The sequence below is a fragment of the Pseudomonas cyclaminis genome (genome assembly GCF_015163715.1).
Classification (GTDB): domain Bacteria; phylum Pseudomonadota; class Gammaproteobacteria; order Pseudomonadales; family Pseudomonadaceae; genus Aquipseudomonas; species Aquipseudomonas cyclaminis.
The window spans coordinates 1-50,840 of the sequence record NZ_JADDUM010000074.1 but is presented as its reverse complement, the minus strand read 5'-3'; the positions used below and the strand labels follow the sequence as shown (position 1 = coordinate 50,840).

General features: G+C 60.1%; 43 protein-coding genes and 4 pseudogenes. 31 read left to right on the top strand and 16 right to left on the bottom strand.

The features are described 5' to 3' along the window. Nucleotides 1-227: 227 nt before the first annotated feature. Together IQK56_RS11385 and IQK56_RS11380 are read right to left on the bottom strand one after the other, a co-directional pair. A complete protein-coding gene (locus IQK56_RS11385; RefSeq protein WP_193863688.1) occupies nt 228-1,448 on the bottom strand; it encodes a CaiB/BaiF CoA transferase family protein in 1,221 nt (406 codons plus the stop codon). A gap of 12 nt (nt 1,449-1,460) precedes the next feature. Continuing rightward, nucleotides 1,461-2,642: an acyl-CoA dehydrogenase gene (locus IQK56_RS11380; protein ID WP_150674604.1), complete on the bottom strand. Its 1,182-nt coding sequence runs from the start codon at nt 2,640-2,642 to the stop codon at nt 1,461-1,463. A gap of 157 nt (nt 2,643-2,799) precedes the next feature. On the opposite strand from IQK56_RS11380, the gene IQK56_RS11375 reads away from it, so the two are divergent. From IQK56_RS11375 to IQK56_RS11285, 19 genes and pseudogenes are all read left to right on the top strand, one after another. Beyond that, a complete protein-coding gene (locus IQK56_RS11375) occupies nt 2,800-3,699 on the top strand; it encodes a LysR family transcriptional regulator (protein ID WP_122306653.1) in 900 nt (299 codons plus the stop codon). Nucleotides 3,700-4,151: 452 nt separating this feature from the next. Beyond that, on the top strand, nt 4,152-5,273 hold the full coding sequence (locus tag IQK56_RS11370) for a Re/Si-specific NAD(P)(+) transhydrogenase subunit alpha (protein ID WP_150674602.1): 1,122 nt from the start codon (nt 4,152-4,154) through the stop codon (nt 5,271-5,273). A gap of 15 nt (nt 5,274-5,288) precedes the next feature. Next, nucleotides 5,289-5,612: an NAD(P) transhydrogenase subunit alpha part 2 gene (locus IQK56_RS11365; protein ID WP_005783507.1), complete on the top strand. Its 324-nt coding sequence runs from the start codon at nt 5,289-5,291 to the stop codon at nt 5,610-5,612. Further along, nucleotides 5,612-7,047 (top strand): annotated as a pseudogene (locus IQK56_RS11360) (NAD(P)(+) transhydrogenase (Re/Si-specific) subunit beta). Before IQK56_RS11365 ends, IQK56_RS11360 begins: the two are co-directional and overlap by 1 nt. A 178-nt stretch (nt 7,048-7,225) precedes the next feature. Continuing rightward, the gene (locus IQK56_RS11355) at nt 7,226-8,719 is read left to right on the top strand and encodes an acetyl-CoA hydrolase/transferase family protein (protein WP_150761196.1); all 1,494 of its coding nucleotides are present in this window, start codon (nt 7,226-7,228) and stop codon (nt 8,717-8,719) included. Between the two features lie 318 nt (nt 8,720-9,037). Beyond that, nucleotides 9,038-9,253, top strand: a complete 216-nt coding sequence (locus IQK56_RS11350; protein WP_122306702.1) for a DUF1127 domain-containing protein — start codon at nt 9,038-9,040, stop codon at nt 9,251-9,253. A gap of 267 nt (nt 9,254-9,520) precedes the next feature. Beyond that, a complete protein-coding gene (locus IQK56_RS11345; protein ID WP_150761195.1) occupies nt 9,521-9,841 on the top strand; it encodes a DUF2388 domain-containing protein in 321 nt (106 codons plus the stop codon). 104 nt (nt 9,842-9,945) lie between these two features. Further along, nucleotides 9,946-10,254, top strand: coding sequence for a DUF2388 domain-containing protein (locus IQK56_RS11340; RefSeq protein WP_122306704.1), 309 nt, complete (start codon nt 9,946-9,948; stop codon nt 10,252-10,254). A gap of 38 nt (nt 10,255-10,292) precedes the next feature. After that, the gene (locus tag IQK56_RS11335; protein ID WP_099586226.1) at nt 10,293-10,613 is read left to right on the top strand and encodes a DUF2388 domain-containing protein; all 321 of its coding nucleotides are present in this window, start codon (nt 10,293-10,295) and stop codon (nt 10,611-10,613) included. After that, the gene (locus IQK56_RS11330; RefSeq protein ID WP_193863687.1) at nt 10,610-12,571 is read left to right on the top strand and encodes a DUF7844 domain-containing protein; all 1,962 of its coding nucleotides are present in this window, start codon (nt 10,610-10,612) and stop codon (nt 12,569-12,571) included. Before IQK56_RS11335 ends, IQK56_RS11330 begins: the two co-directional genes overlap by 4 nt. A gap of 315 nt (nt 12,572-12,886) precedes the next feature. Continuing rightward, complete coding sequence (locus IQK56_RS11325; RefSeq protein ID WP_122309502.1) at nt 12,887-14,194, top strand: CitMHS family transporter; 1,308 nt, start codon at nt 12,887-12,889, stop codon at nt 14,192-14,194. Between the two features lie 64 nt (nt 14,195-14,258). Beyond that, complete coding sequence (locus IQK56_RS11320) at nt 14,259-15,026, top strand: TerC family protein (RefSeq protein WP_099586223.1); 768 nt, start codon at nt 14,259-14,261, stop codon at nt 15,024-15,026. 213 nt (nt 15,027-15,239) lie between these two features. Continuing rightward, on the top strand, nt 15,240-16,898 hold the full coding sequence (locus IQK56_RS11315) for a Na/Pi cotransporter family protein (RefSeq protein ID WP_122309508.1): 1,659 nt from the start codon (nt 15,240-15,242) through the stop codon (nt 16,896-16,898). Nucleotides 16,899-16,955: 57 nt separating this feature from the next. Continuing rightward, a complete protein-coding gene (locus tag IQK56_RS11310) occupies nt 16,956-18,338 on the top strand; it encodes a M16 family metallopeptidase (RefSeq protein ID WP_193863686.1) in 1,383 nt (460 codons plus the stop codon). 72 nt (nt 18,339-18,410) lie between these two features. Continuing rightward, nucleotides 18,411-19,442, top strand: coding sequence for a DUF5924 family protein (locus IQK56_RS11305; protein WP_099586220.1), 1,032 nt, complete (start codon nt 18,411-18,413; stop codon nt 19,440-19,442). A 55-nt stretch (nt 19,443-19,497) separates the two neighbouring features. Continuing rightward, a complete protein-coding gene (locus IQK56_RS11300; protein WP_150761192.1) occupies nt 19,498-20,646 on the top strand; it encodes an ABC transporter permease in 1,149 nt (382 codons plus the stop codon). Next, nucleotides 20,643-21,446, top strand: coding sequence for an ABC transporter ATP-binding protein (locus IQK56_RS11295; RefSeq protein ID WP_099586218.1), 804 nt, complete (start codon nt 20,643-20,645; stop codon nt 21,444-21,446). The genes IQK56_RS11300 and IQK56_RS11295 overlap by 4 nt, the downstream gene beginning before the upstream one ends. A 1-nt stretch (nt 21,447) precedes the next feature. Continuing rightward, nucleotides 21,448-22,386 (top strand): MlaD family protein, encoded by a 939-nt coding sequence (locus IQK56_RS11290; protein ID WP_122309519.1) that lies wholly within the window; start codon nt 21,448-21,450, stop codon nt 22,384-22,386. After that, the gene (locus tag IQK56_RS11285) at nt 22,383-22,988 is read left to right on the top strand and encodes an ABC-type transport auxiliary lipoprotein family protein (protein ID WP_193863685.1); all 606 of its coding nucleotides are present in this window, start codon (nt 22,383-22,385) and stop codon (nt 22,986-22,988) included. The genes IQK56_RS11290 and IQK56_RS11285 overlap by 4 nt, the downstream gene beginning before the upstream one ends. A gap of 93 nt (nt 22,989-23,081) precedes the next feature. On the opposite strand, the gene IQK56_RS11280 is transcribed toward IQK56_RS11285, so the two are convergent. From IQK56_RS11280 to IQK56_RS11260, 5 genes are all read right to left on the bottom strand, one after another. Further along, nucleotides 23,082-24,311 carry a nucleoside recognition domain-containing protein gene (locus tag IQK56_RS11280; RefSeq protein ID WP_193863684.1) on the bottom strand — a complete coding sequence of 410 codons (1,230 nt, stop codon included), beginning with the start codon at nt 24,309-24,311 and terminating at the stop codon, nt 23,082-23,084. A gap of 97 nt (nt 24,312-24,408) precedes the next feature. Next, the gene (gltP, locus tag IQK56_RS11275) at nt 24,409-25,740 is read right to left on the bottom strand and encodes a glutamate/aspartate:proton symporter GltP (protein ID WP_193863683.1); all 1,332 of its coding nucleotides are present in this window, start codon (nt 25,738-25,740) and stop codon (nt 24,409-24,411) included. A gap of 728 nt (nt 25,741-26,468) precedes the next feature. Further along, nucleotides 26,469-26,936, bottom strand: coding sequence for an inhibitor of vertebrate lysozyme family protein (locus IQK56_RS11270; protein WP_150674594.1), 468 nt, complete (start codon nt 26,934-26,936; stop codon nt 26,469-26,471). Nucleotides 26,937-26,938: 2 nt separating this feature from the next. Next, entirely contained in the window at nt 26,939-27,103 is a 165-nt protein-coding gene (locus IQK56_RS11265; RefSeq protein WP_003170804.1) for a DUF1328 domain-containing protein, read from the bottom strand. 80 nt (nt 27,104-27,183) lie between these two features. Continuing rightward, nucleotides 27,184-27,480, bottom strand: coding sequence for a hypothetical protein (locus tag IQK56_RS11260; protein ID WP_122306523.1), 297 nt, complete (start codon nt 27,478-27,480; stop codon nt 27,184-27,186). A gap of 378 nt (nt 27,481-27,858) precedes the next feature. Between IQK56_RS11260 and algB the strand changes: the two genes are divergently transcribed. After that, entirely contained in the window at nt 27,859-29,205 is a 1,347-nt protein-coding gene (gene algB, locus IQK56_RS11255; protein WP_122306522.1) for a sigma-54-dependent response regulator transcription factor AlgB, read from the top strand. A gap of 10 nt (nt 29,206-29,215) precedes the next feature. Beyond that, a complete protein-coding gene (locus IQK56_RS11250; protein ID WP_150674593.1) occupies nt 29,216-31,003 on the top strand; it encodes an ATP-binding protein in 1,788 nt (595 codons plus the stop codon). A gap of 3 nt (nt 31,004-31,006) precedes the next feature. Here IQK56_RS11250 and IQK56_RS11245 read toward each other — a convergent pair whose 3' ends face one another. From IQK56_RS11245 to IQK56_RS31505, 6 genes and pseudogenes are all read right to left on the bottom strand, one after another. After that, on the bottom strand, nt 31,007-31,783 hold the full coding sequence (locus IQK56_RS11245; protein WP_122305539.1) for an N-acetylmuramoyl-L-alanine amidase: 777 nt from the start codon (nt 31,781-31,783) through the stop codon (nt 31,007-31,009). 88 nt (nt 31,784-31,871) lie between these two features. Next, a complete protein-coding gene (locus tag IQK56_RS11240) occupies nt 31,872-33,911 on the bottom strand; it encodes a GGDEF domain-containing protein (protein ID WP_193863682.1) in 2,040 nt (679 codons plus the stop codon). Beyond that, nucleotides 33,908-34,789, bottom strand: coding sequence for an endonuclease/exonuclease/phosphatase family protein (locus tag IQK56_RS11235; protein WP_099586208.1), 882 nt, complete (start codon nt 34,787-34,789; stop codon nt 33,908-33,910). The genes IQK56_RS11240 and IQK56_RS11235 overlap by 4 nt, the downstream gene beginning before the upstream one ends. 10 nt (nt 34,790-34,799) lie before the next feature. Next, a complete protein-coding gene (gene dsbA / locus IQK56_RS11230) occupies nt 34,800-35,435 on the bottom strand; it encodes a thiol:disulfide interchange protein DsbA (RefSeq protein WP_122305541.1) in 636 nt (211 codons plus the stop codon). Nucleotides 35,436-35,603: 168 nt separating this feature from the next. Beyond that, nucleotides 35,604-36,230 carry a c-type cytochrome gene (locus IQK56_RS11225; protein ID WP_193863681.1) on the bottom strand — a complete coding sequence of 209 codons (627 nt, stop codon included), beginning with the start codon at nt 36,228-36,230 and terminating at the stop codon, nt 35,604-35,606. A 33-nt stretch (nt 36,231-36,263) separates the two neighbouring features. Then, nucleotides 36,264-36,473, bottom strand: a pseudogene (locus IQK56_RS31505) (c-type cytochrome). A 204-nt stretch (nt 36,474-36,677) separates the two neighbouring features. Here IQK56_RS31505 and yihA point away from each other — a divergent pair. Next, nucleotides 36,678-37,319, top strand: coding sequence for a ribosome biogenesis GTP-binding protein YihA/YsxC (gene yihA / locus IQK56_RS11220; protein WP_042943980.1), 642 nt, complete (start codon nt 36,678-36,680; stop codon nt 37,317-37,319). A gap of 282 nt (nt 37,320-37,601) precedes the next feature. Here the strand turns inward: yihA and polA are convergent, their stop codons facing one another. Next, a complete protein-coding gene (gene polA / locus IQK56_RS11215; protein ID WP_193863680.1) occupies nt 37,602-40,379 on the bottom strand; it encodes a DNA polymerase I in 2,778 nt (925 codons plus the stop codon). 74 nt (nt 40,380-40,453) lie between these two features. Here polA and IQK56_RS11210 point away from each other — a divergent pair, with 74 nt between their 5' ends. Then, a complete protein-coding gene (locus tag IQK56_RS11210; protein WP_122305544.1) occupies nt 40,454-40,744 on the top strand; it encodes a DUF2782 domain-containing protein in 291 nt (96 codons plus the stop codon). A 55-nt stretch (nt 40,745-40,799) separates the two neighbouring features. Next, nucleotides 40,800-41,753 (top strand): homoserine kinase, encoded by a 954-nt coding sequence (locus tag IQK56_RS11205; RefSeq protein ID WP_193863679.1) that lies wholly within the window; start codon nt 40,800-40,802, stop codon nt 41,751-41,753. 49 nt (nt 41,754-41,802) lie between these two features. Here IQK56_RS11205 and IQK56_RS11200 read toward each other — a convergent pair whose 3' ends face one another. After that, a complete protein-coding gene (locus IQK56_RS11200; protein WP_193863678.1) occupies nt 41,803-42,732 on the bottom strand; it encodes a metal ABC transporter solute-binding protein, Zn/Mn family in 930 nt (309 codons plus the stop codon). A 58-nt stretch (nt 42,733-42,790) separates the two neighbouring features. Between IQK56_RS11200 and zur the strand changes: the two are divergent. The 4 genes and pseudogenes from zur to IQK56_RS11180 all read left to right on the top strand — a co-directional run bounded on the left by zur (nt 42,791) and on the right by IQK56_RS11180 (nt 45,606). Next, nucleotides 42,791-43,272 (top strand): annotated as a pseudogene (gene zur / locus IQK56_RS11195) (zinc uptake transcriptional repressor Zur). Further along, nucleotides 43,272-44,069, top strand: a complete 798-nt coding sequence (gene znuC, locus IQK56_RS11190; RefSeq protein WP_112192861.1) for a zinc ABC transporter ATP-binding protein ZnuC — start codon at nt 43,272-43,274, stop codon at nt 44,067-44,069. Before zur ends, znuC begins: the two are co-directional and overlap by 1 nt. Beyond that, nucleotides 44,062-44,849 (top strand): annotated as a pseudogene (gene znuB / locus IQK56_RS11185) (zinc ABC transporter permease subunit ZnuB). Before znuC ends, znuB begins: the two are co-directional and overlap by 8 nt. A gap of 37 nt (nt 44,850-44,886) precedes the next feature. After that, a complete protein-coding gene (locus IQK56_RS11180) occupies nt 44,887-45,606 on the top strand; it encodes a PA5502 family lipoprotein (protein WP_122305547.1) in 720 nt (239 codons plus the stop codon). A gap of 99 nt (nt 45,607-45,705) precedes the next feature. On the opposite strand, the gene katE is transcribed toward IQK56_RS11180, so the two are convergent. Continuing rightward, a complete protein-coding gene (katE, locus tag IQK56_RS11175; protein ID WP_193864281.1) occupies nt 45,706-47,847 on the bottom strand; it encodes a catalase HPII in 2,142 nt (713 codons plus the stop codon). Between the two features lie 265 nt (nt 47,848-48,112). On the opposite strand from katE, the gene IQK56_RS11170 reads away from it, so the two are divergent. From IQK56_RS11170 to IQK56_RS11160, 3 genes are read left to right on the top strand one after another with little or no spacing between them, the layout of a single operon-like run. Then, a complete protein-coding gene (locus tag IQK56_RS11170) occupies nt 48,113-49,120 on the top strand; it encodes a methionine ABC transporter ATP-binding protein (RefSeq protein ID WP_032885062.1) in 1,008 nt (335 codons plus the stop codon). Then, a complete protein-coding gene (locus IQK56_RS11165) occupies nt 49,120-49,794 on the top strand; it encodes a methionine ABC transporter permease (RefSeq protein WP_032885064.1) in 675 nt (224 codons plus the stop codon). Before IQK56_RS11170 ends, IQK56_RS11165 begins: the two co-directional genes overlap by 1 nt. Nucleotides 49,795-49,845: 51 nt before the next feature. Then, nucleotides 49,846-50,616: a MetQ/NlpA family ABC transporter substrate-binding protein gene (locus IQK56_RS11160; RefSeq protein ID WP_122305550.1), complete on the top strand. Its 771-nt coding sequence runs from the start codon at nt 49,846-49,848 to the stop codon at nt 50,614-50,616. The last annotated feature ends 224 nt before the right edge of the window (nt 50,617-50,840 follow it).

Genomic DNA, 50,840 nt, shown 5'->3' with positions numbered 1-50,840 from the left:
GCTGTCAACACCTCTTTTTCCACTTCCTTTTGGCTTCGATGAACTGAAGCAACCTGCTGCCGAAAACTGCGTAACTCATTGTTTACCAAGGAGTTTTCCGTTTCGACTGCGCCGGAAGTGGGGCGAATTATAGGCTCACAGAATCTGGCGTCAACCTTTAATTTCTTATCCCTACCAATTAGTTAGAAAACCGCCAATTCGAGATCTTCTATATAGAAGAAGGACATCTAGATAACGCCCGCCTCCCTTAAAGAAGCCACATGCTCAGACTTCAGCCCCAACACACCCTGTAGCACCTGAGCGGTATGCTCGCCCAAAAGAGGAGGCGCACTGCGATACTCCACAGGCGTCTTGGATAAACGAATTGGGCTGGCAACCTGAGGCACCATCCCCGCCAATACATGTGGCAGTTGCAGTGCCAACCCGCGTGCTTTGACCTGTGGATCATCAAACACCTGCGCCAAATCATTGATCGGCCCGCAAGGCACACCCACACGCTCCAGCTGTGACACCCACTCAGCCGTTGTCTTGAACACCGTAGCCTGGCGAATCAGCGGAATCAGCTCGGCGCGATTGGCCACCCGCACCTTGTTAGTAGAAAACCGCGGATCATCCGCCCACTGGGGCTGCCCAGCCACTTCGGCGAACTTGCGAAATTGCCCGTCATTACCAACCGTCAGAATGAAATCACCATCGGCTGTGGGGAAGTCCTGATAGGGCACGATATTGGGATGAGCGTTGCCCAGGCGCTTTGGCGAGACCCCCGTCGTCAAGTAATTCATCGCCTGGTTAGCCAGACAAGCCACCTGCACATCGAGCAATGCCATATCAATGTGCTGCCCCCCACCGTCGTGATCTCGATGCGCCAGCGCAGCAAGGATTGCCACCGTGGAGTAGAGCCCCGTAAGTATGTCTGTCAGCGCCACTCCCACCTTCACCGGCCCGGCGCCTTCATTACCCTCCGGCCGACCGGTAAGACTCATCAGCCCGCCCAACCCCTGAATCATGAAGTCATAGCCCGCACGTCCGGCATATGGCCCCGTCTGGCCAAACCCAGTGATCGAGCAATAGATCAACTCCGGGTTGAGCACCTTGAGCGACTCATAGTCCAGCCCATACGCCGCCAGCCCACCGACCTTGAAGTTCTCGATCAAGATGTCGGACTTAGCCGCCAGATCCCGCACCAGTTGCTGCCCCTCCGGCCGCGTAAAGTCGATAGTCACCGACTCTTTATTACGATTGGCCGACAGGTAGTACGCCGCCTCACTGGTGTTCTCGCCATAAGCATCCTTAAGAAAGGGCGGCCCCCAGGCGCGCGTATCGTCACCGTTACCGGGACGTTCGACCTTGATCACCTCAGCCCCTAGGTCCGCAAGGATCTGTCCGGACCAAGGGCCCGCCAACACTCGCGACAAATCCAGTACCCGCAGATGCGACAGCGCGCCCATACCGCCCTCCTATTAATAGAACGCCTGAAGACCGGTTTGCGCACGCCCCAGAATCAAGGCGTGCACGTCGTGGGTACCTTCATAGGTGTTAACCACTTCAAGGTTCACCAGATGACGCGCCACCCCGAACTCGTCGGAAATACCATTGCCACCCAACATGTCCCGCGCCATACGCGCGATATCCAAAGACTTGCCGCACGAGTTGCGTTTCATGATCGACGTAATCTCAACCGCAGCGGTCCCCTCATCCTTCATTCGCCCCAGGCGTAAGCAACCTTGCAGCGCCAGGGTGATTTCGGTCTGCATATCCGCCAGCTTTTTTTGGATCAGTTGAGTTGCCGCCAGGGGACGACCGAACTGCTGACGATCCAACGTGTACTGGCGAGCGGTATGCCAGCAAGACTCGGCAGCACCCAACGCACCCCAGGAGATGCCATAGCGCGCCGAGTTGAGGCAGGTGAAAGGGCCTTTCAAGCCACGCACATCCGGGAAAATGTTCTCGTCCGGCACAAAGACGTTATCCATCACGATCTCACCGGTGATGGAGGCGCGCAGGCCGACCTTGCCATGAATCGCTGGCGCACTCAGGCCTTTCCAGCCTTTCTCCAAGACAAAACCACGGATATCGCCTGCGTCGTCCTTGCCCCACACTACAAACACGTCCGCAATCGGGCTATTGGTGATCCACATCTTGGCGCCTGTCAGGCTGTAGCCACCATCCACCTTGCGCGCACGCGTGATCATCGCACCGGGGTCAGAGCCGTGGTCAGGCTCGGTCAAACCAAAACAGCCAATCCATTCTCCCGAGGCCAGTTTCGGCAAGTACTTCTGCTTTTGCGCTTCGGTACCGAACTCATTGATAGGCACCATCACCAGTGACGACTGCACACTCATCATCGAGCGATAACCAGAGTCAACACGCTCAACTTCACGCGCAATCAACCCGTAACTGACGTAGTTCAAGCCACTGCCGCCGTACTGCTCAGGGATCATCGCCCCCAGCAAACCGGTTTCACCCATTTCACGGAAAATCGCCGGATCGGTCTTTTCATGGCGGAAGGCTTCCAGCACACGAGGAGCCAACTTGTCCTGGGCGAAGCGCTCGGCACTGTCACGCACCATGCGCTCCTCTTCAGTGAGCTGTTGATCCAGCAGCAGCGGGTCGATCCAGTTAAAGCTTGCCTTGCCAGCCATGAATAAGTCCTCGCACAGAAATTCAGAAGTCGTGGATGGAGCCTAGGCCGCGCTTGCAGGGAGAGCAAACGAGGTTTCCGCATAGGCTTGTGCTAATTTGTCACTTCGTAATACTCAGTAGTGGCGCAGGTGCGCTTTAGATGTGAGCACAAGGTACATGCGCAGAAAAATTCCCAGCACAACCGCCCTCGTCAGCTTTGAAGCGGCAGCCCGTCACGAGAGCTTTACCAAGGCTGCCCACGAGCTCTCCATTACCCAAGGCGCGATTTGTCGGCAGATCGCCAGCCTTGAGGAGTTTTTGAGTGTCGAACTGTTTCGGCGCTCACGGCGTGGGGTAAAGCTGACCGAGGCGGGGCTGTCCTACAGCCGCAGAGTGGCAACTCAGCTGGATGCCGTCGAGCGCGACACCCTCTCAGTCATGGGCCAGCAAGGCGCCAACACTATAGAACTGGCCGTAGTGCCTACGTTCGGTACGCAATGGCTGATCCCTCGACTCAAGGACTTTCAACGCAAGCACCCCGAGGTGACTGTGAACCTGACCAACCGCACGCGCCCCTTTCTGTTCGCCGATACCGAGTTCGACGCGGCGATCTACTTCGGTGACGCTGATTGGTCCGGTACCGAATCTCACCGACTGATGGGAGAAAATCCCGTCCCCGTCTGCAGCCCGCGCCTTTTGGGCGAACGCAAGCGGTTCACCCCGCAGCAGATCGCGGAACTGCCATTGCTGCAGCAGACCACACGCCCCTATGCCTGGCGCCAATGGTTCAACGCCCAGCAACTGAACGTCCCTCGCGACATGACAGGCCCGCGTTACGAGCTATTCTCGATGCTGTCCCAGGCAGCCATGCACGACATGGGCATTGCACTGATCCCCCCGTTCCTTATCCAGCGAGAGCTGGACGAGCATCAATTGGTGATCGCAAGCCCTGAGGTGCTAACGAGCTCGAAGGCTTATTACCTGATGATTCCTGACAGAAAAGTCGAATCAGCCTCGCTGCACGCGTTCCGAGATTGGCTTATTGACCAATCTCAGCGCTATAGCCCCAGTAGTTAAAGGCCAAAGCCCCAATATTGACTTTGTAGTCAGTTAATTTGTGATCCTACAGATATACGTATATGTCGCATTTTCACAGACTGTACCTGTCTATCAAAAATAGGGCTTAAGGCCATGATTTGCGTGGCTTACAGCGACTCCAACAGGCCAATGCCCGACTATTCACAGCAATCATGGCAAAACACCTATCATTCACCTCGAGCCCTTTAAATACCTGTATTTAAAGAGGTTATTTCGGCATGTTGCGACAATCAGTCACAGGGTGACTTGTAGTTAATTTTTCGTCACCCGTCATAATCCCTTGAAGGCCGTAAAGTTCGCCTGCAAAATGCCGCGCCCCGCTGTCATTTCAGCGGGATCGTGCTGATCGGCCGCCCCAGTTGCGCCACTCGCGGTGCACTGGCCTTTTTACAAAAAGATCAAAAGCAAAAAGATCATGCAGGAGATTTGACGTGCACATTGGTGTTCCTCTCGAAACCCAGACCGGTGAAACGCGGGTGGCTGCCACCCCGGAAACCATCAAGAAGCTGATCGGCCAGGGCCATAAGGTCACTGTACAAAGCGGGGCCGGTCTTAAAGCCAGCGTCGTCGACAGTGCCTATGAAACAGCAGGCGCAACCATTGGTAGTGCCAATGATGCGTTCGGCGCCGAGCTGATCCTCAAGGTGGTGGCGCCCAGCGACAGCGAACTCACGCTGATCAAAAGTGGCACCGTGTTGGTGGGCATGCTCAATCCGTTCAGCAACGAAACCATTGCCAAGCTGGCCGGGCAGGGCATCACCGCCTTTGCCCTGGAAGCCGCGCCACGCACCTCGCGTGCCCAGAGCCTCGACGTGTTGTCCTCGCAAGCCAACATCGCCGGTTACAAGGCCGTGCTGCTCGCCGCTCATCACTACCCGCGCTTCATGCCGATGCTGATGACCGCCGCCGGCACCGTCAAAGCCGCTCGCGTGCTGATTCTCGGAGCCGGTGTTGCTGGCCTGCAGGCCATCGCTACGGCGAAACGTCTGGGTGCAGTGATCGAAGCGTCTGACGTACGCCCGGCCGTGAAAGAGCAGATCGAATCCCTCGGCGCCAAGTTTGTCGACGTGCCCTACGAAACCGACGAAGAGCGCGAATGCGCCGTCGGTGTCGGGGGTTACGCACGCCCGATGCCCACCAGTTGGATGCAACGCCAGGCTCTGGCCGTGCACGAGCGCGCCAAGCAAGCCGATATCGTCATCACCACTGCACTGATTCCCGGCCGTAAAGCGCCGACATTGTTGAGCGCCGAAACCGTCGCACAGATGAAACCCGGCTCGGTGGTCATCGATCTCGCTGCGGCCCAAGGTGGCAACTGCCCGCTGACCGTGGCAGATGAAACCGTGGTGGAAAACGGCGTGATCATTTGCGGCCCGACCAACCTTGCCGGCGCCGTCGCTGCCGACGCGTCAGCCTTGTACGCGCGCAACCTGCTGGACTTCCTGAAGCTGGTCTTCAACAAGGAAGGGCAGTTTGAACTCAACCTCGAAGACGACATCGTCGCCGCGTGCCTGATGTGCCGCGACGGCCAAGTCATCCGCAAAAACGCCTAAGCAGGGATTCAGACGATGGAAGAGCTTATCTCCCCCGGTATCTACAACCTGATCATCTTTGTGCTGGCGATTTATGTCGGTTACCACGTGGTCTGGAACGTTACCCCCGCGCTGCACACGCCGCTGATGGCGGTGACCAATGCAATCTCGGCAATCGTGATTGTCGGCGCCATGCTGGCTGCCGCCCTCACCGTGACGCCATTGGGCAAGACCATGGGCACGCTCGCCGTGGCCCTCGCAGCCGTTAACGTGTTCGGCGGCTTCCTGGTAACTCGTAGGATGCTTGAGATGTTCAAGAAGAAAGCGCCCAAAGCTGTGAAAGAAGAGGTGCAGAAGTAATGAGCATGAATCTGGTAACGACGCTCTACCTGATCGCGTCGATCTGTTTCATCCAAGCCCTCAAAGGCCTGTCGCACCCCACCACGTCGCGGCGCGGCAACCTGTTCGGCATGCTTGGCATGGCTCTGGCGGTGCTGACCACCGTGGGCCTCATCTATAAGCTGGGCGCTGAACTCGCCACTGCCGGTATCGGCTACGTCATTGTCGGCCTGCTGGTCGGCGGTACCGCGGTTCGATCATGGCCAAGCGCGTGGAGATGACCAAGATGCCGGAGTTGGTCGCCTTCATGCACAGCATGATCGGCCTCGCCGCCGTCTTTATCGCCATCGCCGCCGTGGTTGAGCCGCAATCGTTGGGCATCGTCAAACACCTGGGCGACGCAATCCCCGCCGGCAACCGCCTGGAACTGTTCCTCGGTGCGGCCATTGGTGCAATCACCTTCTCCGGTTCGGTGATCGCGTTCGGCAAACTGTCGGGCAAGTACAAGTTCCGCCTGTTCCAGGGCGCACCGGTACAGTTCGGCGGCCAGCACAAGATCAATCTGGTGCTCGGCCTGCTCACGCTGGGCCTGGGCCTGGCGTTTATGTTCACCGGCAACCTCACCGCCTTCGCGCTGATGCTGGCCCTGGCCTTCGTGCTGGGCGTGCTGATCATCATCCCGATCGGCGGCGCCGACATGCCAGTAGTGGTGTCGATGCTCAACAGCTACTCCGGCTGGGCGGCGGCGGGTATCGGCTTCTCGCTGAACAACTCGATGCTGATCATCGCCGGTTCGCTCGTAGGCTCCAGCGGCGCGATCCTGTCGTACATCATGTGCAAGGCGATGAATCGTTCCTTCTTTAATGTACTGCTCGGCGGTTTCGGCAATGCGCCGGATGCTGGCGCGGCGGCAGGCTCTAAAGAAGCACGCCCGGTCAAATCGGGTTCGGCTGATGACGCCACTTTCCTTCTGACCAACGCCGACACCGTGATTATTGTCCCGGGCTACGGCTTGGCAGTGGCACGCGCACAACACGCGCTGAAAGAGCTGACCGAGAAGCTGACCCATCGCGGCGTGACCGTGAAGTACGCGATCCACCCGGTGGCGGGCCGTATGCCCGGCCATATGAACGTCCTACTGGCCGAGGCAGAAGTGCCTTACGACCAAGTGTTCGAGATGGAAGACATCAACTCGGAATTCGGCCAGGCCGACGTAGTACTGGTGCTCGGCGCGAACGACGTGGTCAACCCGGCCGCCAAGAACGACCCGAACTCGCCAATTGCTGGCATGCCGATCCTCGAAGCGTTCAAGGCCAAGACCATCATCGTCAACAAGCGCTCGATGGCCAGTGGTTATGCCGGCCTGGATAACGAGCTGTTCTATCTGGACAAGACCATGATGGTCTTTGGTGATGCCAAGAAGGTCATCGAAGACATGGTCAAAGCCGTCGAGTAACACTGCTTCAGCGCAATACTCGAAACCCCGGCCTGCGATAGGCTGGGGTTTTTTATTACTCATGAAACCCGACCAAAGGCTCTAAATCACTACTCGGCATTCGACCATGGTAGCGGGCCGAAACTTTTTGAAATCACTACACTGCCCACCTTGCTTCCGTAGCCTGAGATAACAATTCATGTACCGTGATCGTATCCGCTTGCCTTCGTTGTTGAACAAGGTCATGAGCGCGGCAGACGCCGCCGCACTGATCGAGGACGGCATGACCGTCGGCATGAGCGGCTTCACCCGAGCCGGTGAAGCCAAGGCCGTGCCCCACGCCCTGGCCGAGCGCGCCAAGACGTCGCCGCTGAAAATCACCCTGATGACCGGTGCCAGCCTGGGTAATGACCTGGACAAGCAACTGACCGAAGCCGGTGTACTGTCGCGACGCATGCCGTTCCAGGTCGACAGCACCCTGCGCAAGGCAATCAATGCCGGCGAAGTCATGTTTATCGACCAGCACCTGTCGGAAACCGTCGAGCAGCTGCGCAACAACCAGCTCAAGCTGCCGGACATTGCGGTGATTGAGGCTGTGGCGATCACAGAGCTTGGGCATATTGTGCCCACCACCTCCGTGGGTAACTCGGCCAGCTTCGCGATTTTCGCCAAGCAGGTGATCATCGAGATCAACCTGGCGCACAACCCGAACCTGGAAGGGTTGCACGACATCTATATCCCGACCTACCGACCGACTCGCACGCCGATCCCACTGGTGAAGGTCGATGACCGCATCGGCAGCACCGCGATTCCCATCCCGCCGGAAAAGATCGTCGCCATTGTCATCACCAACCAGGCGGACTCGGCTTCTACGGTTACGCCTCCCGACAGCGACACCCAAGGGATCGCCAATCACTTGATCCACTTCCTCAAGCAGGAAGTGGAGGCCGGACGCATGACCAACAAGCTCGGCCCGCTGCAGGCCGGTATCGGGAACATCGCGAACGCGGTGATGTGCGGATTGATCGATTCGCCGTTCGAAGACCTGACCATGTATTCCGAAGTGCTGCAGGACTCGACCTTCGACCTGATCGACGCCGGCAAGCTGAGCTTTGCCTCGGGCAGCTCGATCACGCTGTCGGAGCGGCGCAACGCCGACGTGTTCGGCAACCTGGAGCACTACAAGGACAAGCTGGTGCTGCGCCCGCAGGAAATCTCCAACCACCCTGAAGTGGTGCGTCGACTGGGCATTATCGGGATCAACACTGCGCTGGAGTTCGACATCTACGGCAACGTCAACTCCACCCACGTCTGCGGCACCCGCATGATGAACGGCATCGGCGGCTCAGGCGATTTTGCACGTAACGCGCATCTGGCGATCTTCGTTACCAAATCAATTGCCAAGGGCGGCGCAATTTCAAGCGTGGTGCCGATGGTCAGCCATGTGGACCATACCGAGCATGATGTCGACATCCTTGTGACCGAAATCGGCCTCGCTGACTTGCGTGGCCTGGCGCCACGGGAGCGCGCCCGCGTGATCATCGACAACTGTGTACACCCCGCGTACCGCGATGCGCTGAACAGTTACTTCAACACAGCCTGTGCCATCGGCGGGCACACCCCACACATCCTGCGCGAAGCACTGAGTTGGCACATCAACCTGGAAGAAACCGGGCATATGCTCAAGGCTTGATTGATACAGATCCGAGCTGATGCAAACACAGTTTCATCAGCTCGGCGGTATCACCGCCACTTCCGTCAAAAACTGTACTGCTGTACCGGTCTTTTCCGACAGAAAAATCCTACCTCAACCCTCATAAATGCTTATTTCGCACCACTTCAGTGCGGACAGGTACAGTTGCCCCATTTCCGTACAGTACAGCACCCATAAACAGTTAACTGGCCCCTCACAATACAGGTGAACTGTATCTAGAGAGTCTTGCGCCGGAAGAGGATCATTGGCATCAGTTAAACCACTACCTAATCCCGCCATAAGCGGAAGGATGTCATCATGGAACGTACACTCAGTTCCGAACTGTTCTTCGAAGAGAAAGCTGTAAACTCCCAGGCTTCCATGCCTCTGCGCGTTCTTGCCAACCTGATGTTGTGGCAGCGCCGTATCTCCAGCCGCCACCAACTGGCTCGTCTGGATTCGCGTCTGCTGGCTGACGCCGGTATCAGCGAAGCTCAACGCTACGAAGAGCTCAGCAAGCCGTTCTGGCGCTAATTGGCGCTCGCTGGCCCTGACCCAACGGGTCCACTGCCAGCACTGATTTGTTAAGACAAAGCCCGCCCCGGGAGACCGGAGGCGGGCTTTGTTGTTTTCGAGGCGTGGATTTTCAACGCTGATTTCATCGAGACCGATACAGTTTAAAAAGTAAGCCATACAATAGGTACAGTCAGCCAGCCCACACAAAACCTACCCGAACTGACAAGCCCCGGCCTAATATCCAATCTAAAGCCACCTTTACTGCTCATCTACAGGAGTCACCCCATGCCCCGTCTTCGCCTGCTTAGTGCCGCCGCCCTGTTGGTCCTGGCTGCAAATGCCAACGCCACCAGCTTCATTGTGACCACCGATTCCATCGTCGGCGCACTGAAGGCCACGTCCGACGCCACCTCCGACGCCACTTCGTCCCTACGCGATAACAAGGTTGTGCGCGCCGCCCGTGACGACGCCGCCAGCTTTGTTGCCAGCGAAGGCGCCATCCGTGGTGTCAAGCTGGAAAGCGCCCTGGCACAGATCCGTCAACAAGCCCCACAACTAAACACCGCGTCTGACGCACAGTTGGCCCAAGCCATCCTGGCTATCTGATCGAGAGAAATGAAGGGAGCGCAAACCGCTCCCGGATGCCTCGGCGCTGGCTCTCGCCCGGGCATTGCGCTAGCCTTGGCGCTCGCTATCAGTCGTCGAGTCCCATGGCTTTTTCATACCGCCTGTTAATTGTCCCTGTCGTGTTTTTCGCCGGTTGGTCGCCACTGGCTTCGGCCTTTGACCTGACCATCCAGAGCACCGTCGCGAGCGCGTATGCCACCAGCAAGGTGACCTCCGCACCGTTCGACCGCAAAGTAGTAGTGGCCGCCCAGGATGACGCCGCCGCGTTCATCGCCACTGACGGCCAATGGCGGGGGGCGCGGCTGGAATCGGCATTGGATTACCTGCGCCGGACCCAACCAAAACTTCATGCAAGCGACCTTGAACTGGCGCAGGCAATTCTCGTCCAATAATCATCTTGTATTTCCATCTTTGTATTCGGAGTTATTCCATGCGTAGCCCGCTGATCGCCGCCACCCTAGGCTTGCTGTTGTTGGCCGACGTTGCACAGGCACAAACCCTGGTGGCCACCAGTAACATCATTGTTCGCGCCTCCGGCCGCACCATTGATTTCACTTCGGACACCACCACCTCCATCCGTGACTCCAAAGTCGTGCGCGAAGCCCACGATGACGCCGCCAGCTTCGTCGCCACCCACGGCGAAATCCGTGGCGCACAGTTGGAAGCCGCCTTCGACACCCTGCGCACCCGCCTGCCGGAAGCCCGCGACGCCAGCGACCAGACCCTCGCCGAAGCCATCCTCGCTCTGTGAGGCGCCTCGCTGCCTGGCTCCTGGCCGGGACTGTGCTGCTGTGTGCCAGCGCAGCCCAGGCCAGCCTGCAACTGCGGCTCAAAACAGGCGGCTTGAGCCCGGCAGAACAGCAGGCCAGCCAGGCATTGCTCGATGAGGCGATGCGCTCACTGCCGCCGCGCTTTATCGAGCAGCTGGACCGGCGCATTGATGTCGGCTGGACCGACAAGATGCCTGACAATGCTTATGGTCAGGCCTCGCTGGTGTCCGAGCTGGACCTCAACCGCAACCTGCTCGCCAGCCTGACCGATGGCAGCGCCGCCACCCAGAAAACCAATCGTCCCCACGGCACCGTGCGCCGGGAAATGCTTGCCACCGTGCTGCATGAACTGACCCATATCTATGACCGTGCACGCCTGTGGTCCCAGGACGAGCGCGCACTGATCCAGCGTTGCAGCCGCCAGAACAGCATCACCGGCCTGATCGGCCTGCCCGATCAATGCCGTGGCCAGAATGAACGCCGTTTCACCCTCAGCGATGACCCGCGCCTGCTTGACCTCGCCGGCTGGCCGCAGTACGTCGGTCGGCGCGGTGAGCGCGAGCAGCACAACCGCCAAATCGTGCGCAGCCCGGACATCTACGAAACCACCAGCCCGCTGGAATTCGTCGCGGTCAACATGGAGTATTTCCTCCTCGACCCAAGCTACGCCTGCCGGCGCCCGGCACTATTCCGCTATTACCAGCAACACTTCGGCTGGGCGCCGCCTGAACAGGACGCCTGCGCCAAGGCCTACCCGTTCCTCAATGCCGGTAACGACTTCGCCAAGACGCCGCTGGGCCATGTGGACCCGGAGCGGGTCTACGAGATCGACTACCTGCTCGCTGAAGCCAACCAGAATCTGGTCAGCCGCTGGGGCCACAGCATGTTGCGCCTGGTGATCTGCGCTCCGGGCCGCCCCCGTGGCCCGGATTGCCGTCTGGATCTGGACCAGCATCTGGTCTTGTCCTACCGCGCATTTGTCGGCGACGTACAACTGTCGAGTTGGGATGGGTTGGTGGGCAAGTACCCGTCACGGCTGTTCGTATTACCCCTGGCCCAAGTCATCGACGAATACACCAAGACCGAACTGCGCGGGCTGGCCTCCGTGCCATTGAAGCTGTCACGCCAAGAAATCAACGACACCGTCGAACACGCCGCAGAAATGCACTGGAGCTACGACGGCAGTTACTTCTTCCTGTCCAATAACTGCGCGGTCGAAAGCCTGAAGCTGTTACGCAGCGGCAGCGCCAACCCGCAATTGACTGGTCTTGACAACATCACCCCCAACGGCCTGCTGGAAGTGCTGCAAGCCCGTGGCCTGGCCGATACCAGCGTGCTGGACGACAAACGCGAAGCCCTGCGCCTGGGCTATCACTTCGACTCGTTCCGCGAGCGTTACCAGGCGATGTTCGACGTGCTGCGCAAACACCTGCCGATCAAACAGACCCAGGTTGAAGACTGGCTATCGTTGAGTGCCGCCGAACGCCGCCCCTGGTTCGACCAAGCCGATCTGCGCACCAGCGCCGCGTTGCTGCTGCTGGAGCAAGCCAGCTTTCGCAAGCAATTGATGCTGGCCCAGGATGAGGTCAAACAACGCTACCTCGGGGCGCGTGAGCTGAAAAACGGCGGCATGGAAAAAGCCAACGCCACACTGCAACAGATCCTCGCCAACAGTGGCTTCCTCAGTCGGCCAGCCGAATTGCTTGGTAGCGGCGGTTACGGCCTGCCACAACCGTCGGAAGCCAAGCGTCTGGAATCGGAAAGCGCCGAACGCCAGAAACAACTGCAGTCGCTGACCGGCGAGCTGGATAAAGAGGTGAGGGCGCTGCTGGACCCTTCCCGCGCCGCCGAGATCGCCGCGTGCGAGTCCAACCTCAAGCAGGTAGGCGAGCACCTGCGCAAACTGCACAAGGCAGCCGGCGGCCTTGAGCTGCCCTGACGTAGCCGAGATAAACCCAGTTCAAATGTGGGAGGGGGCTTACCCCCTCCCACATTTGACCTATGCACGTCTGAAGACCGCGCGTCTGCCCGCCATAACTGTTTGTCCAACGAAAGCTGGCTGAAAGCTTTCGCGTCTAGGATCGCCCCCACTGCCGGCAAAAGACCGGCTGTTTACAACAACAATGGTGATTCCCGATGTCCGCCCGTACCCGCCTGTTCGCCCCAACTCCCCCCGTACGCCTCGTGCCTTTCGTTCTGCGCTGACCCACCCCGGTTCGCCATTCCCTAGCCGCGCTACGCCTGGAGTATTCCTATGCTGACTTTCCTTGGCTTTGCCATGGTCATCACGTTCATGTTCCTGATCATGACCAAGCGCCTGTCCGCGCTGATCGCCTTGATCATTGTGCCGATCCTGTTCGCCCTGTTTGGTGGCTTTGCACCAGAGATCGGCCCGATGATGCTTGCCGGCATCACCAAGCTTGCGCCGACCGGCGTGATGCTGATGTTCGCCATTCTCTACTTCGCACTGATGATCGACTCCGGCCTGTTCGACCCGGCCGTGCGCAAGATCCTCAAGATGGTCAAAGGCGACCCGCTGAAGGTTTCAGTCGGCACCGCCGTACTGGCCTTGGTCGTGTCCCTGGACGGTGACGGCGCCACCACCTACATGATCTGCGTGGCCGCCATGCTGCCGCTGTACCAGCGCATTGGCATGAGCCCGCGGATCATGGCCGGCTTGATCATTCTCGCCGGTGGCGTGATGAACATGACCCCTTGGGGTGGCCCGACCGCCCGCGCCGCCAGTGCGCTGCACGTGGACCCTTCGGATATTTTCGTACCGATGATCCCGGCCATGGCCGCCGGCGTCGTCGCGATCCTGGTGATCGCCTACATGTACGGCAAGCGCGAGCGTGCGCGCCTCGGAGAACTGCACCTGCAAGGCGACGAGATCGACCACAGCGAAATCAGCGTGTCGCAATTCCCAGACGCGCGCCGTCCGAAGCTGATCTGGTTCAACGGCGCCCTGACCCTGGCCCTGATGTGCACACTGATCGCCGGCCTGCTGCCGTTGCCGGTGCTGTTCATGGTGGCGTTCAGTATCGCGATGATCGTCAACTACCCCTGCCTGCAACAGCAGAAAGACCGCGTCGCTGCCCATGCCGGCAGCGTTCTGGCGGTGGTGGGGTTGATCTTCGCTGCGGGTATCTTCACCGGCATCCTGTCGGGTACCGGCATGGTCGATGCCATGTCCAAGAGCCTGCTGGCGGTCATCCCTGACGCCATGGGCCCGTACCTGGCGGTGATCACGGCGCTGGTGAGCATGCCGTTTACCTTCTTCATGTCCAACGATGCGTTCTACTATGGCGTGCTGCCGGTGCTGGCCGAAGCCGCCAGCCACTACGGCATCACCGCCGTGGAGATGGCCCGCGCCTCCATCGTTGGCCAACCGGTGCACTTGCTCAGCCCGTTGGTACCGTCGACCTACTTGCTGGTGGCCCTGGCCGGTATCGAATTTGGCGATCACCAGCGCTTCACCCTGAAGTGGGCAGTGCTGGTGTGCCTGTGCATAATGTTCGCCGCATTGCTGATGGGGATTTTTCCGCTGTTCAGCACTCTATAATCGTACAACCCAACTGCGCCGGCCCTACGCCGGTGCGGTCTAACACACGCTCAAAGGAATACACATGGAATGGCTGACCAATCCGGAAATCTGGATTGCCTTCTTCACCCTGACGGCCCTGGAGATCGTCCTCGGCATCGATAACATCATCATGATTTCGATCCTGGTCAGCCGCATGCCCAAGCATATGCAGGCCCGCACCCGGATCTTCGGCCTGGCGCTGGCCATGGTCACGCGTATCCTGCTGCTGCTGTCGATCACCTGGGTCATGCAACTCACCGCCGACCTGTTCGTGGTGTTTGGCCAAGGCATTTCCGGACGCGACCTGATCCTGTTCTTCGGTGGTCTGTTCCTGCTGTGGAAAAGCTCCCAAGAGATGTACCACGCCCTGGAAGGTGAAGACGAATCCCACGACGAGCCGAAAGGCGCCGGTGGCAAGTTCATCTACACCATCATCCAGATCGCGATCATCGACATCGTGTTCTCCCTGGACTCGGTGATCACCGCTGTCGGCATGGTCTCCCATGTACCGGTCATGGTTGCCGCCATCGTGGTTGCCGTCCTGGTGATGATGCTGGCTGCTGGCACCATCAGCGAATTCATCGACAAGCACCCGTCGCTGAAAATGCTGGCGCTGTCGTTCCTGCTGGTGGTGGGTACCGTGCTGATCGCCGAATCCTTCGATGTGCACGTGCCAAAAGGCTACGTCTACTTCGCCATGGCGTTCTCGCTGGCAGTAGAAGCGGTGAACATCAAGATGCGCACCGCCATCGCGAAAAAGAAGAAACAGCAGGATCCCGTGAAACTGCGCAAGGACATCCCGGGTCAATAACCCGAGCCAGTCGAAAAAACGGGGCGCTTGCGTCCCGTTTTTTTTCATCCGCACAAAGCTGATTTCATGACAGTTTTGTTTCAATCCCCACTTTAGCTATGCGATGCTGGCGCAGAGCCCATTCGCCAACTACAGCTTAAGTACAAGACGTAGAGCGGCACGCGGCAATTTTCCTTCGCTCCTGTTGGAGCACACTTACACGGGGGGCCGAGCATGCTGACCTTGCTCAATCTGCTTTCCGCCGTGACCCTGCTTATCTGGGGCACGCACATCGTCCGTACCGGCATCCTGCGGGTCTACGGTTCCAATTTGCGTCAGGTCATTGGGCATAACATGTCCAAGCGCTGGCTTGCGTTTGTCGCCGGCATCTTGGTGACAGCCATGGTGCAGAGCAGCAACGCCACGGCCATGCTGGTGACCTCATTTGTCGGCCAGGGCCTGATGGGCCTGATGCCCGCCCTGGCGACCATGCTCGGCGCCGACGTCGGTACCGCGCTGATGGCGCGGGTACTGACCTTTGACTTGTCCTGGCTGTCGCCGCTGCTGATCTTCCTTGGCGTTATTTTCTTCCTGTCACGCAAACAGACGCGGGCAGGGCAGTTGGGGCGGGTCGGCATCGGCCTCGGGTTGATCATCCTTGCGCTGCAACTGATCGTCGAAGCCGCCGGGCCGATCACCCATGCTCAGGGCGTCAAAGTGATCTTCGCCTCGCTGACTGGCGACATCCTGCTCGACGCCCTGGTCGGCGCCTTGTTCGCGATGATTTCCTACTCCAGCTTGGCTGCCGTCCTACTGACGGCCACCCTGGCCGGTGCCGGTGTGATCGGCCTGCACGTGGCCATCGGCCTGGTGATCGGCGCCAACATCGGCAGTGGCGTGCTGGCCTTCCTCAGCACCAGCATGCAAAACGCCGCCGGGCGCCAGGTGGCCCTGGGCAGTCTGTTGTACAAACTGATCGGCCTGCTGCTGATCATTCCGGTGCTCGACCCCCTCGTGCGCTGGATGGACGGTTTGGACTACAGCACCCAAGGCATGGTCATCACCTTCCACCTGCTCTACAACGTCAGCCGCTGCCTGATCCTGCTACCGACCATCGGCCCAATGGCACGCCTGTGCGCGTGGTTGCTTCCCGAACGAGAAGAGTCCAACGGCAAGGCCAAGCCCCGTCATCTGGACCTCACGGCCCTCACCACACCCAGCCTGGCCTTGGCCAATGCCGCCCGCGAAACCCTGCGCCTGGGCGACCTGATCGACAACATGCTCACCTCCATGCAGGAAGTACTGCGCGGCAAGCAAACTGCCATTACCCAGGAGATGCGCAGCCTCAGTGATGACGTCGAAGCGCTCTACAGCGCGATCAAACTCTATCTGGCGCAAATGCCCCGTGAAGACCTCAGCGAGCAGGACAGCCGCCGTTGGGCCGAGATCATCGAGCTGTCGATCAACCTGAAGCTCGCCGGTGACCTGATCGAACGCATGCTGCGCAAAGTCCAGCAGCAGAAAACCTCCCAGCGGCGCCAGTTTTCTGAAGTCGGCCTGGAAGAACTCACCGGGCTCCACGGTCAGTTGATTGCCAACCTGCGCCTGGGCCTGTCGGTGTTCCTCAGCGCCGACCCGGAAAGCGCCCGCCAATTGCTGCGGGAAAAGCGCCGCTTTCGCGCCCAGGAACGTCGCCTGGCCCATGCCCACGTGAGTCGCCTGCAGCGCAAAATCGTACAGAGCCTGGAAACCAGTTCCCTGCATCTGGAGCTGATTGCCGACATGAAACGCCTCAACTCGTTGTTTTGCAGCAGTGCGTATGTAGTGTTGGAAACGTCCGACACCGGCGCGCTCTCGGCCGAAGATATTGCCGACATCACGCATTCGCCCTGAACGTACGATGGCCCGTGAAGTCAGTTAAAGCTGACCTCACTCGCCAGGAAGCCAGTTATGCGTCGCCTGTTATTCGCCTGCCTGCTCATGGGTTCTGCCCACGCCTTTGCCTTTGACCGCCTGCAAGTCGAGGGCTACACCTTGCCCAACGGCCTGCAATTGCTGCTCAAACCGGGTACCGAACGCGGGCACGTGGCGATCCGGCTGGTAGTCGGTGTAGGCCTGGACGACTTCGCCTGTGAGGAAAAGGAACTGCCGCACTTGCTCGAACACATGCTGTTCAGTGGCATCGACGGCGGCGGCGAAGGCGATCTCGAAGAGCGCATGCAGGCCCTGGGCGGTGAGTGGAATGCCTACACCAGCAATGCCGACACCACCTTCGTGATCGAGGCCCCCGCGCACAACCAGCGCAAGGTGCTCGACCTGTTGCTGGCGATCATCACCCGCACTGAACTGACCGACGCCAATATCGATGCGGCCAAAAAAGTCGTCGAACGCGAAGACGGTGGCCATTACTCGCACCTGCAACGCCTGCTGGATCGTCAAGACCTCGGCCACACGGCCAGCAATCAACTGGCCGTGGAGCTGGGCCTCAAATGCGCCGAGCGCGCCGAAGTCGAGCACCTGACCCGCGACCAGTTGCAGACACTGCGCAAAAACTGGTACGCCCCCAACAACATGACACTGATCGTCGTCGGCGAACTCGACAAACTGCTGCCGGCCTACCTGGAACGCACCTACGGCGAACTCGACCCGGTGGACCCCACCGAGCACAGGCCCCTGCCGGACATCCAGCACACCGCCCTCGGCCACCGCGACCTGATCCACGGCTGGGTGGGTAACGGCGCCAAGCTGCACTGGCTGTTCCCCGAACCGATGCTGGACGACCAGCACGATGAAACCTACGACCTGCTCAAGGATTACCTCGACTGGGCGCTGTACCGCCAACTGCGCCTCAAGCACGGTTTGTCCTACGGCCCCTGGAGCGAACGCGAAGTGCTCGGCGGCGTCGGTTTCCTCAGCCTGAATGCCGACCTTGAGCGGGAAAACCTCCTCGAAGCCGAACAGGTGCTGCACGACCTCACCGCGCAATTGCTCAAGGACGGTCTGGATCCGGCCACCTTCGCCCGCCTGCAACAAGCCGCCATCGCCCGGCAAGCCTGGGCCGTGCAGGGCAACAGCGCCTTGGCCGACTACTATTGGGCCGCCGCGGCGGACTATGACAAGGGTCGTTTCAGCGATCCAGCCAAACGCATCAAGGCCGTCAACCTGGATCAGGCCAACGCGGCCCTGCGCCAAGTGCTCAAGCAGCCAGGCTACTGGCGTATCGAAAAACCGCTGCTGAGCTACGACATGCTCAACTGGATTGGCGCCGGCGTGCTCGGCCTGATCGCCATTGTGTTGATCGGCGTGCGGGTTTATCGCAAACGGATCACGTAATCGGACACCGGACACCAGGCTAAGACGTTATTCTGTCTGGGATTTTTTCCTACAAAGACTGCGAACCGCCGAATGCAAAACGTGACCCGTTTAATCACCCGCATCCTCGAACTGATGAAGCGCTACCCAGGGGTGATTGCACTCGGCGGCTTCATCTCGGGTGTGTGCAGCTTCATCTTGGTGGACCGCCAGCAGGGCATGGCCAGTTGGATCGCGGTCATCATGCTGGTGAGCTGGCTGTGGCTGATGTTGGAGAACAGCTTCACCCAGCTGTTTACCAAGGTGTTCAAGCGGGAAATTCCCGAACCGCTGCTGCGCTACGCCACCCAGATGATCCATCAGGAAAGTCTGTTCTTCGTGCTGCCGTTCTTTTTCGTCACTACGGCGTGGAACAGCGGCCAATCGGTGTTTACCGGCCTGCTCGGCGCGGCGGCACTGGTGTCGATCATCGACCCGCTGTACTACAAATGGCTGGCGCCCAAGCGCTCGCTGTTCCTGGCGCTGCACACCCTGACGCTGTTTGCCGCACTGCTCACCGCGCTGCCAATCATCCTGCACCTGACCACCGCCGAGAGTTACAAACTTGCCCTCGGCGTGGCCATGGCGTTGTCGATTCCAAGCCTGGCGGTGAGCATGCCGCTGCGCAGCCTCAAGGGTTGGGCGATGCTGCTGGGGGTGACCGCCGCGATTGGTTGCGCAGGTTGGTTCCTACGCAGTTGGGTACCACCGGCCACGCTGTGGATGACTGAAGTGGCCATCAGCACCCAGTTGCAAGACCGCACGCCAGGCGATGACCTCAAGGAAGTCACTGCCGCCCAACTGCGCAGCAGCGGGCTCTACGCCTACACCGCGATCAACGCGCCACGCGGGCTGAATGAGCGGATCTACCATGTGTGGAAATTCAACGGCAAAGAGGTCGACCGCATCGCCCTGGACATCCACGGCGGGCGCAAGGAAGGCTATCGCGCCTGGACCCACAAGCAGAACTTCCCGCCCGATGCGGTAGGACGCTGGCAGGTTCGGGTACTGACCGAAGATGGGCAGGTGATCGGCGTGCTGCGTTTCAAAGTGACTGACGCAGCACAAACGGACAACCCGAAGTAGGCGGTATCGTGCTATTACGTAGGAATTGTGGATAGCCAATACAAGCTTGGAGCTTATGACCAGTAGTCCCACGGCCGGCGCCGCCCACCTCGACACCTCCACCACCCCTCCGTTACTGCGGATTTCGGGGGACTGGACGCTGTCCCACTACGCTAACCTGAAGAAGCTGTCGGACAAACTCGACGGCCAATATGACGCCGGTGCCCGCATCGACCTCAATGGGCTCGGCGCCCTGGATACTGCCGGCGCCTCGCTGCTGGTGGAGCTACTGGGCCCAACCCGTATCGAGCAATCCGCCGAGCAGACCGATTGCAGCCTGTCCGCTGCCGACCGTGCCTTGCTCAAGACCGTCTACCGCTCCCTCAATGACTTTTGCGTACCGGAAAAAGCGCCGGAAGAGGCTGCCGGTATCCAAGTGCTGGCCCGCATCGGCCGGGCGGTGGATACCGTCTGGCAGGACAGCAAGCAACTGTTGGGCTTCGTTGGCCTGATCCTCGAAACCTTTGCCCGCGGCATTTTGCGCCCCAAGCGCTGGCGCCTGACGCCGATGGTTGCCCATCTCGAACAGGTCGGCCTCGATGCCGCACCCATCGTGGCGTTGCTGACCTTTCTGGTCGGTGCCGTGGTGGCGTTTCTTGGCGCCACGGTACTCAAAAGCTTCGGCGCGACGATTTTTACCGTGGACCTGGTGGCGTTCTCCTTCCTGCGCGAATTCGGCGTGTTGCTCACCGCGATCCTGATCGCCGGCCGCACCGCCAGTGCCTTCACCGCGCAGATCGGCTCGATGAAGGCCAACGAAGAAATCGACGCGATCCGTACTCTCGGCCTGGACCCGATGGAGCTGCTGGTATTGCCCCGCGTACTCGCGCTGCTGGTGGCGCTGCCAATGCTGACCTTTTTGGCGATGCTCTCGGGGATCGTCGGTGGCGGCGTGGTGTGTGCCGTGGCGCTGGATATTTCGCCGGCGATGTTCCTCTCGCTGCTGCAGTCGGACATTGGCGTGCAGCATTTCCTGGTGGGCATGGCGAAAGCGCCGATCTTCGCCTTCCTGATCGCGGCCATTGGCTGCCTTGAAGGGTTCAAGGTCAGCGGCAGTGCCGAATCGGTCGGCGCCCACACCACCTCCAGCGTGGTGCAATCGATCTTTGTGGTGATCGTGCTGGATGCGGTCGCCGCGCTGTTTTTCATGGAGATGGGCTGGTGAGTCGCTTACACCGTGCACCCGCTGAGGCGGTGATTGAGGTGCGGGGCCTGTGCAATCGGTTCGGCAGCCAGAGCGTGCACGAGAATCTCGACCTGGACTTGTACAAGGGCGAAATCCTCGCCGTGGTTGGCGGCTCCGGCAGCGGCAAGTCGGTGCTGTTGCGCAGCATCGTCGGCCTGCGCCGGCCCAGCGAAGGCCAAGTGCGAGTGTTCGGCAAGAACCTGCCGAGCCTGTCGGAGCATGAGCGTTCGCTGGTAGAGCGGCGCTTCGGCGTGCTGTTCCAGAAGGGCGCGCTGTTTTCTTCGCTGACCGTGACCGAGAACGTCGCGCTGCCGCTGATCGAGCACGCCGGCCTCAGCCGCCGCGACGCCGAGCACCTGGCGGCGGTCAAGCTGGCGCTGGCCGGGCTGCCGCTGTCGGCGGCCGACAAATACCCCGCGTCGCTGTCCGGCGGCATGATCAAACGCGCCGCGCTGGCCCGCGCCCTGGCGCTGGACCCGGACATCCTGTTCCTCGACGAACCCACCGCCGGCCTCGACCCGATTGGCGCAGCGCAATTCGACCAACTGATCCTGACCTTGCGTGATGCGCTTGGCCTGAGCGTGTTCCTGGTCACCCATGACCTGGACACGCTGTACACCATCACCGACCGCGTAGCGGTGCTGGCGCAGAAGAAAGTGCTGGTGGCGGACGCCATCGATATCGTCTCGGAAACGGACGACGCCTGGATTCACGAATACTTCCACGGCCCCCGGGGCCGCGCGGCATTGGATGCCGCTCAACCGCTCAACGAGGTATGACATGGAAACCCGAGCCCATCATGTGATGATCGGTCTGTTCAGCGTGATCGTGGTGGTCGGCGCGATGCTGTTTGGCCTGTGGCTGGCCAAATCCAGCGTCGACAGCGCCTTCCAGGATTACGAAGTGATCTTCAACGAAGCGGTCAGCGGCCTGTCCCAGGGCAGCTCGGTGCAATACAGCGGGATCAAGGTGGGCGACGTGATCAGCCTGAGCCTGGACCCCAACGACCCGCGCCGCGTACTTGCGCGTATCCGCTTGGCCGGGCAGACGCCGATCAAGGAAGACACCCAGGCCAAACTTGCGCTGACCGGCATCACCGGTACGTCGATCATCCAGCTCAGCGGCGGCACACCCCAAAGTGCGGTGCTCAAGGGCAAGGACGGCAACCTGCCGCAGATTATCGCCTCGCCATCGCCCATCGCTCGGTTGCTGAATAACAGCAATGACTTGATGACCGGTATCAACCTGCTGCTGCACAACGCCAACAACATGTTCTCCTCGGAGAACGTCGACCGTTTGAGCAAAACCCTGGACAACCTGCAGCAAACCACCGGCGCCATTGCCGACCAGCGCGGCGACATCAAGGTGGTGATGCAACAACTGATGCAGGTGAGCAAACAGGCCAGCGCCGCGCTGGAACAGACCACCGTGCTGATGCGCAATGCCAATGGCTTGCTCAATGATCAAGGCAAGCAAGCCTTCGGCAGTGCCGAACAGGCGATGAAATCCCTGGAGCAAAGCACCGCCACCATCAATACCTTGCTGACCAACAACAAGGACTCGGTGAACAGCGGCATGCAGGGCCTCAACGAACTGGCGCCGGCCGTGCGCGAACTGCGCGAAACCCTCGGTTCGCTGCGCGCCATCTCCCGCCGCCTCGAAGCCAATCCCAGCGGTTACCTGCTGGGCAGTGACAAGAACAAGGAGTTCACGCCATGAAGCGTGCTTATCAAATGATCGCGCCTGTGGCGCTGGCACTGGTGAGCGCCTGCTCGATCCTGCCCAAGGCCGACCCGTCGGACGTGTACCGCCTGGCCTCGGCCCAGGCGACGACCCAAGGCACGCCGGTGAACTGGTCGCTACGGCTGAGCAAACCACAAACCAGCGAGTTCCTCGACAGCCCGCGCATCGCCGTGGTGCCCAATGGCGACCTGATCAGCAGCTATGCCAACTCGCGCTGGAGCGACCCCGCGCCGGTGCTGTTGCGTAATCGCCTGCTGGACGGCTTCCAGCGCGATGGCCGGGTGACGCTGTTGAGCACCGACGACACCAATCTGCAGGCCGACTACGAGCTGGGCGGGCAGTTGCAGGCGTTTCAGAGCGAGTACCGGGGCAGCGCGGTGGAGGTGGTGATCCGCCTCGACGCACGCCTGGTGCGGGGGAGTGATCAGCGGATCATTGCCAGCCGGCGCTTTGAAGTGCACCAGGCGGTGACCGACACCAAAGTACCGGCGGTGGTGGCAGGGTTTGGGTTGGCGGGAGATCAGTTGAATAAGCAGGTGGTGGACTGGGTGGTGCAGCAGGGTGTTGCGAAACGCTGAGGGCCTCATCGGGGGCAAGCCCCCTCCCACATTTTGAATGTATTCACAGATCAACATGTGGGAGGGGGCTTGCCCCCGATAGCAATCTAAACCTTAACCAAAGAACCAGTAGCACACCGCAATCGCCGCCACTACACCGGCGAACTCCGCCAGTAGTGCACAGCCCACCGCATGCCGCGCCCGCTGGATGCCCACCGAACCGAAGTACACCGCCAACACATAAAAGGTGGTTTCCGTACTGCCCTGGATAGTCGCCGCCACCAGTGCCGGGAAACTGTCCACGCCCTGGGTTTGCATCGTCTCGATCAGCATCGCCCGTGCGGCGCTGCCGGAGAACGGCTTGACCATCGCGGTCGGCAACGCATCGACGAAGCGCGTGTCCATACCGGTCCACGCCACCACATGGCGAATGCCTTCCAGGCCGAACTCCAGGGCCCCCGAAGCACGCAGCACGCCAACGGCACAGAGCATCGCGACCAAGTAAGGCAGCAGGTTCCTGGCCACGTCGAAGCCTTCTTTGGCGCCTTCGACAAACGCTTCGTACACCTTTACCTTGCGCAGCGCACCTATCATCAGGAACAGCATGATCAGGCCAAACAACGTGAGGTTGCCGAGGATCGACGACAAACCGGCCAGCGCGGTGGCGGACAGGGTTGCCAGTAACGCCATAAAGCCACCCAGCACCAGCGCACCCGGAATCAGGTAAGCCAGCACCACCGGGTCCCACAGCCGCAGGCGCTGCATCACCGCCACCGAAAGCAGGCCCACCAAGGTGGAAGCGCTGGTGGCCAACAGGATCGGCAGGAATACCAGTGTCGGGTCGGCAGCGCCTTGCTGGGCGCGGTACATAAAGATGGTCACCGGCAGCAGCGTCAGCGACGAGGCGTTAAGCACCAGGAAGAGGATCTGCGCATTACTCGCCGTGTTGGGGATGGGGTTGAGTTCCTGCAACGCCTTCATGGCCTTCAGGCCGATAGGCGTCGCGGCGTTGTCCAGGCCCAGGCCGTTGGCGGCGAAGTTGAGCGTGATCAGGCCGATGGCCGGGTGGCCGGCGGGCACTTCCGGCATCAGGCGGCGAAACAGCGGGCCAAGGGCCTTGGCCAGCCAGTCGACGATCCCGGCCTTCTCGGCAATGCGCAAGAAGCCCAGCCACAGCGTCAGGGTGCCGAACAGCAGCACCATCACTTCCACCGACAGTTTGGCCATGGCGAAAATGCTTTCCACCATCGCCGCAAAAATCCCGGCGTTACCGCCCACCAGCCATTGCGCCAGTGCTGACACCATCGCCACGACGAAAAAGCCAAGCCACAGGCCATTGAGCATCAGTTAAATCCCCCGAAAGATGGGGCGAATGATAGCGGGGCTGGCAGAAACGACAAACCCCGGATTTACCGGGGTTTGTCTTAGAGCCGTGGAGCGATCAGCCGCGAGTGGCTTGGGCCGTCGGCAGGGCTTGCTTGGTGCGCCAGTGCGGCAGCGAATTCCAGTAGCGCTCGCCCTTGGCGTCGTCGTACATGCCTTCCCAACGGGAGATGACCAATACCGCCAGCGCGTTACCGATCACGTTGAGGGCAGTACGCGCCATGTCCATGATGCGGTCCACACCGGCGATGAACGCCAGGCCTTCCAGCGGAATACCGACGCTGCCCAAGGTGGCCAGCAGTACCACGAATGACACGCCCGGTACGCCGGCGATGCCTTTGGAGGTGACCATCAGGGTCAACACCAGCATCAGTTGCTGGCCGATCGACAGGTCGATGCCGTACAGCTGGGCGATAAAGATTGCCGCGATGCTCTGGTACAGGGTCGAACCGTCGAGGTTGAACGAGTAACCGGTCGGCACCACAAAACTGCAGATTGCCTTCGGCGCGCCGTAGCTTTCCATCTTCTCGATCACACGCGGCAGCACGGTTTCGGAACTGGCGGTGGAGTAGGCCAGCACCAGCTCATCCTTAAAGATGCGGATCAACTTGAGGATCGAGAAGCCAAACAGGCGGGCAATCAGGCCCAGTACGGCGAAGGCGAAGAACAGGATGGCGACGTAAACCAGGATCACCAGCTTGGCCAGCGGCAGCAGGGAGGCGAAGCCGAAGTTGGCCACCGTCACCGCGATCAGCGCGAATACGCCGATTGGCGCGTACTTCATGATCATGTGGGTGACTTTGAACATGCTCTCGGACACGCCCTGGAACATGGTCACCAGTGGCTCGCGCAGCTCAGGCTTGAGACTCGACAAGCCCAGCCCGAACAGCACCGAGAAGAAGATGATCGGCAGCATCTCGCCACGGGCAACAGCGGCGAAGATGTTCGACGGAATCAGGTTGAGGATGGTTTCGATGAACGCATGCTCATGCTGCACTTCGGCGGCGGTCGCCTGGTACTTGGAGATATCCACCGTACCCAGGGTGCTCATGTCGATGCCCGCGCCCGGGTGAAACAGGTTGGCGAGCAACAGGCCGACCACGATGGCGATGGTGGTGACGACTTCGAAGTAAAGGATGGTTTTGACGCCGATGCGACCGAGCTTTTTCGCGTCACCGACACCGGCAATGCCGACGATCAGCGAGGAAATCACAATCGGGATCACGATCATCTTGATCAGGCGGATAAAGATATCGCCCGCTGGCTGCAATACGTTGCTGATCCACCAGGCCTTTTCAGCACTGAAATGGTTGAGCACTGCACCGATTGCAATCCCCAGCACCAAACCGATGAGGATCTGCCAGGCGAGGCTTAGCTTTGCCTTCTTCATGTCATTACCCTTACTTCAAGTGAACTTAAGGCAAATGCGCCAGCTGGACCGCTCGAAAGCGAAAAAGTGTGTGCATCTGCCTCCATGAAAGGTCACCGCAGCGTGGCCGAAATGGCTTACTGGCAGGCGAAAAAAGGCGCAACTATTCCGATGCAAGGGAGCGACGTCTAATGCCGTAAACGCCTACCCTATGCCGAATCGGCATGACTTTTTTTCATAATAACTGTCCGAACGGTCAGTTCAAATGCGACATTTTGTCAGGTGAATATGCCGTGAACCGGCCAATTCAGGCTCGCGCAGAGATTCTGCACGTGTTTGGTGCATTGGCAGGAATGCCTGGGAATCCGGTGGGATTACGTCAGAATTGTCCTATAGACCCCACAAAACTTTCTCGATAGATGGTCGTCTCGACATACCAAGTAATGGTTGGAAACAAGCAAAAAGAAAATTAGCGGCTATGGGTGGCATAAAAGGCAGGGATGAACGCTATAAGCCCGCCGCAAGTTCAGCAAGCTTTGAGCTTGTGAACCTGCGCCGCAGCTTTTCGCCTGACCCGGCCCTTGCGCAGGCACTCCCTGTACCCGTAGGTCACGCCGATCTCATTTGATCAGAGCAACCCGGCCCCTTGGTCATGCACCGCCCCTGGGGAGCGGTACAAACAGAAAGAAGCGTGCTTGCTTCTTTCTATGGACGCTGGCCCCGTTGACGACAAACGCGTCAGACGGCACCTAGTACCAATTCGGATCTTTCTTCAACTGCTCCATCAGCAACTTCTGCATGCCTTCATCCGGCTTACCGATAAAGCGGTAGTCGGCGTGCCGCGTTGGAGATTTGTCTGCCGGCAGACCGGCGGGGACTTCAACCAACATGGCGTAGGCATCTTCCTTGTCGAGGCTGAAGGCGACGATCAAGCGCTTGCTCTTGCAGGTCTCTGCGGTTTCGCACAGCGGCCCGACCAAGTACTTGTCACCATCCTCTTCCACGGCATTCATCTGCTCCGCCGTGCCCGACAGGTTCATCACCCATTCCGGCAGGCGCTCTTCTTTTTTCACCACGTCTTGCCAAGTCTCGCGGTACTGCGGGTCCGCGGTCAGCAATTGGTTGGCTCGGGATTGGCCGTCATTGGCGGCCATCGCCAGGCCGCTGCCGCCCAAGAGCAGGGCGGCAGCAATGGCTTTAAAGCACAGAGTGGTCATATTCAGCCTCGGCCGCGACGACCAAAGAAGAACGAAGCGATGAACATCACCAGGAAGACTACGAACAGGATCTTGGCGATCCCCGTGGCGGTGCCCGCAATACCACCGAAGCCCAGAACTGCAGCCACAATGGCGATGATCAGAAATGTGATTGCCCAACTCAACATGGTGATTCTCCTTACGCTTCGATAGAGGTAACAGCGGTGATGCCGTACGGACGTTCAACACAAACGACCGCATTTGTTGCCTAGAACACCCAACGCTCTTGGGCTGGCAGCTCGCCCAGGGTCGAATCCTGGTCAGCCACTCTCAATTGGGGTGCGGTTACATCAGCAGCGCTACCGACGGTACGGCTGCCAATGGAACTGAAATGGGTCTGGGTCATTACCGGACGTTCGAACTGCGGGGCTTGTTGCTGACTCTGCTGCCAATGCTGCATCTGCTGGCCGGCAATCAGCGTGACCATCACGGCCAAGCTGGCAAACATGCCTTGCTGCAAGCGCAGCGGCGATACACGCATTTGGCTGAGGGTTTGGCGAGTCATGCTGATGTTCTCCCGCATTCTGATTATTCGTTGGGAGAGGTATTGCAGAGCGCATGCCAGCTTTTTATCAAAATAAAAACCAATAAAATCAGTAGGTTATGCAATAAGCGTTTGGCTCGGATGCAGCATCCTGCACGATACCCTCCGAAGGGCCGTGCGAAATGCACGATGGCCAGCGGTCGGATCAAAGGATCGAAATCGACGGTGAGGTTGCCGAAGTGGCAAGACGGTATGAAAACGCCACCAGGCGGGGCTGTGATAGGAAGAGATGCAGATACCTGCACGGCAATGCGTTTTATCAATCAGAATAAACCATGCAACTTGCCCGATTATTCCGGGACTAAACACCATCATTCATAGTTAAGGAGCGCGGGACAGATGGAATCAGCCAAGGAACTTCAAGGCCGCATTCTTTTAGTGGATGACGAGTCCGCGATCCTCCGCACCTTCCGTTATTGCCTGGAAGATGAAGGCTACACCGTCGCCACCGCCAACAGCGCCGCCCAGGCAGATGCCCTGATGCAACGTCAGGTGTTCGACCTGTGCTTCCTGGACCTGCGCCTGGGCGAAGACAACGGCTTGGACGTGCTGGCCCAAATGCGCATCCAGGCGCCGTGGATGCGCGTGGTGATTGTCACCGCTCATTCCGCTGTCGATACCGCCGTGGACGCGATCCAGGCCGGTGCCGCTGATTACCTGGTCAAGCCTTGCAGCCCCGATCAACTGCGCCTCGCTACGGCTAAGCAGTTGGAAGTGCGCCAGCTCTCTGCGCGCCTGGAGGCATTGGAAGGCGCGGTGCGCCAGCCCAAGGACGGCCTCGACTCCCATAGCCCATCGATGATGGTAGTGCTCGAAACCGCACGCCAGGTGGCCGGGACCGACGCCAACATCCTCATCCTCGGCGAGTCCGGCACCGGTAAAGGCGAACTGGCTCGCGCCATTCACGGCTGGAGCAAGCGCGCAAAGAAATCCTGCGTGACCATCAACTGCCCGTCGTTGACTGCCGAGTTGATGGAAAGCGAGCTGTTCGGCCATAGCCGTGGCGCCTTCACCGGCGCCAGTGAGAGCACCCTGGGCCGAGTCAACCAGGCTGACGGCGGCACGCTGTTTCTTGATGAGATCGGCGATTTTCCCCTCACGTTGCAACCCAAGTTGCTCCGTTTCATTCAGGACAAGGAATACGAGCGCGTGGGCGACCCGGTGACCCGTCGCGCCGACGTGCGCATCCTCGCCGCCACCAACCTGAACCTGGAAGACATGGTGCGCGACGGGCGCTTCCGTGAAGACTTGCTGTACCGCCTCAACGTCATCACCCTGCATCTGCCACCGCTGCGTGAGCGCAGTGAAGACATCCTGACGCTGGCCGACCGCTTCCTGGCGCGCTTCGTCAAGGAATACGCCCGCCCGGCGCGCGGCTTCAGTGATCAAGCGCGTGAAGCCCTGCTCAACTATCGCTGGCCCGGCAACATCCGTGAACTGCGTAACGTGGTGGAACGCGCGAGCATCATCTGCCCGCAGGAAAAGGTCGAGATCGTCCACCTCGGCATGGCCGAGCAACCGACCAACAACGCCCCGCGTATCGGTGCGGCATTGAGCCTGGACGAGCTGGAGAAAGCCCATATCGGCGCCGTTCTGGCCACCAGCGACACCCTGGACCAGGCGGCACGTACCCTCGGCATCGACGCGTCGACCCTGTACCGCAAACGCAAACAGTACAACCTGTGAGCTGCACCCTATGAAGCTAGCGATGAAGCTGCGCACTCGGCTGTTCCTGAGCATCTCAGCGCTGATCACCGTCGCCTTGCTGGGCCTGATCCTGGGCCTGGTCAGCGTGATGCAGATGGCCAAGACCCAGGAATCGCTGATCCGCAGCAACTTCGTCACCCTGGACCTGGGGCTTAAACTGCGCCAGAGCCTGGGCGACCAGTTGATCATGATGCTGGAGCAGCGCCCCGACCCCGAGGCGTTGCAAGCCTCCAAAAAGCGTTACTTCGACTTGCTGGACGAAGGGATCGCCCACGAGCAGCGCGATGGCCGTGGCAACGGTTTCAGCCAGGCGCGCCTCCAGTACCAGGACTTGCTTGAGGCATTCGATCAATCCCAGCAAGCCTCGCCGCCGCCAGACAGCAAGCAAAGACTGACCGAAACTTTCAATGTGCTGCGCAACGGGCTGATTGCAGAACATAAACAAGCCCTGGAAAACATCAGCGCCAGCGAGCACAAATCCCGCGAGCGGGCCTTGTTGATCGCGGGTTTGCTGGGGTTGGTGGGGCTTGCGGTACTGATCATCGGCTTTGTCACGGCCCACGGTATCGCCCGGCGGTTTGGCGGACCGATTGAAGCGCTGGCCAAAGCGGCGGACAAGATCGGTCAAGGCGATTTCGAAGTGACGCTGCCGATCTCTTCAGCGGCAGAAATGAACTTGCTGACCCGCCGCTTCGGTCTCATGGCCGAAGCGGTGCGCCAGCATCAAGCGACCAACGTCGATGAACTGCTGGCCGGCCAGCAGCGCCTGCAAGCCGTGCTCGACAGCATCGACGATGGCCTGCTGATGATTGACCGCCAAGGCCGCCTGGAGCACCTCAACCCCGTCGCGCAGCGCCAGTTGGGCTGGGACGAGGAACGCCTCGGCCAAGGCCTTGGCGAGGCGCTGATACGCCCGGAGCTGGACGAGCAGCTACAACTGGTGCTGCGCGGAGGCAACCTGGAGCGGGCGCCGGACGATCTGGAGGTGGAAGTCGAGGGCGAACTGCGTCTGCTGACCTACAGCCTCACACCGGTCAGCCATACCGAAGGGCATATTCTCGGCGCCGTGATGGTGCTGCACGACGTCACCGAACAGCGCGCCTTCGAACGGGTACGCAGCGAATTCGTCCTGCGCGCCTCCCATGAACTGCGCACGCCGGTGACCGGCATGCACATGGCATTCGGCCTGTTCCGCGAACGTGCGAAATTTCCGGCGGAGTCCCGCGAAGCGGACCTGCTGGATACGGTCAATGAAGAAATGCAGCGCCTGATGCAGTTGATCAACGACTTGCTCAACTTTTCGCGTTACCAGAACGGCTTGCAGAAACTCACCCTGGGGCCGTGCGACGTGACCGATCTGCTCGAACATGCTCGTGCACGCTTTGTGGAGCCCGCCAACGCGCAGCGGATCGAGTTGCTGGTAGAAGTCCAATCCGGCCTGCCGCGCCTGTATGCCGACCAAGCGCAACTGGAGCGCGTGCTCGACAACCTGCTGGGCAATGCCTTGCGTCACACCGCCGACGGCGGGCAGATTCATCTGCAGGCGCGGCGCCATGGCGAGCGGGTCATCATCAGTGTCGAAGACAACGGCGAAGGCATCGCCTATGGCCAGCAGGGGCGCATTTTCGAACCCTTCGTCCAGGTGGGCCGCAAGAAAGGCGGCGCCGGCCTGGGGCTCGCGCTGTGCAAGGAGATCGTGCAATTGCACGGCGGCCGCATGGGCGTGTATTCGCGGCCGGGGCAGGGTACGCAGTTCTACATGGCGTTACCGCTTTAAAACTTAGCGCCGGTTGAGGACACGCAGGATGGCGGCACTCTCGGCATCCGGCTCGCCAACGAACAGGGAAGGCCGGAAACGCATCTGGAACGCCGCGATTACATGGCGCGTGGCGACATCCAGCTCACCGGTCTGGGGCGTCGGGTAACCGAGCAGCGCCAACTCTTCCTGAAACCAGGCAATGCTCGGCAGTTCAGCAGCATATTGCACCTGCAAACGCGCAACGGCCTGGGCATCCGGCCACACACCAAGACCTTCATCGGCCAGACGCTTCCAGGGGAACAACGGACCCGGATCCAGTTTGCGCAACGGTGCTATATCGCTGTGACCGATGATGTTCTTGGGATCGATGCCATTGCGCTTGCTGATGTCCTTGAGCAACACCACCAGCGATTTCACCTGGGCCTCGGAATACGGGTACCACAGGCGGCCAGTGGGCGTGTCCTTATAGCCAGGGTTTACAATTTCGATCCCAATGGAGCTGGAGTTGAGCCAGGTACGCCCCATCCACTCGCTTTCTCCTGCGTGCCAGGCGCGCTGGCTTTCATCTACCAGCTTGTAGATGGTAGCGGAGGCGTCGTCGCCGATCAGGTAATGCGCGCTGACCTCGCCATGGGTCAGCAGGGCCAGGGATCGCTCAAGATTGGTGGAGGTGTAGTGGACGACCACGAACTGCACACGGTTGTCGTGGTTCGCCGAAGGGTGGCTGGTGTCCAGGCGGGGACCGCTGGCGCAGCCGGCGAGCAGGAGAAACACAAAGGCGAAGTACAGGGATTTCATGGCGGTAGACGGTACGCTGAAGACGATAATGCAACAGTGTAACGTACCGTCCGTGGTCAGACGGTCAAATTACAAAATGGAACATCTTTTACGCCGCCTGCACCTGATTACGCCCCGCCGCCTTGGCTCGATACAACGCCTCATCTGCACGCTTGAGCGCCAGATCACTGCGCTCACCCGGCTGCAATTGCGCCACCCCCATGGATACCGTGATGGTCACCGGCTCGCCTTTGAAGTGGAACGGGCACGCCTCAATGGCGGCACGCAGCACTTCACCCACGCCCAAGGCGTCCGACAGGGATGAGTTGGGCATCAGCAACACAAACTCCTCACCGCCAAACCGCGCGATAAAGTCGTTGGGCCGCAGGCGCTTGCGCAGCACATTGGCGATGATCTTCAACACCTTGTCACCGGCCAGGTGGCCGTAGCCATCGTTGATACGCTTGAAGTGATCAAGGTCCAACATCGCCAGCGACAGGCTATTGCCATGCTGGTGCCAGGCATTGACCTCCTGATCGAGGCGTTCGCTCCAGGCGGCGCGGTTGGGCAAGCCGGTGAGCGGATCGATCAGGGCTTTCTGGCGCTGCACCTCCAGGTGCTCACGATAGCCCTGGGCTTCCTGCTCCATATTGGCAACCCGCTCGGCCAGCCCTTTCAAGCGCGCCGTGACTTCCTGCTCACGCTGGTCACGCTGCTGCTGGTGCTCGTCCATGGTGCCGAGCAAACCTTCAAGATGGCTTTCCAGCACCTGCTTGAGGCTGTCCAGGTCCGCTGCTTCCTGCACGCTGCTTTGCAGGCCGTCGACCTGTTCGCGAATCTGCGTGTCCAGCTCCCTGGCGGCGGAGTGGCTGTCGGCATGGCCGTCACTGGCCACTTGCAGATGGCCCTGGAAGGCCTCGAGACGCTCGTTAAGCTGTTTAAGGTAGGCCTCGAACTCGTGCTGGCCGCTGTCGGTGATCGCCAGCATCAACACCGCCAGATCGTCGAGGATCGGCAGCAGTTCGTACCAGTTCAAACCGTGGGCCAGACGCTCGCGCATGGCTTCGGCTTGTGGCTGATGGCGCTCGGGCAGGGACAGCTCTTCCAGCAGGCCGAGCAGGGTGTCTTCAATATGCTTGGCCACAGAGCTGTAGGACGGCTCGGGGGAGTCCGGCAGGGAATAGGGACCGTCCGACTGCAGCTCATCGGGGTCCAACTCTTCAGCCTCCAGTACAGGCGGGAGCGAGAGACTGCCGATAACGGTCTCATCTGGCGTCTCGACTGCAACCGATGGCGTCTCGATAAAGGCGGCGAGAGCGCTTTCGGCAGAGGATTCTTCCACCTGTCGCGCAGTCTCCTGATTCGCTGGCACTTGGGCGACAGGCGCAGCCTCTTCGGTCCTCTGCGCAGGCGCCTCATACACGAACGTTTCACTGGCAGCCTTGGCAGGCTCGGGTTGTGCCGCCACCGTTTCCTGAGCCGCAGGTGCAAAGGCCCGCAAGGCTTGCGTCAGTTCCTGGGATTGTTCGGGCTCCTGAGGCTCAGCGCAGGGCTTGGGTACAACGGGCGGCGGGGATGGGCTGGCAACAGGCTCGCTGGCTAGCGCTTCGCTCGCGGCTTCCTTGGCACCAAACAAACGCTGCAACAAACCTGGCCCAGGACGCGTGGTTTCACCGTCCGGCTCCAGGTTATTCAGGGCCTGCCCTTGCAAGCCGCTCAACTCGCTGAGCAACAGAGGAATCTCACGGGCCTGGCTGACGCGGCTGTCCAACTGCTTGGCAAAGGTCTTCAGCGGACGTGCCACCTCACGGGGCAGCGGCAACTTTTGCAATTGCGTGACCAGTGACGTCAGCGCGGTGCTGATCTGATCGACACGGGTTTCGCGGCGTTGCTCAGATTCGAGCACGGCCTTTTCCAGGCGCGGTAGCAAGGCGGCGAGGGCGGCGTCCATGTCGTCGGTGCGCACCACATCGCGCATTTCCTTCATGCATTGGTCAACGGCGCGGTCGGTACCCTCCGCCGCCAGCGTGCTGCGCACCAGCCCACGGCGCAGCAGGTCGAGACGGGCAGCCCAACGCCGTTCGAGCTTTTCTTGTTGCTCGATGCTTAACAGGTATTTTTCTTTCCAGCGCTGGGCGTCGTCGCTCATGCAAGGGGTCCGCTGGTGCCTGGGCTCAATGCGGGTAATGCATCAGCCGTGAGCGAACCCGGCAGACGAATCTCTACCGCGACCGGCAGGTGATCGGAAATGGGCTGAGCCAGCACCTGCACACGTTCCAGTGTAAGGCTCGGGCTGAGCAGGATATGGTCAAGACAGCGCTGCGGGCGCCAGCTGGGAAACGTGGCCTCGACTTGCGGCGCCAGCAGCCCGAGGTCGCGCAACGGGGAATTCTGCAGCAGGTCGTTGGCGTGAGTGTTCATATCCCCCATCAGTACCTGGTGCTTGTATTTGCCTATCAACTCGCGCACGTAAGCCAACTGCAGGTTGCGCGTACGCCCGCCAAGTGCCAGGTGCATCATCACCACCACCAAGGCTTCAGGCCCTTCGCCGAAACGCACGAGGATCGCCCCACGCCCCTTGGGGCCCGGCAACGGATGATCTTCGATGGCGGTTGGTTTCAAGCGGCTGAGCACCCCATTGCTGTGCTGCGCCAGGCGCCCGAGGTTGCGATTGAGTTGCTGATACCAGTAGGGGAAAGCCCCAAGGTGGGCCAGATGCTCCACCTGATTGATGTAGCCCGAGCGAATGCTGCCGCCGTCGGCTTCCTGCAAGGCGACCAGGTCGAAATCATTCAACAGGTCGCCGATCTTCTGCAGGTTACCGGCCCGCCCGTTGTGGGGCAGCAAGTGCTGCCAGCCACGGGTGAGGTAGTGCCGGTACTTCTCGGTACTGTTACCAACCTGGATATTGAAACTGAGCAGGCGCAGGCGATTGTCTGCCGGCAAGCCTGTCGATTCCAGATGATGTTCATTGACCTGCGGATCATGCAGGCCAACGACACGTTCGGTGGTACCCCAGCGGCGCATGGGAAGCCCCTTACTTCGCTGCGCGCTCTTTGGCGATCAGCTGGTCGGCAACGTTGAGGGTATTTTCAGGACCGCCAGTGGTGCCCAGGTCGAAACGGTACTTGCCGTTGACGATCATGGTCGGTACGCCTTGCACGCCGTACTTCTGCGCCAGTTCCTTGGCCTGCTTGATCTGGCCCTGGATGGCGAACGAGTTGAAGGTGGCCAGGAACTTGTCCTTGTCGACACCTTGGGTCGCAACGAAGTCAGCCATTTCGTCTGGCTTGGTCAGGCGCTTGCCTTCTTTCTGGATCGCATTGAATACCGCGTTATGGACCTTGTGCTCCACACCCATGGCTTCGAGGGTCAGGAACAGTTGGCCGTGGGCATCCCATGGGCCGCCGAACATGGCCGGGATGCGCTTGAAGTTCACGTCTTTAGGCAGCTTCTCAACCCATGGGTTGATGACCGGCTCAAACGCGTAGCAATGCGGGCAGCCATACCAGAACAGCTCTACCACTTCGACTTTGCCCGGCACCGAGACAGGCACTGGGTTGGTCAATTCAACGTAGGTTTTACCGGCTTCAAGCGGCACGTCGGCAGCTTGCGCGGTCATGCCGAAGAGGCTGGCAGTGACGAGAGCGGCGCTGAGGATCAGATTACGCATGCTTTACTCCTGGACAAATAAAGTCGCCTCACGCGACCTTTAGGTGTGACAGGTCTACGCGGGCATGAGTTCGTTAGTGTAACGGCACCGGCCACAAAAAAGGGCGGCCTGGGCCACCCTTTTTATGCTTGCATCGCGGGATTAATCGAGTGTTAACGTTGCAGGCGCTTAGTGCAGGCCCTGGATGTAACTGGAGAGGGCTGCGATGTCTTCGTCGCTCAGCTTGCGGGCAATGGTGCGCATGATCATTGCGTCGCCATCGTTGGCCCGGCCACCTTCTTCCTTGCGGAAATCCGTCAGTTGCTTGGCGATGTATTGAGCGTGCTGGCCACTCAAGTGAGGAAACGCCGCAGCCTCAATACCTGCGCCATTCGGCGAATGGCAGCCGGTGCAGGCTGGGAGGCCGTCTTGCAGATTGCCGCCGCGGAACAGCTTCTCGCCGCGGGCTACCAATTTAGGATCGGCAGCTCCCACGCTGCCTTTCTGCTTGGCAAAATACGCCGCGATGTCTGCCAGGTCCTGATCGCTGGAGTTCGCCAGCAGGCCGGTCATTTCCAGCACCGTGCGCTTGCCGCTCTTGATATCCTGCATCTGCTTGGTCAGGTAGCGTTCACCCTGGCCCGCCAGTTTGGGAAAGTTCGGCGCCGGACTGTTGCCATCCGGGCCGTGGCAAGCACCACATACGGCGGCTTTCGCTTGACCGGCAGCGGCATCACCTTTAAGGGGGCCCTCTGCAGCGACGGCAGCGCCAGTGATGCCCATGGTCAACAGCAGACTCACGATCAGTTTGTTCATCAGCTAATCCAACTACGGCTAAGGGTTTAAGAGTTATCTACCGGGTTTACTCACCGTCAACTCAATGACGGCCTGGTAATCCTCAGTACTGCAGTCCATGCACAAACCACGCGGCGGCATTGCCTTGAAACCCTGGGTCACGTGCTGCATCAGCGTAGCCACGCAAACTCGGTTGTACAGCGCTTCCGGTTCCTGTGTAGCCTGAGCGCCTTAAAGCGGGATCAGGGCACCAAAAGCGAGCAACCATCAGGTCATACATCGACCTTTTCAGGGTTTGAGAGCGTTTTGCGTTCTAATGCGCAATAAAGGTCTTTCGCTCCCGTGTACTTCATCCTTCGCTGGGACAAAGCACACACAAAATCTGCGGCATTATATACTGGCGCTACTGAAACGGAAACGACACCGCTTGCCGCACCCTTTCTCGGCACCGCCCACATCGGAAATCTCATGCAACTCAAGAATCCCATCCTCGGCCTGTGCCAACAGTCCACCTTCATGCTCAGCGCCGCCAAAGTGGACCAATGCCCCGATGACGAGGGCTTTGAAGTCGCCTTTGCCGGCCGTTCCAACGCCGGCAAGTCCAGCGCGCTGAACACCCTGACCCACGCCAGCCTCGCGCGCACCTCGAAAACCCCGGGTCGCACGCAACTGCTCAATTTCTTCAAGCTAGACGATGATCGGCGTCTGGTCGACCTGCCGGGCTACGGTTATGCAAAAGTACCTATCCCGCTGAAGCTGCACTGGCAGCGTCACCTGGAGGCTTACCTGGGTGGCCGGGAGAGTTTGAAGGGGTTGATTCTGATGATGGACATCCGTCATCCAATGACCGATTTCGACCTGCTAATGCTCGACTGGGCCGTCGCCAGCGGCATGCCGATGCATATCCTGCTGACCAAGGCCGACAAGCTGACCTACGGCGCCGCCAAGAACACGCTGCTCAAAGTGCAGTCAGAAATCCGCAAGGGTTGGGGCGATGCGATCACCATCCAGCTGTTCTCGGCGCCTAAGCGCATGGGCCTGGAAGACGCGTACACCGTGCTGGCCGGCTGGATGGAATTGGCGGACAAGGGCGCGGAAATCGCGGAGTAACTCTCGCGATTCACTTTCTTGGGGGCAAAAAAAACCCCGGACTTCGTATGGGGAGGGGAAGTTCGGGGTTCAAGTACTGGACCGCTAGGGCGGGGTCCAGATATCTGCCAACACTTAACACAACATAGGAGCATTGAAGGGCTTCACCACCCATTCAGTAACTCTGAGTAGCACTTCACGGGTTAAGTTCCGGCAGGATCAAAAAACTATTGGAAATAACCCACGGCGACTTCTGAACTAAAGCACTCTGCCACCACGCTCGGTGGTGGCAAATGCCCGAGATCAGTGGGCTTCGTCCCAGTTATCGCCCACGCCCACGTCGACAACCAAGGGCACATCCAACTGTGCTGCCGCGCTCATGTGTTCGCGAATCTTCTCGCTGACTTGCGCGACCAGATCCTCTCGCACCTCCAGCACCAATTCGTCGTGTACCTGCAGGATCACCTTGGCATCCAGGCCCGAGTCGGTCAGCCAGTTGTCCACCAGCACCATGGCTTTTTTGATGATGTCCGCTGCGGTGCCCTGCATCGGCGCGTTGATCGCCGTGCGTTCTGCGGCCGCGCGCTCCTGAGGCTTATTGGAGTTGATATCCGGCAGATACAGCCGGCGACCGAAGAAGGTCTCTACATAACCCTGGTCGGCAGCCTGGGCGCGGGTGCGCTCCATGTATTCGCGAACTCCAGGGTAGCGGGCAAAGTACACGTCGATATAGGCCTTGGCTGTCTTGGTATCGACGCCGATGTCCTTGCCGAGTTTTTGCGCGCCCATGCCGTAGATCAGGCCAAAGTTGATCGCCTTGGCGCTGCGCCGCTGATTGGACGTGACCTCGGCCAATTCAACCTTAAACACCTCGGCCGCCGTGGCGGTGTGCACGTCCAGATCGTTGCGGAACGCATTCATCAACCCCTCGTCCCTGGACAAGTGCGCCATGATCCGCAGTTCGATCTGCGAATAGTCCGCCGCCAGCAGTTTGTAGCCCTGTGGCGCCACGAATGCCTGACGAATGCGCCGCCCTTCGGCGGTACGCACGGGGATGTTCTGCAGGTTCGGGTCACTGGAAGACAAGCGCCCGGTTGCCGCCACGGCCTGATGATAAGAGGTGTGGACCCGCCCGGTGCGCGGGTTGATCTGCTCCGGCAGGCGATCGGTGTAAGTGCTTTTCAGCTTGCTCATGCTGCGGTACTGCATCAGCACCTTGGGCAGCGGGTAATCATCTTCGGCCAGCTTGGCCAGCACTTCTTCGGCAGTAGACGCCTGCCCCTTGCCCGTCTTCTTCAGTACCGGCAGGCCCAGCTTTTCATAGAGAATCGCCCCGAGCTGCTTGGGCGAGCCCAGGTTGAATTCCTCACCGGCGATCTCGAATGCCTGGCGCTCCAGCTCTACCATCTTGTTGCCCAACTCGATGCTCTGAACGCCAAGCAACTGGGCATCCACCAAGGCGCCCTGGCGTTCGATACGCGCCAGCACCGGCACCAGAGGTATCTCGATGTCCGTCAGCACACTGGCCAGGCTCGGGATAGCAGCCAGTTGCGCGTGCAGCGCCTGGTGCAACCGCAAGGTCACATCCGCATCTTCGGCCGCATAGGGGCCGGCTTGCTCAAGCGCGATCTGGTCAAACGTCAGCTGCTTGGCGCCTTTGCCGGCGATGTCCTGGAAGCTGACGGTGTCGTAGTCCAGGTACTTCTTGGCCAGGCTGTCCATATCATGGCGCGTCGCGGTGGAGTTCAACACGTAGGACTCAAGCATTGTGTCGAAGGCGATGCCGCGCACAGTGATGCCATTTGCCGGGACGCCGCCGATGGCGCAGTTGGCCAGGATGTTCATGTCGAACTTGGCGTGCTGGCCGACCTTGAGCTTGGCCGGATCTTCCAGCAAAGGCTTCAATGCCAGCAGTACGGCGTCACGATCAAGCTGTTGCGGCGCGCCAATATAGGAGTGAGTCAGCGGAATATAGGCTGCCTCATGAAGCTGCACGGCGAAGGAGACGCCAACCAACTGCGCCTGCTGGGCGTCGATTCCGGTGGTTTCGGTGTCAAAAGCGAACAACTTCGCGTCGTTGAGCTTCTTCAGCCACAGATCGAACGTGGCTTGGTCGAGAATCGTGGTGTAGGACGCTTCTACTGGTGCAGCGGGCTCAGCGGCTTCCTCAACAACAGGCGCCACCTTCAGCTCAATTCGCTTGGCATCGCGCTGAATCTCATCAATCCAGCTCTTGAACTCCAGCAGCGTGTACAGCTCCAGCAGCTTCTCGCGGTCCGGCTCAATCAGGTGCAAATCTTCCAGGCCTACGTCCAACGGCACATCGATCTTGATCGTCGCCAACTGGTAAGAAAGGAACGCCATCTCCCGGTGCTCTTCAAGCTTGGCCGGCAGCGTCTTGGCGCCGCGGATCGGCAGGGTGGGCACAATGTCCAACTGCTCATAAAGCTCTTTGAGGCCGCCATTCACGCCCACCAGCAAGCCGGAGGCGGTCTTGGGACCAATGCCCGGAACGCCCGGGATGTTGTCGGATGAATCGCCCATCAACGCCAGATAGTCGATGATCTGCTCCGGAGCGACGCCAAATTTCTCCTTTACGCCGTCCACGTCCATGGCGCTACCGGTCATGGTGTTGACCAAGGTAATGTGCCCGTCGACCAACTGCGCCATGTCCTTGTCGCCGGTGGAGATCACCACCGGACGATCAGCGGCCGCGCTGCTGCGGGCCAGGGTGCCGATCACGTCATCGGCCTCGACGCCTTCGACACACAGCAACGGAAAGCCCAGGGCGATCACACTCTGGTGCAGGGGCTCGATCTGCACGCGCATGTCATCAGGCATGCTAGGGCGGTTGGCCTTGTATTCGGCGTACATGTCATCGCGAAAAGTCCCACCCTTGGCGTCGAACACCACGGCGAACGGGCTGTCCGGGTACTGCTTGCGCAGGCTTTTGAGCATGTTCAACACGCCCTTGACCGCACCGGTCGGCAGGCCTTTGGAGGTGGTCAGCGGTGGCAGCGCGTGGAAGGCGCGGTACAGGTAAGAAGAACCGTCCACCAGGACGAGGGGCGCTTGGCTCATGAGCAGGATCAACCTTTTCGGCGGGTCAGGCGCTAGAATAGCCGGACCAATGAAAACAAAGGGACAAGGTTATCATGCGTACATTCAATCGCCTGCTGTTCACTGGCTTGATTGCACTCGCTCCGATGGCTGCCTTGGCGGCAGACGATGCGCCTTCGGGCGATCCAGAAGTGACCATTCGCACGGAAGGCGACAAAACCATCCAGGAATACCGCCAAAATGGTTTCCTGTACGCCATCAAGGTCACCCCGAAGGGGGCTCCACCGTATTTCCTGGTGCGTGCGGACGGAACCGACGCGAACTTCATCCGCTCTGACCAGCCGGATATGCTGATCCCGTCATGGAAGATCTTCGAATGGAAATGATTTCTTAACTTCAATTGGCGCCGCACCCTGCGCGCCCGTACTGGCAGTTTTAACCATGTCTGTGTTCACCCCCCTGGCTCGGCCCGAGCTGGAAACCTTTCTCGCCCCTTACGGGCTCGGCCGCCTGCTTGACTTCCAGGGGATCGCCGCTGGTAGCGAAAACACCAATTTCTTTATCAGCCTGGAACAGGGCGAGTTCGTGCTGACCCTGGTTGAGCGCGGCCCTGTGGCCGAGATGCCGTTCTTCATCGAACTGCTCGACGTGCTCCACGACGCCGACCTGCCCGTACCTTACGCCCTGCGCACCACCGACGGCCTGGCGTTGCGCGAACTCAAAGGCAAACCGGCGCTGCTGCAACCGCGGCTGGCCGGCAAGCACATCAAGGACGCCAACGCCCAGCATTGCGCCCAAGTGGGGGAGTTGCTTGGCCACCTGCACCTGGCGACCCAAGGCGAGAAGGTGCTGGAGCGCAAGACTGATCGCGGCCTGGACTGGATGCTCAGCGAAGGCGCGCAGTTGATCTCGTACCTGAATGACGCACAGCAGCGCCTGCTGCAAGATGCATTGGATGAGATCGCGGCGCACAAAGCGCACATCCTCGCCCTGCCACGCGCCAACGTCCACGCCGACTTATTCCGTGATAACGCGATGTTCGAAGGCACGCACCTGACGGGCCTGATCGACTTCTACAACGCCTGCTCGGGCCCGATGCTCTACGACGTGGCCATCGCCCTGAATGACTGGTGTTCGGATGCCGATGGCGTAATCGACGGGCAACGCGCTCGTGCTTTGTTGGGCGCTTACGCTGGACTGCGGCCGTTTACCGCGAAGGAAGCCGAGTTGTGGCCGACGATGTTGCGCGTAGCGTGCGTGCGGTTCTGGCTGTCACGCCTGATTGCCGCAGAGTCGTTTGCCGGGCAGGACGTATTGATACACGATCCCGCCGAGTTCGAGCACAGGTTGGTGCAACGCCAGCAGGTCACAATCCAACTGCCGTTCGCGCTCTAAAAATGTAGGAGGGGGCAAGCCCCCTCCTACATTTGATCTGCGCTGTGGGTTACAGCGATTCCAGGCACCCGGCCAAATCATTCCCCAGCTTATCCAGCACCTGCTCATAACCCTGTGCCGTCGCCGGTGTGTACCCGCCCAACGCATCCAATTCCGCCAGCTTCACCGGCAGCCCGGCCACCAGCGTCTCGGCGAGGCGCGGGCGCAACGGCGGCTCGCTGAACACACACGTCTTGCCCACTTCCTGCAATCGCGTGCGCATTGCTGCCACATGCTGGGCGCCTGGCTGCACTTCGGCCGCGACGCTGAATACACCCGCGTGCTTCAAGCCGTAAGCTTCTTCGAAGTAATCAAAGGCTTCATGGAACACGAAATAAGGCTTGTCAGCGATGCTCGCCATACGCTTTTTCAGTCGGGCATCCAACGCATCCAATCGACCCTCAAAAGCTCGCGCATTGCTCTGATAACGCTCGGCATTCTCCGGATCGGCTGCGCTCAGGTCCGCCGCCATGCGCGCCGCGATCACCCGTGCATTCACCGTGGACAACCACAAGTGCGCATCCAGGCTGCCTGGGCGGTGATCGTGATCATGTTCGTCGGCATCGTCGGCGTGGGAATGGCTATCTTCGGCGAAACGACGCAATTTCATTCCCGGAAGGTCTTGCACCGCTACCGTGGTCGCTGTGCGACCTTTCAGCACACGAGGCAGAAAACTCTCCATATCCGGCCCGATCCAGTACAGCAGATCCACCGACTGCACACGCCGTACGTCGGATGGGCGCAACGCGAAGTTATGCGGCGATGCACCGGGCGGCAACAGCACCTCCGGAACGGCCACACCGTCCTGCACAGCCGTGGCAATCAGCTGCAGTGGCTTGATGCTCGTGAGTACCCGGACCTCGGCCTGAACTGGGCCTGCGATAAACAAACTGGTGATAAAAACGACAAAAACGGGAAAAAGTCGGGACACGATGACCACTCAATGGCGTAGGAACGGGTAACATAATAACGTCTCTATCAAATGTCTGTCGCCGCTCATGCCTAAAACACCGCTTGCCAGCCGTCCCCACGACCACTCTCACTGCGTGCACACCGCGCTGTCGGAAGCCGACACTCTCTGTGCGCAGAAGGGTCTGCGCCTTACCGCCTTGCGTCGCCGGGTGCTGGAACTGGTGTGGCAGAGCCATAAGCCGCTGGGCGCCTATGACATCCTGGGCGTGCTCAGCGAGCAGGACGGCCGCCGCGCCGCGCCGCCCACCGTGTACCGCGCCCTGGATTTCCTGCTGGAAAACGGCCTGGTGCACCGCATCGCCTCCCTCAACGCCTTTGTCGGCTGCAACCATCCGGAACACGCGCATCAGGGCCAGTTCCTGATCTGCCGCGAGTGCCACGCCGCCATCGAACTTGAACAAAAAAGCATCAGTGACGCGATTATCAAAAGCTCCGCGACGTCGGTTTCAAGGTCGAAGGGCAAACGGTCGAAGTGGTCGGCCTGTGCTCGGGCTGCCAGGGGGCTTGATGAGCAACGCGTTAATCCGCCTGGAGCAGGTTGGGGTCACGTTTGCCGGGCAAAATGTGCTGGATAACATCGCACTGAGCGTGGAGCCGGGGCAGATCGTTACCCTGATCGGCCCGAATGGCGCTGGCAAGACCACCTTGGTGCGTGCCGTGCTGGGCCTGCTCAAGCCCGACACCGGCAGCGTGTGGCGCAAGCCCAAGCTGCGGGTCGGCTACATGCCGCAGAAACTGCACGTCGATCCAACCTTGCCGCTCTCCGTGCTGCGCTTCCTGCGCCTGGTGCCCGGCGTAGATCGTGTGCGTGCCCAAGCTGCACTCAAGGAAGTCGGTGCCGAACAGGTGATCGACAGCCCCGTGCAAAGCATCTCCGGCGGCGAAATGCAGCGCGTGCTGCTGGCCCGCGCCCTGTTGCGCGAGCCCGAGCTGCTGGTGCTGGACGAGCCCGTACAGGGCGTCGATGTCGCCGGACAAGCCGAGCTGTACAGCCTGATCACCCGTCTGCGCGACCGCCACGGCTGCGGCGTGCTGATGGTCTCCCACGATTTGCACCTGGTGATGAGCACCACCGATCAAGTGGTCTGCCTTAACCGTCACGTGTGCTGCTCCGGCCACCCGGAGCAAGTCAGCGGCGACCCGGCGTTCGTCGAACTGTTCGGCAAGAATGCCCAGAGCCTGGCGATCTACCACCACCATCACGACCACGCCCATGACCTGCATGGCGCGGTGGTTGACGATCCGGCCACCCCTCACACCCACCTCCCTCCCCATAAGCATGGAGATAACTGCAAGCATGGCTGATTTTCTGCTTTACGCCCTGCTGGCAGGCTTGGCTCTGGCGCTGGTGGCGGGCCCACTGGGCTCGTTCGTGGTCTGGCGGCGCATGGCGTACTTTGGCGACACTTTGTCCCACGCCGCATTGCTGGGCGTGGCCATGGGCTTCTTGCTGGATGTGAGCCCGACCATCGCCGTGACCGTAGGCTGCCTGCTGCTGGCGGTACTGCTGGTGACCCTGCAACAGCGCCAGCCACTGGCCTCGGACACCCTGCTGGGTATCCTGGCGCCGAGCACGCTGTCCCTGGGCCTGGTGGTGCTGAGTTTCATGCATGAAGTGCGCATCGACCTGATGGCCTATCTGTTCGGCGATCTACTGGCGATCAGCCCCACCGATCTTGCCTGGATCCTCGGCGGCAGTGCCGCGTGCTGGTGCTGCTGGTTGCCCTGTGGCGCCCACTGCTGGCAATCACGGTGCACGAAGAACTGGCCAGGGTCGAAGGCCTGCCCGTATCGGGCTTGCGCATGGCCCTGATGCTGTTGATCGCCGTGGTGATCGCTGTCGCGATGAAGATTGTCGGCGTATTGTTGATCACGTCGCTGCTGATCATTCCCGCTGCCGCCGCCCAACGCCACGCCCGCTCACCCGAGCAGATGGCAATTGGCGCCAGCCTGCTGGGGATGCTGGCAGTGTGCGGGGGCCTGGCGTTGTCCTGGTTCAAGGACACGCCGGCTGGGCCGTCGATTGTGGTCGCGGCGGCCGCCCTGTTTCTGCTGAGTTTTGTCCTGCCCCGTCGAGGGGTGTAGACTTGCTCGCTTTTTGCGCAAATAGAGAGTCGCAGGAATGAAGCTGTTCACCTCCCGTTATCTGCTCCTTGCCGCATTTTCCCTGCTGCTGGGCGCCTGTCAAAGCACACCGCCCGCCGCCCCCGAGGCCACGGACCCGCGTGCTGCGGCCATCGCGCAGCTGGAGCAAAACCTCGCCAGCAGCGAGCTTGCCACCGCCGAAGACCAGTTGGCCGCGTTGCAGGCCCAATCGCCCAACGACCCGACGCTGGAGCCTTACCAGCGCCAATTGGCCGAAGCCTACCTGCAGCGCAGCCAGATCGTGCTGCAAAAAGGTGACGTCAATGCCGCCGCCACCGCCCTGAGCCGCGCCCGTGCGCTGATGCCCAAGGCACCGGCCCTGACCGGCGGCGTCAACAGCGCCATCACCCACGCCCGCAAGGTCGAGCTGGATAAAGCCGAAGAGGCCCTCAAAGCCGCCGAAGCCAAACCCGCCGCCAAGGTCATCGACCCGGCAGCACCCAGCACCACGGTAGCCTTGAACCTCACCAATATCGAAGAACTGCGCCATCAGTTGGACGCAATCGCCACCGACGTGGTGAATTACCAGTGTGACGTGAGCATCCAGGCGCCGCGCACCGAAGATTACCCGTGGTTGGCCACGTTGCTGACCAAACGGGTGAAGCGCATTGATTCGGCGTATGAACTGAAGATTCACCGGCAGATTCTGAAGAACATTCCGGCGCAGGTGGTTTTGATTCCGCGCAAGGCGCAATAAAGCATCGGGGGCAAGCCCCCTCCCACAATTGAACTGTGAATACATTCAAATGTGGGAGGGGGCTTGCCCCCGATAGCAATCTAACAACCAACCAAAAACTTAAGCCGGAATCGCCTTGGCCTTAGCCTCCCGATCCCAAACCCGATGCTGAGCAATCGCGGCAAAAAACGCCTTGAACGCTTTCGCATCCGAGCCGACGATCAGTCCCGCATCCGCTTCAAGCTTGAGCTGGTCCAACAACGGTTTCACCTCACTGGCAACCGCAATCGCCTTCAAATGCTTGTACGCCTCCAGCAGGTAGTGCAACGCCACGCCATCCCCGCTCAACGCCTTGACCGAGTCTTTGCCGCCCGGGACGAACACCGCATCGAACGCCACCGATGGCAAACCCTCCATGGATGCATCCACCGCAACCTGCTTGCCATCCGCCGTGGTCACCGGTGCCGACGTCGGCCCCAGCACCTTGGCATGCGCGCCTTCAGCTTCCAGCGCCTTCTTCAACGCATCAATCGCCGCACCATCAACTCCGTTGGCAGCCAGGATCGCCACCTTGCGCGTCTTGATATCACCCGACAGCAAGTTGGCCTGACTCAACGCAGGAGAGCGCGCCAACGACGACTCGCGCTGCGGCACAGTGCCTTTTTTCGGCGCCGGCAAACCCAGGTTCTGCGCCACACGCTGAGCCAGTTCCAAGTCAATATTGGCCAGAATCTCGTTAACCTGCCGCGCACGAATGAACTCACGCTCTACCTTGCCCAGCTCAAAGCTGTAGGCGGCGATGATGTGCTCCTGCTCGTGCTTGCTCATGCTGTGGAAAAACAGGCGCGCCTGGGAGAAATGATCACCGAACGACTCGCTGCGCTCACGCACTTTATGGGCATCGATGCGCTCGTGATACGACTCAAAACCGCCGTCCTGGGCCGCAGGCGGGGTTTCTTTCGGCCAGCCGCCATCAATCGAATTCGGCTCGTAGGCAGCACGCCCTTTATCAACCGTGATGCGGTGCATGGCATCACGCTGGCCGTTGTGAAACGGCGTCACCGGCCGGTTAATGGGCAGCTCGTGAAAGTTCGGGCCACCGAGTCGACTGATCTGCGTATCGGTGTAGGAAAACAGACGGCCTTGCAGCAACGGATCGTTGGAAAAGTCGATCCCCGGCACGATATGGCCTGGACAGAACGCAACCTGCTCGACCTCGGCAAAGAAGTTATCCGGGTTGCGGTTGAGCACCATCTTGCCCAGTGGCGTAATCGGCACCAGCTCTTCGGGAATCAGCTTGGTGGGGTCAAGGATGTCAAAGTCGAAGGCATGTTCCTTGTCTTCCGGAATCACCTGAACACCCAGTTCCCACTCGGGATAGTCGCCGCCTTCAATGGATTCCCACAGGTCGCGGCGGTGGTAGTCGGTGTCTTTACCGGCAAGCTTTTGTGCTTCGTCCCACACCAGGGAGCAGGTGCCGACCGTAGGGCGCCAGTGGAACTTGACGAAATTGGACTCACCCTTCGCATTGATAAAGCGAAAGGTGTGTACGCCGAAGCCCTGCATGCTCCGTAGGCTTTTTGGAATCGCACGGTCGGACATGGCCCAGATCACCATGTGCGCCGACTCCGGCTGCAGCGAGACGAAATCCCAAAAGGTATCGTGGGCCGAGCCGCCGGTGGGAATCTCGTTGTGCGGCTCAGGTTTGACCGCGTGCACGAAGTCCGGAAACTTGATCGCGTCCTGAATGAAGAACACTGGCATGTTGTTGCCCACCAGGTCGAAGTTGCCTTCATCAGTAAAGAACTTCACAGCAAAACCGCGCACATCACGCACCGTATCGCCGGAACCTCGCGGACCTTGCACGGTGGAAAAACGTACGAATACCGGGGTTTTATGCCCTGGGTCGCGTAGGAAACCGGCTTTAGTCAGCGCCGAATGGTTCTCGTAGGATTGGAAATAGCCATGGGCGCCTGTGCCGCGAGCATGCACGATGCGCTCAGGGATACGCTCATGGGCAAAGTGCGTGATCTTTTCACGCATGATGAAGTCTTCCAGCAGCGAAGGCCCGCGGGCGCCGACCTTCAAGCTGTTCTGGTTGTCGGAAATCTTCACGCCCTGGTTGGTGCGCAAGGCTTGGCCAGTGGCGTCTGAGCGAAACTGTTCCAGGCTTTGCAATTTGGCGTTGGTGTTACCACGGTCAAGGGTATCAGTGCCCGCAAGTTCACTCTTCGGCGGGGTGGCTGGCTTCTTGGTACTCATCAGTCAAAACTCCTTATTCAAAGTGGCCAGAGCGGTCCCCGGCTCGTTTGAGCAAAACCCCAGGCACGGCACCTGGGAAATCGAGTTGCTTAAGTAGTGACTGACGGGGTTTTGGGCCGTTCCTTTTTTATGACCTTTGATCGCGTTATTGCCAAATCACAGGTTGAATGCGAAATAAATGCTAAGAAACACTAGATGGACAGGCTAAAATGCGCGCCCGGCTAACCGCTGATCCCTTTTCAATGCGCCCCACAAGGTTCGCTACGTGATCGAGTTTCAAAACGTCCATAAAACCTACCGCGTCGCCGGTAAGGATATTCCCGCACTGCACCCCACCAGCCTGCGCGTCGAGAACGGCCAGGTGTTTGGCCTGATCGGCCACTCGGGTGCGGGTAAAAGTACATTGCTGCGCCTGATCAACCGCCTGGAAGAGCCCAGTGGCGGCCAGATCACGGTGGACGGCGAAGAAGTCACCGCGCTCGACGCCAACGGCCTGCGCCGTTTCCGTCAGCAGGTCGGGATGATCTTCCAGCACTTCAACCTCCTGGCATCCAAGACTGTCGCTGATAACGTGGCACTGCCGCTGACCCTGGCCGGCGAACTGTCGCGCAAGGACATCGACCTGCGCGTGGCTGAACTGCTCGCCCGCGTCGGCCTGTCGGACCACGCCAAGAAGTACCCGGCGCAGCTGTCCGGTGGCCAGAAGCAGCGCGTCGGCATCGCACGCGCCCTGGCGACCAAGCCAAAGATCCTGCTGTGCGACGAGGCCACCAGCGCCCTCGACCCGCAAACCACAGCGTCGGTCCTGCAACTGCTGGCCGAGATCAACCGCGAGTTGAAACTGACCATCGTGCTGATCACCCATGAAATGGACGTGATCCGCCGCGTGTGCGACCAGGTAGCCGTGATGGACGCCGGCGTGATCGTCGAGCAAGGCTCGGTGGCCGACGTGTTCCTGCACCCCAAGCACCCGACCACCAAGCGCTTTGTACAAGAAGCCGAGCAGGTCGACGAAGGCGAGCAGCGTGATGACTTCGCCCACGTACCGGGCCGCATCGTGCGCCTGACGTTCCAGGGCGACGCAACCTACGCGCCGCTGCTGGGCACCGTCGCCCGCGAGACCGGGGTGGACTACAGCATCCTCGCCGGCCGTATCGACCGCATCAAAGACATCCCCTATGGGCAACTGACCCTCGCGGTCACCGGCGGTGACATGGAAGCGGCCTTTGCCCGCTTCACCGCCGCAGACGTCCACATGGAGGTGCTGCGCTAATGGAAATTTTCCTGAGTTTCTTCGCCAATATCGACTGGTCGGAAATCTGGCTCGCCACCGGCGACACCATGATCATGCTGTTCGGTTCGCTGTTCTTCACTGTGCTGCTGGGCCTGCCGCTGGGCGTGCTGCTGTTCCTGACCAGCCCGCGCCAGCTGTTCGAGCAAAAGGGCCTGTACGCGCTGCTGTCGCTGATCGTGAACATCCTGCGCTCGCTGCCGTTCATCATCCTGCTGATCGTGATGATCCCGTTCACCGTACTGATCACCGGCACCTCCCTGGGTGTGGCCGGGGCGATCCCGCCGCTGGTCGTAGGCGCTACGCCGTTCTTTGCGCGACTGGTGGAAACCGCTCTGCGTGAAGTCGACCGCGGCATCATCGAAGCCACCCAGTCCATGGGCGCCACCACCCGCCAGATCATCACCAACGCCCTGTTGCCCGAAGCACGCCCAGGCATCTTCGCGGCGATTACGGTGACGGCAATTACACTGGTGTCCTACACGGCCATGGCCGGTGTGGTCGGTGCCGGCGGCCTGGGTGACCTGGCGATCCGTTTCGGTTACCAGCGTTTTCAGACCGATGTAATGGTGGTCACCGTGGTGATGCTGTTGATCCTGGTGCAAATTCTGCAAACCGTCGGCGACAGGCTGGTGGTGCACTTTTCTCGAAAATAACGGCCATTGCCGGCCAAAAGCCGGCACATGCCCGAACAAGGAGCTTGTTGGATGAAAAAACTACTGGTTGCTTTCGCCGCCGTTGCCGCGTTTTCCGCCCACGCCGAGACCCTGACGGTCGCGGCTTCGCCGGTACCCCACGCGGAAATCCTGGAATTCGTCAAACCTGCCCTCGCCAAAGAAGGCGTGGATCTTCAGGTCAAGGTCTTCACCGACTACGTACAGCCCAACGTACAGGTCGCGGAAAAGCGCCTGGACGCTAACTTCTTCCAGCACCAGCCGTACCTGGATGAGTTCAACAAAGCCAAGGGCACTCACCTGGTGAGCGTCGGCGCGGTGCATCTGGAGCCCCTGGGCGCCTACTCCAGCAAGTACAAGAAGCTGGACGACCTGCCAAGCGGCGCCAACGTGGTGATCCCCAACGACGCCACCAACGGCGGCCGTGCGCTGTTGCTGCTGGACAAAGCCGGCGTGATCAAATTGAAGGACTCGACCAACATCCTGTCGACCATCAAGGACATCACCGAAAACCCGAAAAACCTGAAGTTCCGCGAACTGGAAGCCGCCACCCTGCCACGCGTGCTGACCCAGGTCGACCTGGCACTGATCAACACCAACTACGCCCTGGAAGCCAAGCTGGACCCGTCCAAGGACGCACTGGTCATCGAAGGCAACGACTCGCCTTACGTGAACATCCTGGTAACCCGCGAAGACAACAAGGATTCGGATGCGGTGAAGAAGCTGGTTGCAGCCCTGCACACACCCGAAGTGAAGCAATTCATCGAAGAGAAGTACAAAGGCGCGATCAAGCCGGCGTTCTGATCCAACCCTCAATCTCCAAAACACTGGAGATCAAAAATGTGGGAGGGGGCTTGCCCCCGATTGCTGAGTGTCAGCCACTGTATCTAGTGACTGACCACTGCTATCGGGGGCAAGCCCCCCTCCCACATTTGCTTTGTGTTGTCTTCACTTGCGCTGTAGCAACCCCGGCAACTGCGCCACCAGCTCTGGTTGTTCAACGGCGCACGGATAAACCCACGCTGCCG

Bases quoted from the DNA above. Each gene is read 5' to 3' on its own strand.
- IQK56_RS11385 (WP_193863688.1), bottom strand. From the start codon at position 1,448: ATGGGCGCGCTGTCGCATCTGCGGGTACTGGATTTGTCGCGAGTGTTG.
- IQK56_RS11380 (WP_150674604.1), bottom strand. From the start codon at position 2,642: ATGGCTGGCAAGGCAAGCTTTAACTGGATCGACCCGCTGCTGCTGGAT.
- IQK56_RS11375 (WP_122306653.1), top strand. From the start codon at position 2,800: ATGCGCAGAAAAATTCCCAGCACAACCGCCCTCGTCAGCTTTGAAGCG.
- IQK56_RS11365 (WP_005783507.1), top strand. From the start codon at position 5,289: ATGGAAGAGCTTATCTCCCCCGGTATCTACAACCTGATCATCTTTGTG.
- IQK56_RS11355 (WP_150761196.1), top strand. From the start codon at position 7,226: ATGTACCGTGATCGTATCCGCTTGCCTTCGTTGTTGAACAAGGTCATG.
- IQK56_RS11350 (WP_122306702.1), top strand. From the start codon at position 9,038: ATGGAACGTACACTCAGTTCCGAACTGTTCTTCGAAGAGAAAGCTGTA.
- IQK56_RS11345 (WP_150761195.1), top strand. From the start codon at position 9,521: ATGCCCCGTCTTCGCCTGCTTAGTGCCGCCGCCCTGTTGGTCCTGGCT.
- IQK56_RS11340 (WP_122306704.1), top strand. From the start codon at position 9,946: ATGGCTTTTTCATACCGCCTGTTAATTGTCCCTGTCGTGTTTTTCGCC.
- IQK56_RS11335 (WP_099586226.1), top strand. From the start codon at position 10,293: ATGCGTAGCCCGCTGATCGCCGCCACCCTAGGCTTGCTGTTGTTGGCC.
- IQK56_RS11325 (WP_122309502.1), top strand. From the start codon at position 12,887: ATGCTGACTTTCCTTGGCTTTGCCATGGTCATCACGTTCATGTTCCTG.
- IQK56_RS11320 (WP_099586223.1), top strand. From the start codon at position 14,259: ATGGAATGGCTGACCAATCCGGAAATCTGGATTGCCTTCTTCACCCTG.
- IQK56_RS11315 (WP_122309508.1), top strand. From the start codon at position 15,240: ATGCTGACCTTGCTCAATCTGCTTTCCGCCGTGACCCTGCTTATCTGG.
- IQK56_RS11310 (WP_193863686.1), top strand. From the start codon at position 16,956: ATGCGTCGCCTGTTATTCGCCTGCCTGCTCATGGGTTCTGCCCACGCC.
- IQK56_RS11305 (WP_099586220.1), top strand. From the start codon at position 18,411: ATGCAAAACGTGACCCGTTTAATCACCCGCATCCTCGAACTGATGAAG.
- IQK56_RS11300 (WP_150761192.1), top strand. From the start codon at position 19,498: ATGACCAGTAGTCCCACGGCCGGCGCCGCCCACCTCGACACCTCCACC.
- IQK56_RS11290 (WP_122309519.1), top strand. From the start codon at position 21,448: ATGGAAACCCGAGCCCATCATGTGATGATCGGTCTGTTCAGCGTGATC.
- IQK56_RS11285 (WP_193863685.1), top strand. From the start codon at position 22,383: ATGAAGCGTGCTTATCAAATGATCGCGCCTGTGGCGCTGGCACTGGTG.
- IQK56_RS11280 (WP_193863684.1), bottom strand. From the start codon at position 24,311: ATGCTCAATGGCCTGTGGCTTGGCTTTTTCGTCGTGGCGATGGTGTCA.
- gltP (WP_193863683.1), bottom strand. From the start codon at position 25,740: ATGAAGAAGGCAAAGCTAAGCCTCGCCTGGCAGATCCTCATCGGTTTG.
- IQK56_RS11270 (WP_150674594.1), bottom strand. From the start codon at position 26,936: ATGACCACTCTGTGCTTTAAAGCCATTGCTGCCGCCCTGCTCTTGGGC.
- IQK56_RS11265 (WP_003170804.1), bottom strand. From the start codon at position 27,103: ATGTTGAGTTGGGCAATCACATTTCTGATCATCGCCATTGTGGCTGCA.
- IQK56_RS11260 (WP_122306523.1), bottom strand. From the start codon at position 27,480: ATGACTCGCCAAACCCTCAGCCAAATGCGTGTATCGCCGCTGCGCTTG.
- algB (WP_122306522.1), top strand. From the start codon at position 27,859: ATGGAATCAGCCAAGGAACTTCAAGGCCGCATTCTTTTAGTGGATGAC.
- IQK56_RS11250 (WP_150674593.1), top strand. From the start codon at position 29,216: ATGAAGCTAGCGATGAAGCTGCGCACTCGGCTGTTCCTGAGCATCTCA.
- IQK56_RS11245 (WP_122305539.1), bottom strand. From the start codon at position 31,783: ATGAAATCCCTGTACTTCGCCTTTGTGTTTCTCCTGCTCGCCGGCTGC.
- IQK56_RS11240 (WP_193863682.1), bottom strand. From the start codon at position 33,911: ATGAGCGACGACGCCCAGCGCTGGAAAGAAAAATACCTGTTAAGCATC.
- IQK56_RS11235 (WP_099586208.1), bottom strand. From the start codon at position 34,789: ATGCGCCGCTGGGGTACCACCGAACGTGTCGTTGGCCTGCATGATCCG.
- dsbA (WP_122305541.1), bottom strand. From the start codon at position 35,435: ATGCGTAATCTGATCCTCAGCGCCGCTCTCGTCACTGCCAGCCTCTTC.
- IQK56_RS11225 (WP_193863681.1), bottom strand. From the start codon at position 36,230: ATGAACAAACTGATCGTGAGTCTGCTGTTGACCATGGGCATCACTGGC.
- yihA (WP_042943980.1), top strand. From the start codon at position 36,678: ATGCAACTCAAGAATCCCATCCTCGGCCTGTGCCAACAGTCCACCTTC.
- polA (WP_193863680.1), bottom strand. From the start codon at position 40,379: ATGAGCCAAGCGCCCCTCGTCCTGGTGGACGGTTCTTCTTACCTGTAC.
- IQK56_RS11210 (WP_122305544.1), top strand. From the start codon at position 40,454: ATGCGTACATTCAATCGCCTGCTGTTCACTGGCTTGATTGCACTCGCT.
- IQK56_RS11205 (WP_193863679.1), top strand. From the start codon at position 40,800: ATGTCTGTGTTCACCCCCCTGGCTCGGCCCGAGCTGGAAACCTTTCTC.
- znuC (WP_112192861.1), top strand. From the start codon at position 43,272: ATGAGCAACGCGTTAATCCGCCTGGAGCAGGTTGGGGTCACGTTTGCC.
- IQK56_RS11180 (WP_122305547.1), top strand. From the start codon at position 44,887: ATGAAGCTGTTCACCTCCCGTTATCTGCTCCTTGCCGCATTTTCCCTG.
- katE (WP_193864281.1), bottom strand. From the start codon at position 47,847: ATGAGTACCAAGAAGCCAGCCACCCCGCCGAAGAGTGAACTTGCGGGC.
- IQK56_RS11165 (WP_032885064.1), top strand. From the start codon at position 49,120: ATGGAAATTTTCCTGAGTTTCTTCGCCAATATCGACTGGTCGGAAATC.
- IQK56_RS11160 (WP_122305550.1), top strand. From the start codon at position 49,846: ATGAAAAAACTACTGGTTGCTTTCGCCGCCGTTGCCGCGTTTTCCGCC.